Source organism: Marinobacterium sp. YM272, assembly GCF_050908845.1.
GTDB lineage: Bacteria > Pseudomonadota > Gammaproteobacteria > Pseudomonadales > Balneatricaceae > Marinobacterium_D.
This window is the reverse complement of the sequence record NZ_CP194171.1, coordinates 4,125,001-4,179,979: the sequence shown is the minus strand read 5'-3', so window position 1 is coordinate 4,179,979 and position 54,979 is coordinate 4,125,001. Positions and strand designations below refer to the sequence as shown.

The 54,979-nt window shown below is 59.3% G+C and carries 59 protein-coding genes (1 of these 59 cut by a window edge); 41 read left to right on the top strand and 18 right to left on the bottom strand.

Annotation, left to right across the window (positions count from 1 at the left end; translation table 11 throughout):
• Together ACQUQP_RS18750 and ACQUQP_RS18745 are read left to right on the top strand one after the other, a co-directional pair.
• Nucleotides 1-172, top strand: the 3' portion of a protein-coding gene (locus ACQUQP_RS18750; protein WP_432696551.1) for an MlaD family protein. The gene continues 767 nt to the left of window position 1, outside the view; the window shows 172 of its 939 coding nt (coding positions 768-939); the start codon falls outside the window, past its left edge; it ends in the stop codon at nt 170-172.
• 10 nt (nt 173-182) lie between these two features.
• A complete protein-coding gene (locus ACQUQP_RS18745) occupies nt 183-818 on the top strand; it encodes an ABC-type transport auxiliary lipoprotein family protein (protein WP_432696550.1) in 636 nt (211 codons plus the stop codon).
• Between the two features lie 18 nt (nt 819-836).
• Here the strand turns inward: ACQUQP_RS18745 and ACQUQP_RS18740 are convergent, their stop codons facing one another.
• The 7 genes from ACQUQP_RS18740 to ACQUQP_RS18710 form a co-directional block, all read right to left on the bottom strand.
• Entirely contained in the window at nt 837-1,586 is a 750-nt protein-coding gene (locus ACQUQP_RS18740; protein WP_432696549.1) for a M15 family metallopeptidase, read from the bottom strand.
• 63 nt (nt 1,587-1,649) lie between these two features.
• Complete coding sequence (locus ACQUQP_RS18735) at nt 1,650-2,843, bottom strand: ABC transporter permease (RefSeq protein ID WP_432696548.1); 1,194 nt, start codon at nt 2,841-2,843, stop codon at nt 1,650-1,652.
• The gene (locus ACQUQP_RS18730) at nt 2,836-4,053 is read right to left on the bottom strand and encodes an ABC transporter permease (protein ID WP_432696547.1); all 1,218 of its coding nucleotides are present in this window, start codon (nt 4,051-4,053) and stop codon (nt 2,836-2,838) included. Before ACQUQP_RS18730 ends, ACQUQP_RS18735 begins: the two co-directional genes overlap by 8 nt.
• A complete protein-coding gene (locus ACQUQP_RS18725) occupies nt 4,040-4,732 on the bottom strand; it encodes an ABC transporter ATP-binding protein (protein WP_432696546.1) in 693 nt (230 codons plus the stop codon). Before ACQUQP_RS18725 ends, ACQUQP_RS18730 begins: the two co-directional genes overlap by 14 nt.
• Nucleotides 4,729-5,859 carry an efflux RND transporter periplasmic adaptor subunit gene (locus ACQUQP_RS18720; protein WP_432696545.1) on the bottom strand — a complete coding sequence of 377 codons (1,131 nt, stop codon included), beginning with the start codon at nt 5,857-5,859 and terminating at the stop codon, nt 4,729-4,731. The genes ACQUQP_RS18725 and ACQUQP_RS18720 overlap by 4 nt, the downstream gene beginning before the upstream one ends.
• Before the next feature lie 41 nt (nt 5,860-5,900).
• On the bottom strand, nt 5,901-6,323 hold the full coding sequence (locus ACQUQP_RS18715; RefSeq protein ID WP_432696544.1) for a DNA polymerase III subunit chi: 423 nt from the start codon (nt 6,321-6,323) through the stop codon (nt 5,901-5,903).
• A gap of 16 nt (nt 6,324-6,339) precedes the next feature.
• Nucleotides 6,340-7,845: a leucyl aminopeptidase gene (locus ACQUQP_RS18710; RefSeq protein WP_432696543.1), complete on the bottom strand. Its 1,506-nt coding sequence runs from the start codon at nt 7,843-7,845 to the stop codon at nt 6,340-6,342.
• Nucleotides 7,846-8,036: 191 nt separating this feature from the next.
• On the opposite strand from ACQUQP_RS18710, the gene lptF reads away from it, so the two are divergent.
• Together lptF and lptG are read left to right on the top strand one after the other, a co-directional pair.
• Nucleotides 8,037-9,164: an LPS export ABC transporter permease LptF gene (gene lptF, locus ACQUQP_RS18705; RefSeq protein WP_432696542.1), complete on the top strand. Its 1,128-nt coding sequence runs from the start codon at nt 8,037-8,039 to the stop codon at nt 9,162-9,164.
• On the top strand, nt 9,161-10,228 hold the full coding sequence (gene lptG / locus ACQUQP_RS18700; RefSeq protein ID WP_432696541.1) for an LPS export ABC transporter permease LptG: 1,068 nt from the start codon (nt 9,161-9,163) through the stop codon (nt 10,226-10,228). The genes lptF and lptG overlap by 4 nt, the downstream gene beginning before the upstream one ends.
• 69 nt (nt 10,229-10,297) lie before the next feature.
• On the opposite strand, the gene ACQUQP_RS18695 is transcribed toward lptG, so the two are convergent.
• From ACQUQP_RS18695 to gloA, 3 genes are all read right to left on the bottom strand, one after another.
• A complete protein-coding gene (locus ACQUQP_RS18695; protein ID WP_432696540.1) occupies nt 10,298-10,765 on the bottom strand; it encodes an RDD family protein in 468 nt (155 codons plus the stop codon).
• A 64-nt stretch (nt 10,766-10,829) separates the two neighbouring features.
• Nucleotides 10,830-11,639, bottom strand: coding sequence for a tetratricopeptide repeat protein (locus ACQUQP_RS18690; protein ID WP_432696539.1), 810 nt, complete (start codon nt 11,637-11,639; stop codon nt 10,830-10,832).
• A gap of 212 nt (nt 11,640-11,851) precedes the next feature.
• Entirely contained in the window at nt 11,852-12,244 is a 393-nt protein-coding gene (gene gloA, locus ACQUQP_RS18685; protein ID WP_432696538.1) for a lactoylglutathione lyase, read from the bottom strand.
• Nucleotides 12,245-12,411: 167 nt separating this feature from the next.
• On the opposite strand from gloA, the gene ACQUQP_RS18680 reads away from it, so the two are divergent.
• The 3 genes from ACQUQP_RS18680 (at nt 12,412) to ACQUQP_RS18670 (ending at nt 13,875) form a co-directional block, all read left to right on the top strand.
• A complete protein-coding gene (locus ACQUQP_RS18680) occupies nt 12,412-12,738 on the top strand; it encodes a phasin family protein (RefSeq protein WP_432696537.1) in 327 nt (108 codons plus the stop codon).
• A gap of 100 nt (nt 12,739-12,838) precedes the next feature.
• On the top strand, nt 12,839-13,354 hold the full coding sequence (gene fldB, locus ACQUQP_RS18675) for a flavodoxin FldB (protein WP_432696536.1): 516 nt from the start codon (nt 12,839-12,841) through the stop codon (nt 13,352-13,354).
• Between the two features lie 77 nt (nt 13,355-13,431).
• Complete coding sequence (locus ACQUQP_RS18670) at nt 13,432-13,875, top strand: c-type cytochrome (RefSeq protein WP_432696535.1); 444 nt, start codon at nt 13,432-13,434, stop codon at nt 13,873-13,875.
• 78 nt (nt 13,876-13,953) lie between these two features.
• Here the strand turns inward: ACQUQP_RS18670 and ACQUQP_RS18665 are convergent, their stop codons facing one another.
• Nucleotides 13,954-14,625, bottom strand: coding sequence for a cytochrome b/b6 domain-containing protein (locus ACQUQP_RS18665; RefSeq protein ID WP_432696534.1), 672 nt, complete (start codon nt 14,623-14,625; stop codon nt 13,954-13,956).
• A gap of 290 nt (nt 14,626-14,915) precedes the next feature.
• Here ACQUQP_RS18665 and prfB point away from each other — a divergent pair, with 290 nt between their 5' ends.
• From prfB to ung, 4 genes are all read left to right on the top strand, one after another.
• Nucleotides 14,916-16,010, top strand: a complete 1,095-nt coding sequence (prfB, locus tag ACQUQP_RS18660; protein WP_432696533.1) for a peptide chain release factor 2 — start codon at nt 14,916-14,918, stop codon at nt 16,008-16,010.
• 50 nt (nt 16,011-16,060) lie between these two features.
• A complete protein-coding gene (gene lysS, locus ACQUQP_RS18655; protein WP_432696532.1) occupies nt 16,061-17,569 on the top strand; it encodes a lysine--tRNA ligase in 1,509 nt (502 codons plus the stop codon).
• A gap of 132 nt (nt 17,570-17,701) precedes the next feature.
• On the top strand, nt 17,702-18,148 hold the full coding sequence (locus ACQUQP_RS18650; protein WP_432696531.1) for a hypothetical protein: 447 nt from the start codon (nt 17,702-17,704) through the stop codon (nt 18,146-18,148).
• Nucleotides 18,149-18,188: 40 nt separating this feature from the next.
• A complete protein-coding gene (gene ung / locus ACQUQP_RS18645; protein ID WP_432698723.1) occupies nt 18,189-18,878 on the top strand; it encodes a uracil-DNA glycosylase in 690 nt (229 codons plus the stop codon).
• A 62-nt stretch (nt 18,879-18,940) separates the two neighbouring features.
• Here ung and ACQUQP_RS18640 read toward each other — a convergent pair whose 3' ends face one another.
• Genes ACQUQP_RS18640 through rsgA form a run of 5 tightly spaced genes read right to left on the bottom strand, consistent with a single transcriptional unit; the run spans nt 18,941 to nt 24,448 of the window.
• Nucleotides 18,941-19,978 carry a YgfZ/GcvT domain-containing protein gene (locus tag ACQUQP_RS18640; RefSeq protein ID WP_432696530.1) on the bottom strand — a complete coding sequence of 346 codons (1,038 nt, stop codon included), beginning with the start codon at nt 19,976-19,978 and terminating at the stop codon, nt 18,941-18,943.
• 50 nt (nt 19,979-20,028) lie between these two features.
• Entirely contained in the window at nt 20,029-20,886 is an 858-nt protein-coding gene (asd, locus tag ACQUQP_RS18635; RefSeq protein WP_432696529.1) for an archaetidylserine decarboxylase, read from the bottom strand.
• A gap of 35 nt (nt 20,887-20,921) precedes the next feature.
• Nucleotides 20,922-21,737 (bottom strand): sulfurtransferase, encoded by an 816-nt coding sequence (locus tag ACQUQP_RS18630; RefSeq protein ID WP_432696528.1) that lies wholly within the window; start codon nt 21,735-21,737, stop codon nt 20,922-20,924.
• 32 nt (nt 21,738-21,769) lie between these two features.
• Nucleotides 21,770-23,383, bottom strand: a complete 1,614-nt coding sequence (locus tag ACQUQP_RS18625; protein WP_432696527.1) for an HDOD domain-containing protein — start codon at nt 23,381-23,383, stop codon at nt 21,770-21,772.
• A gap of 27 nt (nt 23,384-23,410) precedes the next feature.
• On the bottom strand, nt 23,411-24,448 hold the full coding sequence (gene rsgA, locus ACQUQP_RS18620) for a small ribosomal subunit biogenesis GTPase RsgA (RefSeq protein WP_432696526.1): 1,038 nt from the start codon (nt 24,446-24,448) through the stop codon (nt 23,411-23,413).
• Between the two features lie 93 nt (nt 24,449-24,541).
• Between rsgA and orn the strand changes: the two genes are divergently transcribed.
• The gene (orn, locus tag ACQUQP_RS18615; protein WP_432696525.1) at nt 24,542-25,084 is read left to right on the top strand and encodes an oligoribonuclease; all 543 of its coding nucleotides are present in this window, start codon (nt 24,542-24,544) and stop codon (nt 25,082-25,084) included.
• Between the two features lie 11 nt (nt 25,085-25,095).
• On the opposite strand, the gene queG is transcribed toward orn, so the two are convergent.
• The gene (gene queG / locus ACQUQP_RS18610) at nt 25,096-26,205 is read right to left on the bottom strand and encodes a tRNA epoxyqueuosine(34) reductase QueG (RefSeq protein WP_432696524.1); all 1,110 of its coding nucleotides are present in this window, start codon (nt 26,203-26,205) and stop codon (nt 25,096-25,098) included.
• Nucleotides 26,206-26,280: 75 nt separating this feature from the next.
• On the opposite strand from queG, the gene ACQUQP_RS18605 reads away from it, so the two are divergent.
• From ACQUQP_RS18605 to ACQUQP_RS18550, 12 genes are all read left to right on the top strand, one after another.
• Entirely contained in the window at nt 26,281-27,798 is a 1,518-nt protein-coding gene (locus ACQUQP_RS18605) for an NAD(P)H-hydrate dehydratase (protein ID WP_432696523.1), read from the top strand.
• The gene (gene tsaE / locus ACQUQP_RS18600; RefSeq protein WP_432696522.1) at nt 27,791-28,255 is read left to right on the top strand and encodes a tRNA (adenosine(37)-N6)-threonylcarbamoyltransferase complex ATPase subunit type 1 TsaE; all 465 of its coding nucleotides are present in this window, start codon (nt 27,791-27,793) and stop codon (nt 28,253-28,255) included. Before ACQUQP_RS18605 ends, tsaE begins: the two co-directional genes overlap by 8 nt.
• Before the next feature lie 113 nt (nt 28,256-28,368).
• Complete coding sequence (locus ACQUQP_RS18595) at nt 28,369-29,715, top strand: N-acetylmuramoyl-L-alanine amidase (protein WP_432696521.1); 1,347 nt, start codon at nt 28,369-28,371, stop codon at nt 29,713-29,715.
• Between the two features lie 44 nt (nt 29,716-29,759).
• Nucleotides 29,760-31,646 (top strand): DNA mismatch repair endonuclease MutL, encoded by a 1,887-nt coding sequence (gene mutL, locus ACQUQP_RS18590; protein ID WP_432696520.1) that lies wholly within the window; start codon nt 29,760-29,762, stop codon nt 31,644-31,646.
• Between the two features lie 35 nt (nt 31,647-31,681).
• Nucleotides 31,682-32,587 carry a tRNA (adenosine(37)-N6)-dimethylallyltransferase MiaA gene (gene miaA / locus ACQUQP_RS18585; RefSeq protein WP_432696519.1) on the top strand — a complete coding sequence of 302 codons (906 nt, stop codon included), beginning with the start codon at nt 31,682-31,684 and terminating at the stop codon, nt 32,585-32,587.
• Nucleotides 32,588-32,691: 104 nt separating this feature from the next.
• Nucleotides 32,692-32,931, top strand: a complete 240-nt coding sequence (hfq, locus tag ACQUQP_RS18580) for an RNA chaperone Hfq (protein ID WP_027854732.1) — start codon at nt 32,692-32,694, stop codon at nt 32,929-32,931.
• An 8-nt stretch (nt 32,932-32,939) separates the two neighbouring features.
• The gene (gene hflX, locus ACQUQP_RS18575) at nt 32,940-34,238 is read left to right on the top strand and encodes a ribosome rescue GTPase HflX (RefSeq protein WP_432696518.1); all 1,299 of its coding nucleotides are present in this window, start codon (nt 32,940-32,942) and stop codon (nt 34,236-34,238) included.
• 78 nt (nt 34,239-34,316) lie between these two features.
• Nucleotides 34,317-35,519 (top strand): FtsH protease activity modulator HflK, encoded by a 1,203-nt coding sequence (gene hflK / locus ACQUQP_RS18570; protein WP_432696517.1) that lies wholly within the window; start codon nt 34,317-34,319, stop codon nt 35,517-35,519.
• Nucleotides 35,519-36,415 (top strand): protease modulator HflC, encoded by an 897-nt coding sequence (hflC, locus tag ACQUQP_RS18565; RefSeq protein WP_432696516.1) that lies wholly within the window; start codon nt 35,519-35,521, stop codon nt 36,413-36,415. The genes hflK and hflC overlap by 1 nt, the downstream gene beginning before the upstream one ends.
• Before the next feature lie 96 nt (nt 36,416-36,511).
• Nucleotides 36,512-36,706: a DUF2065 domain-containing protein gene (locus ACQUQP_RS18560; protein WP_432696515.1), complete on the top strand. Its 195-nt coding sequence runs from the start codon at nt 36,512-36,514 to the stop codon at nt 36,704-36,706.
• A gap of 30 nt (nt 36,707-36,736) precedes the next feature.
• Nucleotides 36,737-37,912 carry an ATP phosphoribosyltransferase regulatory subunit gene (locus ACQUQP_RS18555; RefSeq protein WP_432696514.1) on the top strand — a complete coding sequence of 392 codons (1,176 nt, stop codon included), beginning with the start codon at nt 36,737-36,739 and terminating at the stop codon, nt 37,910-37,912.
• Nucleotides 37,913-37,949: 37 nt separating this feature from the next.
• A complete protein-coding gene (locus ACQUQP_RS18550) occupies nt 37,950-39,245 on the top strand; it encodes an adenylosuccinate synthase (protein WP_432696513.1) in 1,296 nt (431 codons plus the stop codon).
• Between the two features lie 67 nt (nt 39,246-39,312).
• Here the strand turns inward: ACQUQP_RS18550 and ACQUQP_RS18545 are convergent, their stop codons facing one another.
• Nucleotides 39,313-40,122 (bottom strand): inositol monophosphatase family protein, encoded by an 810-nt coding sequence (locus tag ACQUQP_RS18545; RefSeq protein ID WP_432696512.1) that lies wholly within the window; start codon nt 40,120-40,122, stop codon nt 39,313-39,315.
• 175 nt (nt 40,123-40,297) lie between these two features.
• On the opposite strand from ACQUQP_RS18545, the gene trmJ reads away from it, so the two are divergent.
• The 17 genes from trmJ (at nt 40,298) to der (ending at nt 54,820) form a co-directional block, all read left to right on the top strand.
• A complete protein-coding gene (gene trmJ / locus ACQUQP_RS18540; protein ID WP_432696511.1) occupies nt 40,298-41,080 on the top strand; it encodes a tRNA (cytosine(32)/uridine(32)-2'-O)-methyltransferase TrmJ in 783 nt (260 codons plus the stop codon).
• Between the two features lie 84 nt (nt 41,081-41,164).
• On the top strand, nt 41,165-41,653 hold the full coding sequence (gene iscR / locus ACQUQP_RS18535) for a Fe-S cluster assembly transcriptional regulator IscR (RefSeq protein ID WP_432696510.1): 489 nt from the start codon (nt 41,165-41,167) through the stop codon (nt 41,651-41,653).
• 24 nt (nt 41,654-41,677) lie between these two features.
• Nucleotides 41,678-42,892: an IscS subfamily cysteine desulfurase gene (locus tag ACQUQP_RS18530; protein ID WP_432696509.1), complete on the top strand. Its 1,215-nt coding sequence runs from the start codon at nt 41,678-41,680 to the stop codon at nt 42,890-42,892.
• 30 nt (nt 42,893-42,922) lie between these two features.
• Entirely contained in the window at nt 42,923-43,303 is a 381-nt protein-coding gene (iscU, locus tag ACQUQP_RS18525; RefSeq protein ID WP_432696508.1) for a Fe-S cluster assembly scaffold IscU, read from the top strand.
• A gap of 44 nt (nt 43,304-43,347) precedes the next feature.
• Nucleotides 43,348-43,671 carry an iron-sulfur cluster assembly protein IscA gene (gene iscA, locus ACQUQP_RS18520; RefSeq protein WP_432696507.1) on the top strand — a complete coding sequence of 108 codons (324 nt, stop codon included), beginning with the start codon at nt 43,348-43,350 and terminating at the stop codon, nt 43,669-43,671.
• A 28-nt stretch (nt 43,672-43,699) separates the two neighbouring features.
• A complete protein-coding gene (hscB, locus tag ACQUQP_RS18515) occupies nt 43,700-44,227 on the top strand; it encodes a Fe-S protein assembly co-chaperone HscB (RefSeq protein ID WP_432696506.1) in 528 nt (175 codons plus the stop codon).
• A gap of 11 nt (nt 44,228-44,238) precedes the next feature.
• The gene (hscA, locus tag ACQUQP_RS18510) at nt 44,239-46,119 is read left to right on the top strand and encodes a Fe-S protein assembly chaperone HscA (protein ID WP_432696505.1); all 1,881 of its coding nucleotides are present in this window, start codon (nt 44,239-44,241) and stop codon (nt 46,117-46,119) included.
• A complete protein-coding gene (fdx, locus tag ACQUQP_RS18505; protein ID WP_432696504.1) occupies nt 46,119-46,457 on the top strand; it encodes an ISC system 2Fe-2S type ferredoxin in 339 nt (112 codons plus the stop codon). Before hscA ends, fdx begins: the two co-directional genes overlap by 1 nt.
• Nucleotides 46,458-46,471: 14 nt before the next feature.
• The gene (gene iscX, locus ACQUQP_RS18500) at nt 46,472-46,672 is read left to right on the top strand and encodes a Fe-S cluster assembly protein IscX (protein WP_432696503.1); all 201 of its coding nucleotides are present in this window, start codon (nt 46,472-46,474) and stop codon (nt 46,670-46,672) included.
• Nucleotides 46,673-46,813: 141 nt separating this feature from the next.
• Entirely contained in the window at nt 46,814-47,221 is a 408-nt protein-coding gene (ndk, locus tag ACQUQP_RS18495; RefSeq protein WP_432696502.1) for a nucleoside-diphosphate kinase, read from the top strand.
• A gap of 55 nt (nt 47,222-47,276) precedes the next feature.
• On the top strand, nt 47,277-48,413 hold the full coding sequence (gene rlmN / locus ACQUQP_RS18490) for a 23S rRNA (adenine(2503)-C(2))-methyltransferase RlmN (protein ID WP_432696501.1): 1,137 nt from the start codon (nt 47,277-47,279) through the stop codon (nt 48,411-48,413).
• A 9-nt stretch (nt 48,414-48,422) separates the two neighbouring features.
• The gene (gene pilW / locus ACQUQP_RS18485) at nt 48,423-49,199 is read left to right on the top strand and encodes a type IV pilus biogenesis/stability protein PilW (protein WP_432696500.1); all 777 of its coding nucleotides are present in this window, start codon (nt 48,423-48,425) and stop codon (nt 49,197-49,199) included.
• Entirely contained in the window at nt 49,196-50,182 is a 987-nt protein-coding gene (locus tag ACQUQP_RS18480) for a RodZ domain-containing protein (protein ID WP_432696499.1), read from the top strand. Before pilW ends, ACQUQP_RS18480 begins: the two co-directional genes overlap by 4 nt.
• Nucleotides 50,183-50,240: 58 nt before the next feature.
• Nucleotides 50,241-51,494: a histidine--tRNA ligase gene (gene hisS / locus ACQUQP_RS18475; RefSeq protein WP_432698722.1), complete on the top strand. Its 1,254-nt coding sequence runs from the start codon at nt 50,241-50,243 to the stop codon at nt 51,492-51,494.
• A gap of 13 nt (nt 51,495-51,507) precedes the next feature.
• Nucleotides 51,508-52,167, top strand: coding sequence for a YfgM family protein (locus tag ACQUQP_RS18470; protein ID WP_432696498.1), 660 nt, complete (start codon nt 51,508-51,510; stop codon nt 52,165-52,167).
• Complete coding sequence (bamB, locus tag ACQUQP_RS18465; protein WP_432696497.1) at nt 52,164-53,312, top strand: outer membrane protein assembly factor BamB; 1,149 nt, start codon at nt 52,164-52,166, stop codon at nt 53,310-53,312. The genes ACQUQP_RS18470 and bamB overlap by 4 nt, the downstream gene beginning before the upstream one ends.
• A 74-nt stretch (nt 53,313-53,386) precedes the next feature.
• The gene (gene der, locus ACQUQP_RS18460) at nt 53,387-54,820 is read left to right on the top strand and encodes a ribosome biogenesis GTPase Der (RefSeq protein ID WP_432696496.1); all 1,434 of its coding nucleotides are present in this window, start codon (nt 53,387-53,389) and stop codon (nt 54,818-54,820) included.
• Nucleotides 54,821-54,979 lie beyond the last annotated feature (159 nt).

The following is a 54,979-nucleotide window of genomic DNA, read 5'->3' as shown; positions in this document are numbered from 1 at the left end:
CCGCAATGCCGACGAGCTGGACCGGGGCTTCAAGGGCGTGGCGGAGATCGGCCCGGTGATGCGCGAGCTGCAGCGCAGTCTGGGTACCCTGAATCGAATCCTGGCGCGGCTGGAGGAAGACCCGGCCGGTTATCTGACAGGCAAAGCCCCGGCTAGTGAATTTACCCCCTGAGAGGTCAGGCATGTTGCGACGTATTATTCAACGGATGAAAAAACAGCGCTTGCCTCTCGGGCTGGCGCTGGGGCTCCCTGTCGTTCTGAGCGCCTGCAGCCTGCTGCCGGCAGCAGAGCCGGTGCAAAGCTGGACCCTAAGGCCGGCCACCACGGAAAACGCAGGCCCTGTGACTGTGACGGATCTGCAGGTGTTACGTGCGCAGGCGCAGGATCTGCTCAGCGGCCGTTACCTGCTGGTGGTGCCCGAAGCGCAGCCGATCAGTGTCTATAGCGGCCAGCGCTGGAGCGCCAGTATTCCGACGCTCTGGCGTGATTACCTGGTTAGCGCTCTGCAGCGCGACAGCCGCTTTGCCCGTATCAGCAGCGACGCGGTAAGAATCGATGCCCGTTACGAGTTGGTCAGCCGGATCGATGCCTTTCAAAGCGAATACCGCGATGGCCAGCCGGTAGCCGTGATGCGGGGCTACCTGCAGCTGATCGACAGTCATAGCCGGGCGATTATTGCCGAGCGTACGCTGGAGCTGTCGCAGCCGGCCGAGGGTGTCGAGGTGGCGGCGGTGGTAGACGCCTTTTCGTTGCTGATGGCACAGGCCAGCCATGAAATCCGGGACTGGCTGCTACGGGTGAGCCCCGGGCGGTCCTGAGTTTGCCAGTCACCCGCCTCAGCGCTGTTTGAGCTGCTCCTGCCAGAGGTGCTCAAGCGTGGGCGGTCGGGTAGCGCCATAGATGGCGTGATCGCTGCCGCTGTACCAGGCCCAGAGCTGGTCGCCATAATCGTAGTGCCACCACTCCGACGGCAGGTTGGTAAAACCCGCGCCGGTCATGGCGTGGTACAGCACGCGGCGGTGGTGGCGCGCCATGAACTCTCCCAGGGCATGATGCTCGTCAGACTCCAGTGCGGCGCACCAGGACAGCGGCCCCGCCTCGTCGAACAGGGAACCCATATCCAGTAAGCGGCCCTCGGCATCGGCCAGGGTGACATCGACGGCGGCGCCGGTCAGGTGAGGGCTGGGCGCGTCCGCTTCCGTGCTGGGCGGCGACACCAGAGCCCGCGCTTCCAGCGCCCTGGCTTCTGCCGGTTGATCCGGGTTGGCGTGTTCCATCAGGTTGAGCAGAGTGTCGTAGAGATACTGCTGGACGGTAAATGGACGCCAGCCGTCGAGAATGATCAGTTGATAACCCTCGGGCAGGCGCTCTGCGGCGTCGAGCAGGCGGTTATACACGCCCAGGCGGACCAGGCACTCCGGCATCGCCCCCGAAATACCCTGGTGGAAATAGGCGGGCCAGATTTTCCAGTCATCGCTCAGGCTGGCGGGCTGCAGCGGTTCGCCGCAGTCGCTGATCGGTATCTGTTGCATCTGCGTCCAGTCGGGCAGATTCAGAGACGGGATAGGCGGAAGCTCGGTACTCATGTTGTCCTGCTTACGGGTGTGATTGGGTTAACGTTACCCGGATTGCCTGCTGGCGGGAAGACGCTATTCCCCCTGCAGCGCGACAACGGGATTCAGGCGCGACGCCTGCAGGGCGGGCAGGGTGCCTGCCGCAAGGCCGACAAGAAACGAGAGCCCCAGGGCCAGCAGCAGAAACAGCGGGCTGATCTGTATCGGCAACGCCGGTATCGCCAGCGCCAGCAACCCCAGGAACAGGGCGGACAACAGGAGTCCCACCAGGCCGCCGGCCATCGCCAGTAATACCGCTTCCGCCAGGAAAAGGCGCAGAATCTGCTGGCGGGTGGCGCCGATCGCCCGTAGCAGACCAATCTCACCGCGCCGTTCGCGCACGGTAGTGACCATGATCGTCAGAATGCCGATGGCGCCAACCAGTAGCGAAATCCCGCCAAGTCCGCCGATCGCCAGGGTCAGGATGCCGAGAATGCGATCCAGGCTGGCGAGCATCTCGTCCTGGGTCATGATCGAGAAATCCTCACCGCCGTGACGGGCGATCATCCGCTCCCTGATTCGTTCGGCCATCGCTTCGGCCGTGGTGGCGGCGCGGTAGGTGATATCGATCTCCATCAGGCCGGTGCGGTTGAACAGGGTCAGTGCCCGGTCGATCGGGATGTAGACGATATCGTCCAGGTCGAAACCGAGCATCTGTCCCTTCTCTTCCATGACGCCGATCACCCGGTAGCGCTCGCCACCGACCCGGATGAAACTGCCAAGAGGGTTGGCGCTGCCGAAAAGCTCCACGCGAACCTTGTGGCCGAGTACGGCAAAGGGCTGGGAATAACCGGCACTTTGCGGCAGGAAACGACCCAGTACCACGTTAAATCGCCAGGCGCTGGCAGCATCGCTACCGGTGCCGAGAATGTCGGTATGGCGGACGCGACGGCCGAATTCGATGGCACCGGCACCCTGCACCAGCGGCACTACCTCAATAGCATAGGGCAGGGAACGCAGGCTCTGCGCATCCTCCAGCGTTAACGGCTGGGTGCTGGATAGCAGCGCGCCCATGCCGCCGGTCTGGCTTTTCCCCGGGTTGATGGCAATGATGCGACTGCCGAACTGGGAAAAATTCTCCAGCACATAGATACGCAGACCCTCGCCCAGCGTGGTCAGCATCATCACCGCAGTAATGCCGATGGCGATGCCGGTGACTGTTAATACGGCGCGCATACGGCCACTGCGCAGGGTGCTCCAGGTCAGGCGCAGATAATCGCCGCTAAGCATGTTGAGCCTCGCCTCGCAACGCCAGAACCGGGGCGAGCCGCGCGGCACGGCTGGCGGGCAGCCAGGCAAACAGCAGAGCGACACCGAGGGCGATCGCCAGGCTGCCGAGCAGGGCCCAGAGCGGTACCGATACCGGAAACACCGGCCACACCAGTTGACCGGCCCAGAGCAGCCCGTAGCCCAGGGCAAAGCCGAACAGGGCGCCGAGCAGGGAGAGCAGCGCCGCTTCGCTGAGAAAGATCAGCCGCACATCGGCAGCGCGGGCGCCCAGCGCCTTGAGCAGGCCGATTTCGGCAGTGCGCTGACTGACGCTGATCAGCGTGATGTTCATGATCAGGATACCGGCGACCACCAGGCTGATCGCTGCTATCGCGGCCACGCTCAGCGTCAGCAGCTGCAGAATATCGTTGAAGGCGCCCAGCAGTGCATCCTGGGAGATCAGTGTTACATCGCGCTCGCCGCCATGGCGCTGCTGCATCAGATCCAGTATCTGCTGTCGGGTTGCTTCAATAGAGGCCCCCGGCGCCAGCTGGAGAAACACCCGGTACATCCCCTGCACGTTGAATATCTGCTGCGCCGAGGCCACAGGAATGATCACCTGGTCGCTGATATCCATGCCCAGAGACTGGCCCCGGTCCTCGATAATCCCGATCACCCGGAAGCGGCGATCACCGATCCGCAGCCACTCGCCAAGGGCCGGCGTATTGCCAAACAGAGACTGTTTCACCTCGGGGCCGAGCAGACACACCGACGAGGCGCGCTCCAGGGGCTCATCCGGCAGGGAACGGCCACGCTGCAGGGACAGCTCGCGCAGTTCGAAAAAACGGGCGCTGGTGCCGAGGGTGACCACCTCGCGGTTAAGGCCTCCGCTCACCACCTGGGCGTTGCCGACGATCAGCGGTGCCACCCGGCGAACGCCCGGCAGTCTGCCCAGGGCGTTCACATCCTCCAGGGTGATATCGCGGGTGCCTTCGCCGGTCAGCGGCGGCAGGCCGCCGGTGGTCTCCTTGCGTCCGGGCAGCATGATCAGGGTGTCCTGGCCGAGCAGGGAAAACTCCTCCAGCACGAAGCGTCTGGCGCCTTCGCCAAGGCCCGTGAGCAGCAGCACGGCGGCCACGCCCACGGAGGTCGCCAGCAGAATCATCAGGGTACGGAACCACTGCCGGGTCAGCAGGCGCATGTTGAAGCGGATCAGATCAGCGCTGCGCATTCTGCTCACCGCGCTTTTCACTGATCAGTTTGCCGTCCTGCAACCACAGCTGGCGCCGCGCCCGCTCTCCCATGTTGGGATCGTGGGTCACCATCAGCAGGGTGATGCCTTCGTCGTTGAGCTCTTCGAGCAGTTCGATCACCTCGGCCCCGGAGTGGCTGTCCAGGTTGCCTGTGGGTTCGTCGGCCAGCAGCAGGGCGGGTTTGCGGATCACGGCGCGGGCGATAGCCACCCGCTGGCGCTGGCCGCCGGAGAGCTGGTGGGGCAGGTGTTCGGCGTGGCGGGCAAGGCCCAGGCGCTGCATCAGTTCATCCACGAGGGGGCGTCTTTGGGCAGGCGCTGTGCCGGTGATGACCAGTGGCAGCTCGATATTTTCCCGTGCCGTCAGGCGCTCAATCAGGTGATAGGCCTGGAACACGAAACCGATTCGCTGGTTGCGGATAGCGGCGCGCTGCTCCTCGCTGAGGGCTGTCATCTCCTGCTTTTCGAGCCAATAGCAGCCGGAGTCCGGGGTGTCGAGCAGGCCGAGCATGTTCAGCAGGGTTGATTTGCCGGAGCCGGAGGGTCCCATCACTGACAGGTAGTCGCCGGCCTGAATCTGCAGATCAAAATGATCCAGGGCGTGAACGCTTTCACCGCCCAGATGATAGGTTTTGCACAGCTGCTCCAGCCGTATCATTGCGGCTCGACCCTGGCACCCTCGACAGCGCCTTCGGTATCCAGGCGGGTCAGGATCCGGTCGCCCTCTTCAAGGCCGGCGCTGATTGCGGTCCAGGTCCAGTTGGCGGGACCAATTTCGACGTTCACTTTCTGCAGCGTAGAGCTGTCCGCATCAAAACGCAGCACCGAGTTGCCCTCCAGCAGGGCTTCGGTGGGTACTCGCAGCTGTTGCGGATGCTGCTCGACGATCACCTCCACGTCGGCGCTATAGCCGACCAGCAGCAGGGTGTCTTCCGGCAGAGGATTGAAGTAGACATCCACATCCACGGTGCGGGCCTGTTTTTCCAGCTCCGAGACAAAGGGGGCGATGCGCTTCAGCGTGCCGCTGAACTCCCGCCCACGAAAGGCATCCAGGGTAATGCGGGCGGTCTGTCCCGGCGCCAGCTGTGCCGCCTCGACCTCGTCGATGGGGGCGCGCACGTAGAGACAGCTGTCATCGATCAGGTCCACGGCAGGGGGGGTGGCGACTCCGGGAGGGGAAGGGGTGGTGTACTCGCCCGGCTCGCCGTTGATCTCGGCGATAATGCCCGCGAACGGGGCGCGCAGATGCATCTTCTCCAGCTGTGCTGAATAGAGTGAGTAGCGGGCGCTGGCCTGTTCGATGGCGACTTTGGCCTGGTCGCAGGCGATGGCTGCCACGCTCGCATCGGTGGCGAGCCGGTCCAGCTGCTCATCCGATACCAGTTTGCGCTCGGCCAGTGCCCGCGAGCGGACCAGCTCGCGCTGGCTGAATCGGGCCAGCTGGCAACTGCGCTCTTCAGCGAGCCTGGCGGCTTTGAGATCGGCGTCGGCCCCGCGCAGCAGTGCCTGCTGTTCGTCATCAAGCAGGCGCAGTAACAGATCTCCCGTTTTGACGCGGTCGCCTTCATCCACCAGCAGGTGGTCAACGCGGCCACCGGTGGGTACCGACAACCGTGAACGCTGACAGGCGCGGATACTGCCGGCACGGCTGTTGGCGGCAATGACCTCCACGGAGCCTGTGGAAACGACGCTTAGTTCGACGGGGATGGGGGTAGGGCGGGAAAAATACCAGAGTGCCGCCGCAATCGGCAGCAGGATCAGCAGCAGTATCAGTGCACGCTTCATGCGATCTCCCTGGGGCCGACCGAGGTTAAGCGGCAGGTCCGTCAGCGCATATCGTTACGGTGCAGCTCCACGCCCCGGTCCCGGCAGCGCTGATAGTTCTGGCGGGTGGCGCCGAGTATCTCGGCGTCCTGCACCACGATCTCAACAATACGTTCGAAGGCGAACGCATCCTCCGGCAGCTCCAGGGCGAGATTGATAAACACCTCGCGGTGTTCCGGGCGTTGCTCGCCGTAGCCTATCTCGATCGGTGATGCCGGTTCCTTTCCCAGTATAACGTGTGGGACGAAAGCGTCGGCGCGAAACGACCAGAGGTGGGCGTCCAGGCGTTCCACCTCGGTTTCATCGGCGACATGAATATAGATCCGCTTGCCCAGGGCAAGCACCTTCTCGCAGAGCCGGCAGAGGAACAGCTCGCGGCTGTCCCGGTCGGCTTCTGCGAGGATGTAATAGTCGGCGCGACTCATCGGATCCGCTTCGGTCTCAGTCTTCGGCCAGGTCTTTCTGCTCGGACAGGTCCAGCAGGTACTGGCTCAGCAGCGGCACGCAGCGGCCGGTAGCGCCCTTGGCCTTGCCACTGTTCCAGGCGACGCCGGCGATATCCAGGTGTGCCCAGCGGTACTCCTTGGTAAAGCGGGACAGGAAGCAGGCGGCGGTGATGGTGCCGGCCGGACGGCCACCGATATTGGCCATATCGGCAAAGTTGGAGTCGAGCTGCTCCTGGTAGTCGTCCCAGAGCGGCAGCTGCCAGGCGCGATCGGCAGCGTAATCGCCGGCATCCAGCAGGGACTCGGCCAGGTCGTCGTCGTTGCTCAGCAGGCCGGTGGCTTCATGACCCAGGGCGATGATGCAGGCACCGGTGAGGGTGGCGATATCGATCACGCTCTGCGGCTCGTAGCGGCCCACGTAGGTCAATGCGTCACAGAGCACCAGGCGGCCTTCCGCATCGGTGTTGAGGATCTCGACGGTCTGGCCGGACATCGTAGTGACAATATCGCCAGGCTTGGTGGCCTTGCTGCCGGGCATGTTTTCGGCTGCAGCGATGACACCCACCAGGTTCAGTGAAAGGTGCATCTCGGCTACGGCTTCCATGGCGCCGAGTACGCTGGCGGCACCGCCCATGTCGTACTTCATCTCGTCCATGGCGGCACCCGGCTTGAGGCTGATGCCGCCGGTATCGAAGGTGATTCCCTTGCCGACCAGGGCGTGGGGCTTCTCTTCGGCGTCGGTGCCGGTGTAGCGCATGACGATCAGCTTGGAGGGCTCGGCGCTGCCGCGACCCACAGACAGCAGGGCGCCCATGCCCAGCTCTTCCATCTGCGCTTCGTCGAGAATCTCCACCTGGATGCTGTCGTGGGTTTCCGCCAGGGCGATGGCACGTTCGGCCAGGTAGCTCGGGGTGCAGATGTTACCCGGCAGGTTGGCGACTTCGCGGGCGCTGTCGACGCCGTTGGCGATGGCTACACCATCGAGAAGTGCGCCTTCACCGAGCTCGGTGTCCTCTTCAGACAGCAGAAAGGCGACCTTCTCCAGTTTGATCGGGTCCGCTTTTTTGCTCTTGGTGGCGTCGTACTGGTACAGCTCCGCGGTGATCCACTCCACCAGCTGACGCGTCTGGCGGTAGGTGTCTTCCTGGTCGCTGGCGAGACCGTCCAGAGCGATGGCGGTGCTGGCGATACCCGCCTTTTTCACGCTTGAGGTGATTGCGGCAGCCAGTTTGCGGTAGTGGCGATCCTTGCGTTCATCCGCCTTGCCGAGACCGACAACCATGACGCGGCGGGCCTTGAGTCCGGGCAGCTTGAACAGGGTCAGCAGCTCGCCTGCCTTGCCGGTGATGTCGCCACTTTCGACCAGTTCGCTGAGGTACCCTGAGGTGGCTTTATCCAGCGCTGCTGCGGAAGGCGCAAGTTTGCCTTCGGCTTCTACCCCAACAACGATGCAATCGGTTTCCAGTGCTTCGACCGGGCCATTGACGATCTCGAAATCCATGACGACTCCATACAAGACATTGCAGACTGATTGCGGGATAATGCCCCCGCGCCAAGCAGTATTCTTACTCGCCGCACTATACAGCGGTTACGGGAAACAGTGCCAGACTCGGCACCTTTTAAATACTTAGCAGGTCGGGACCCGTCCCCCCGCCTCACACCATCCTTCAGTTTCGCGACAGGGATTGAGTTTTGATTATTTTTCGGTATCTCTCCCGCGAGGTTTTGATCTCCACCACGGCCGTGACCGCGGTGCTTCTTCTGATTATTACCAGTGCCCGTTTGATCAAATATCTGACCGAGGCGGCCACCGGCAAACTGGACGCCGATTTTGTCCTGCTTGTGCTGGCCTACCGCATCCCGGGCTTTCTTGAACTGCTGCTGCCCCTGGGCTTGTTTCTTGGCATTTTGCTGGGCTTTGGCCGGCTCTATCTGGAGAGCGAAATGGTGGTGCTGCGCGCCTGCGGTGTCAGCCATAAACGTCTGGTGCTCTATGCTCTTGGGCCGGCGCTGCTGATTTCTGCACTTGTCGGTGTCATCGCGTTGACGATATCTCCCTGGGGCGTTGGCGAGGCGAAGAAGATCTTTGCCCAGCAGGAGGCGCGCAGCGAACTCGAGCTGCTCACTCCCGGTCGCTTCCAATCCCAGAGCGATGGCCGCCAGGTTACCTATGCCCACGCGTTGAATCCGGAGGACGCGTCGCTGAACGATGTCTTTATCGCCCAGCGCAACGATAACGGTCACCCGGTTGTGCTGGTTGCCGAGAATGCCAGGCAGCGTTACATCGATGGGCAGGGTCGTTTTCTGGTGCTTGGTGATGGTTACCGCTTTGATGGTCAGCCCGGCAGGGCCGATTACAGCGCCACCCGCTTTGGCGAGTACGGGGTTCGCCTGCCCGAAGCCCAGGCCGCCGAGATCAACGAGATCGAAGCGGTGCCGACCACGGCACTCTGGGGCGCGTCCGGATCGAAAGAGCAGGCCCAGCTGCACTGGCGCCTGTCGCTGCCGGTACTGGCGTTTATCGTGACACTTATTGCGGTACCGATGGCCCGGACCAACCCGCGCCAGGGCCGTTTTGCCAAACTGATTCCGTCGATCATTATCTACCTGCTCTATGTCACGCTGCTCACGGCAACGCGCTCGGCGGTGGAGGATGAGGAGGTCGGTGTCTGGGCGCTCTGGGCGGTGCATTTGGGATTCCTGGCCCTGGCCGCAAACCTGATTTTTGCCGACCGCTTCTGGGAAGCGGTGTTCAGTCGCATACCCAGCCTTCCCGCTCTAGGCCGGGGTAAGAAGGCGAAGAAGGAGGGCAGCGCATGATGTTCGCTCGCCTGGATCGCTATATCGCCCGTCATGTGCTCTCCGCCATTGGCGTGGTGCTGTTGGTCGTCGTTGGCCTGGATCTGCTCTCCTCGCTGATCGATGAACTCGATCAGCTCACCGAGCGTTACACCTTCATTGATATGCTGGGCTACCTGGCACTGACCACGCCGCGGCGGATCTACGAGATGCTGCCGTTGAGTGCGCTGGTGGGATGCCTGATCGGTCTCGGTTCCCTGGCGAGTCAGTCGGAGCTGACGGTGATGCGTGCGGCTGGATTCTCCACCGCCCGTATCGTGCTGGCGGTGTTCAAGCCGGTGTTGCTGCTGATGGTGATCGAGCTGTCTCTCGGCCAGTATTTTGCGCCGGTGAGCGAACGCCTGGCGGTAAGCAACCGCGCCATCGCCAAGGCCACCGACGGTATCCTCGATGCGGAAGAGGGCGCCTGGCACCGTGAAGGCAACGAGTTCATCCATATCGCGGCCATTGAACCGGGCGGGATGATCCATGGTATCACCCGCTATGAATTTGACGATCAGCGCCAGCTTTTGCGCTCGAGTTATGCCAAAACGGGTGAGGCCACGGACGATGGCTGGCTGCTGAACGGCGTGCGGGAAACCCGCTTCGAAGGTGATCGCACCGCAGCGGATACCCTGGAGCAGGAACGCTGGAAAACGGGGCTGACGCCACGGCTGCTGTCGGTGATTATCGTGGAACCGACGGACCTGTCGATCACCGGGCTGGCCAGCTATGCGGCCTACCTGGACGACCAGGGGATCAACGCCGATACCTACCGTCTGGCGATGTGGGGCAAACTGTTGCAGCCGCTGTCGATTGCGGCGCTGGTGCTGATCGGTGTGTCGTTTATCTTCGGTCCGCTGCGTAACGTGACGGCGGGCCAGCGGGTGATTGCCGGCGTGATCTGCGGGGTCTGCTTCAAGTTTGCGCAGGATATTCTCGGCCCGGCCAGCAGCGTGTTTGGCTTTGCACCCTTGCTGGCGGTCAGTCTGCCCATTGTGATCTGTTTTCTGGCCGGGTTCTGGTTGCTCAGACGCGCCGGCTAAGGCTGCTCAGAACAGAAAGGCGGGCTGGCCCGCCTCTGCATCTGCTCCGGCAGCGACTGAGCCACTTCGCTATTTCTTCTTTTTCTTTTCCCGCTTCGGCAGGCTGACCACGCTGGTTTCAGACCAGCGGTCATGCCAGGTCAGGCGTTCGTCGCCAAACAGCATCCACAGGTAACCCAGGCCCGCCGGTATCCAGGAAACGATGGCGCAGATAAAACGGATCAACGCCTGGGTCCAGCTGATGCGCTGACCATCGAATGTCTGCACGCGCAGGCGCCAGGCCTGCATGCCCAGGGTCTGGCCGTTTTTGGTCCAGAAATAGCCGAAGAACAGGAAACTGCAGCAGAAGGCCGCGGACTGCATTGCCGCGCGTCCCAGCGGCGAAATGACGCCGCCATGGTTAATCAGGGTCCCGACAATGGCTACCCCTATCCAGATCGACACAAGGATCAGGCCATCGTAAACCATGGACAGCAGGCGCTTGCTGAAACTGGCCGGGCGGATATCGGTGAACTCTTCACGAAAGGGGCGATGCATCTTTGGGGAAATCCTGGGAGGGAAAACTGGGTGGGCAGCCTAACGGCGTCGCCCACCGTTTAAATCAGTTGCTGAATGGCTCGATGTACTTGGTTTTGTACTCCTCGGCCAATGCCTGAGCTTCGTTCAACTGCGCCTCGGTCAGCTTCATTTTCAGCCGGGACTCGATGGCGCGGGCAGTCCTGTCACCCTGCTCGGCTACGTTGTAGAGCCAGGCATAAGCGAACACATCTGAATCGTGGCTGGTATCGCCGCCGTGATTGGTGGCATACAGGGTGCCGAGGAAGAACATCGCCTGCTGGTGGCCCTGCTCGGCCGCCTTGCGATACCAGGCTTCCGCGGTTTCGTAATTCTGTTCCACTCCGGTGCCGAAATTGTAGCAGCGGCCCAGGTTGTGCCAGGCGGTCAGGTTGCCCTGGTCGGCGGCTTTCTGGTACCAGGCGAAGGCCGCGTCGGGATCGCGCTCAACACCCTGGCCAAATTCATACATCTCGCCGATGCGGTTCTGCGCGCCGGCGTTACCGGCTTCGGCGTCCGGCAGCAGGCTGTCGAACTCTTTTTTGAACGCCTTGTTTTTCAGTGCACGCAGGCTGTTGACGCTTTCCAGGTCACCCTGGCGGGCGCCGCGCTCGTAATAGCGTTTGGCCGTGTCAGCGTCAGCGTCCACGCCCCAGCCGTTTTCGTACATCTTGCCGAGCATGTTCAGCGCTGCGGGGTTGCCATCCTGTGCCAGTGGCGTCAGTTCGCTGAGCGCTTCGGAGTAGTTCTGCTCGTCAAAGGCGCGCTTGGCGGCGCTGATTGAGGCGGCGGAGACCAGCTCGACCTGCAGGTTGAGCAGCAGGCCGGCGGTTGTCATCAGTGCGATCTTTTTCATTAAAACTCATGCCTTGCAATAAATCTGACTGTTCGGGCCCACATCCGGGCGGGCCCGCCGGTAAACTCTGCGTTCGGCTACATCTTTTGCCTCGAGGAGTGTGTGCCGGATGCGGCGCAGACAGATGAGGCAATTCAGATTCTTCTAATATGGTCGCGAATTGTACCGGAATTTGCGTTTCAGCGCAGCCTCGGCAAGCCTGCGGACAGGCCTCAGTCGTTGCGCTGGGGGCTCAGCAATTCGATCATGTAACCATCGGGATCCTTGACGAAGGCGAGAATGCTGGTGCCATGTTTCATCGGCCCCGCCTCGCGAACCACTTCGCCGCCCTTGGCCTTGATGCTGTCACAGGCGGCATAGACATCCTCAACCTCGATGGCTACATGGCCATAGCCATTGCCCAGATCGTAACCGCTGGTATCCCAGTTGTGTGTCAGCTCAAGCACGGTTTGTTCGGATTCCTCGCCGTAACCGACAAAGGCCAGGGTGAATTTGCCTTCCGGGTAATCCTTGCGGCGCAGGAGCTTCATACCCAGTACGTCGGTATAGAACGAAAGTGATTTTTCCAGGTCGGAGACCCTAAGCATGGTGTGAAGAAAGCGCATGGGAATACCTCTTTGAATTGAAAAGGGAAACTATGTACAAGTTCAGGGCACGCTGAGACGCTATAGACTTTTTCGTAACTTCCCGAGATCGGCGTATTGCGAAAGCAAGTCTACAATGCTTAATTAAAATCATTAAATAATGTGTAGAAGAAAAAGGATGGTGTGGCATGTTTCAAGATATGAACAAAATGTTCAGTCAGTCTATGGGACCGTTCAAGGAACTGGCTGATATCCAGACGAAGATGCTTGAGGAACTGACCAAACATCAGATGGATTGCACCAAGGCCTTCATTGAAGCCACTGTTCAGCAGACCCGGGAATTGCAGAACTGCAAAACCCCTGCTGACATACTTGAGCTGCAAAAGGCGTATGCCAAAGAGCTGGAGGAAACACTCAAATCGGCTAACCAGCAGAACCTGAAGGCGCTGAGCGAAGCGCGGGATGCGATGCAGGCGCTGAGTGAGAATGCGCTGGATAAATTCTCCGGTTCCTGAGGGGCCGAGACGCTATCGACCTGTTCCTGGTGTCGGGTAATATTGAAAAAGCAGCCGTTGGCTGCTTTTTTCGTTTCAGTACAGTTTAGTGGGTTTAGCGATGGACAAGATTGGCCTTTTCTATGCCAGTACCACCGGCAACACCGAATCGGTGGCAGAGCAGATCGCGGGGCTGATAGGTGGCGAACGGGTCGAGCTGCATGATCTGGCGGTGGAACCGGTAGCAGCCATCGAAGGTTATAGCCGATTGGTGTTTGGCATCTCGACCTGGGACTACGGTGAGTTGCAGGAGGACTGGGATGCGATCTGGGAAGAGTTGAAACTGCTTGATTTCAGCGGCCGCCGCGTCGCGCTGTTCGGGCTTGGCGATCAGATCGGTTATGGCGAATGGTTCGTGGATGCCATGGGGATGCTGGCGGAGCTGGTGCAGGAGCGCGGGGCCGAGCTGGTTGCACCCTGGCCGGCGGAGGGTTACGAGTTTGAAGAGTCGAAAGCGCTGAGCGAGGATCGCAGCCACTTCGTCGGGCTGGCCATCGATGAGGATGCCCAGTCGGGTGAGACCAGCGAGCGTGTTGAGCGCTGGGTGCCGGAGGTGCTGGCTGCCTTTGAGATTTGAGTTGTGCAGCGCGGAACTTGGTGCATGCTGATCGTCTAATAGAGTTGAAAACCATCCCAATAGAAGGAATCTAGAAAATGAAGAAGCTTGTCATTGCAACACTGAGTGGTGCGCTGCTCGCCGGCAGTCTGAACGTTTATGCCGATGATGTGGAAGATGCAATCGAGTATCGCCAGGGAATTTTTCAGGCGATGAAATGGTATTTCGGCCCGATGGCTGCCATGGCCAAAGGCGATATCGAATATGATCAGGCTGAATTTACCCGTCGCGCCGAGATGTTGAACCAGCTGACCTACATGCCGGAAGAGGGCTTTATCGAAGGTTCAGATAAAGGTGATACCGATGCGCTGCCGGTGATCTGGGAGGAGATGGATAAGTTCAGCGCCGGTTTTGACAAGCTTCAGGAAACCACCGCCGCACTGGCCGAAGCCTCAACCTCAGGCGATATGGGCACCATCATGCCGGCCTTCGGTGAAGTGGGTAAAACCTGTAAGGGCTGTCACGACAATTTCCGTGACTGATCCTGCAGCTTAACCTGTCTGACAAGGGCGCCTGAAGGCGCCCTTGCTGTTTCTGTCGCATGCAGCGCAGCGATCAGCCTATAGCGAATACAGCAGCACAAACAGTGCCACTGCGATTGCCGCAACGACAGTGCCGCGGACGAACGGCGCCAGGGCCGGATGGCTGTGGCTGTTGGTAACCGGTTTACGCCCGTGGATCATCCCCTGAACCAGAGGCTCGCGCTTCAAACGCTGGTGGTAAACCACGCCCAGCAGGTGCAGGCCCACGGCGGTCAGCAGAATGTTGAAGTTGATCTCGTGCACACTGGTCAGGAAAGAGGCAGTGTCGCCGCTGACCATGGATGTCAGCGGACCTTCGGTGAATATATCGTCGGTGGCAAACAGGCCGGTGATGCCCTGCACGGCGCATAGAACAATAAGCAGCAGAACCATCCAGCCACCCAGCGGGTTATGGCCGGTGTAGGTGGGGGCTTTTCCGCTCAGTACCTGCTTGAGGTAGTTCAGCGTTATACCAGGGCCGCGCAGGAAGTCGCTGAAACGGGAGTAGGGGCTGCCGGCAAAGCCCCAGATCAACCGGAACAGTACCAGTGAAACCACCGCGTAGCCGGCGATCATATGCCAGTTCATCCAGGTGCCTCCCTCTTCACCACTCCACCAGGCGAAGCCGATGGCGCCTACCAGGCTCCAGTGAAACAGGCGGGTAAAAATATCCCATACGGGAAGTGATCGGGTTTGTGTCGTGGCGTCCATGTGGTGTGCTCCGTTTATCGTCACTGACAGGCTTGGCGGCTGATCCTTATTGCTGATCCCGCCGCTGGAATTTTACTGATATTAAGAGATGTTGGTGAACAAATTGTTCCTTTCGCCCGCTTGAAAACTGACGCCAGGCGGCCGGTTTTTCCACTTTGGGCAGGGCTGGTGTGGGCTAATCCCCCTGGCTTCACTGTTTCGGCTTTCGTAACGGCGTACACAATTCAAACAGCCGGTCAGATCAGGTAGAATATGCTCCTTTTTCCAAGCAGCGAGTTTTTGAAACCCAGATGGAAATTAACCCGATACTGAATAGTCTCAAGGATATCGGCGAGCGCACCCAACTGCTGCGTACCTACCTCGAATACGACGTCAAGAAAGAGCGCCTCGAAGAGGTGGAGCGTGAACTCGAGGATCCTGAGATCTGGAACAACCCGGAAAACGCTCAACAGCTGGGCCGCGAGCGCTCCAGCCTTGAAGGCGTGGTCAGCACCATCGATGATCTGGAAACAGGCGTCACCGACGCCCGTGAACTGCTCGACCTGGCCGTCGAAGAAGACGACGAAGATACCGTGGCCGAGGTTGAGTCCGAAGTCGAGTCCCTGACCGCGAAGCTGACCCAGCTCGAATTCCGCCGCATGTTCTCCGGCGAAGCCGACGGCAACAACGCCTTCATGGATATCCAGGCCGGTTCCGGCGGCACCGAGGCCCAGGACTGGGCCAACATGATGCTGCGCATGTACCTGCGCTGGGGCGAGGCCAAGGGCTTCAAGACCGAGCTGATCGAGGTGTCAGATGGTGATGTGGCCGGTATCAAGTCCGCCACCATACGCTTCGAGGGTGAGTACGCCTTCGGCTGGCTGCGTACCGAGACTGGTGTTCACCGTCTGGTTCGCAAGTCGCCGTTCGATTCCGGCGGCCGCCGCCACACCTCGTTCTCGTCCGTCTTCGTCTCTCCGGAGATCGATGACAACGTGGATATCGAGATCAACCCGGCGGACCTGCGCGTCGACGTTTACCGCGCCTCAGGTGCCGGTGGTCAGCACGTTAACCGTACCGAATCCGCCGTGCGTATTACCCACGAGCCGTCCGGTATCGTGGTGCAGAGTCAGTCCGCGCGTTCGCAGCACCAGAACCGCGACACCTGTATGAAACAGCTGCGCGCGAAACTCTACGAGATGGAGATGCTCAAGCGTCGTGAAGCCGCGCAGGAAGTGGAAGACACCAAGGCCGATATCGGCTGGGGCAGTCAGATCCGCTCCTACGTACTGGATGACCAGCGCATCAAGGATCTGCGCACCAACGTGCAGACCTCCAACTGTGATCGCGTCCTCGATGGCGATCTCGACCAGTTTATCGAAGCCAGTCTCAAGGCCGGACTCTGATCCGCGCCTTCAGTGACCGATTTAAGCGATTTTTTTAAGGTACAGACCTGATGTCCGACAACGCTCAGACCCCTCAACAAGATGAAAACCGCCTGATCGCGGAGCGCCGCGAAAAACTCGCCGCTCAGCGCGAGCAGGGCAACGCCTTCCCCAACACTTTCCGCCGCGACAGCTATGCCGGCGATCTGCAGAAGGAGCACGGTGAGAAGAGTAAGGAGGAGCTGGCCGAAGCGGGCATCAAGGTATCCGTGGCGGGACGCATCATGCTTAACCGTGGCGCCTTCATGGTGCTGCAGGACATGAGTGGTCGCATCCAGCTGTATGTCACCAAGGAGGCGCGTCCGTTCGCCAAGTCCCTGGACCTGGGCGATATCGTCGGTATCACCGGTACGCTGCAGAAGTCCGGTAAGGGCGACCTGTACGTGAATCTGGATGCATACCAGCTGCTGACCAAGAGCCTGCGTCCGTTGCCGGACAAGCACAAGGGTCTACAGGACATGGAGATGCGCTACCGTCAGCGCTACGTGGACCTGATCACCAACGAACAGTCCCGCGATGTGTTCGAAACCCGTTTCCGTATCGTTGCAGCGATCCGTCAGTTTCTGGCCGAGCGCCGTTTCCTGGAAGTGGAAACGCCGATGCTGCAGGCGATCCCGGGCGGTGCTACCGCGCGTCCGTTCGTGACCCATCACAATGCGCTGGATATCGACATGTACCTGCGTATCGCGCCGGAGCTGTACCTCAAGCGCCTGGTGGTCGGCGGCTTCGAGCGGGTGTTCGAGATCAACCGCAACTTCCGCAACGAAGGGCTGTCGACCCGTCACAACCCCGAGTTCACCATGATCGAGTTCTATCAGGCCTACGCGGACTACCATGACCTGATGGACCTGACCGAAGCGATGCTGCGTACGGTTGCAGAGCAGGTGCTGGGCACCACGACGATCATCAATACCGTGCGTAATGAAGAGGGTGAGGTTCTCGAAACCTTCGAATACGACCTGTCCAAGCCGTTCACCCGCATGTCCGTGTTCGATGCGATCCTGCACTTCAACCCGGACATCAGTGCTGAAGCGCTGGCCAACGAGCACGCTGCCCGCGAGATCGCCCAGCGTCTGGATATCGATGTAAAAGATGGCTGGGGCCTTGGCAAGATCCAGATCGAGATCTTCGAGGAGACCTGCGAGCACCGCCTGCAGCAGCCGACCTTTATCACCGAATACCCGACCGAAGTCAGCCCGCTGGCGCGTCGCAGCGATGACAACCCGTTCGTCACCGACCGCTTCGAGTTCTTCGTCGGCGGTCGCGAGCTGGCCAACGGCTTCTCGGAGCTTAACGATGCCGAAGACCAGGCCGAGCGCTTCCGCAAGCAGGTGGAAGAGAAGGATGCCGGTGATGACGAAGCGATGCACTACGATGCCGACTTCGTTAACGCGCTGGAATACGGTCTGCCGCCGACCGCCGGCGAAGGTATCGGCATCGACCGTCTGGTGATGCTGTTCACCGACTCCGCATCGATCCGCGACGTGATCCTGTTCCCGGCCATGCGCCCGCGGGTCTGATTCGGTCTAAATTGGGGTCAGAGTAACAATTCTTGCATTGTTACTCTGACCCCAATTTAACCAAAGAAAGCCGCTCAGTGCGGCTTTCTTTTTGGCTGAAATCCATGGGGCCAAGCCCCGTTGGGAGAAATCATGGGCTTCAAGCAGATACTCTTTCCTCAGACCTCCCGGGAAATTCCCGGCAAGCGCTATATCAGCCTTACCTTGCGTGGCCTGCACCTGGTCGGTGTGGCCGGCGTCGCAGGGCTGTTTCTGTTCCAGCTGCCGTTTGAGCAGTGGTACCTCTACGGCCTGTTGGCGCTGGTCAGCGGTGTGCTGATGATGGTGATGGAGATCTGGGGCGATGGTGTCTGGCTGTTCCAGCTCAGGGGGCAGGCGGTGCTGCTGAAATTGGTACTGCTGGCGGCGGCGCTGATCTGGCCCGCCAGTGCGACGATCAACTTTATTCTGATCGTGCTGCTGTCCGCCTTCTTCTCCCATGCCCCGGGCAAGATTCGTTACTATTCGATCTGGCACGGTGAGGTGGTCAAGGCGCTACGTACTGCCGATGGCCGTATCCGCAACAGCGGACAGCTTTAATATGAATCCCAATATGAACCCCAGGGACAACGAGGTAAGGATGGCACTGGATAATGCCCCCAGCTGGCAGCCGCTACTGGCGCCGGAGTTCGACAAGCCCTACATGCTGGAGCTCAAGGCGTTTCTGAAACAGCGCAAGGAGCAGCATGTCACCATCTACCCACACTCCAGCAACTGGTTTCACGCGCTGGAAGCTACAGCGCTGGATAACGTGCGCGTGGTGATCATCGGGCAGGACCCCTACCATCAGCCGGGGCAGGCGCACGGGCTCTGCTTCTCGGTGAAACCGGGGGTGAAGGTGCCGCCATCGCTGGTGAATATCTACAAGGAGCTGCAGTCGGATCTCGGTATTGCACCGGTAAAACACGGTTACCTGGAATCCTGGGCGAAGCAGGGCGTGCTGATGTTGAACGCCGTGCTTACCGTGGAAGACAGCAGCGCCAACGCGCATCAGGGCAAGGGCTGGGAGCAGTTCACCGACCGGGTTATTCACCTGGTCAATGAGCAGTGCGAGCATGTGGTGTTTATCCTCTGGGGCAGTTATGCACAGAAGAAGGGTGCGTTTATCGACCAGAGCAAACACCTGGTGCTGAAGTCGCCGCATCCGTCACCGCTGTCGGCGCATCGCGGTTTTTTCGGCAGCCGTCCCTTCTCCCAGGCCAATGAATGGCTCAAGGCCCAAGGACGTGAGCCGGTACAGTGGCAGTTGCCGGAGCAAGTGGAGGAGTAGAGGCGGAGCCGATTTAGTCCTTCAGGCGGAGACATTCAGAGTCACCACCTGAAGGAAGAAGCTCAGCGCTTGCTTTCGAACAGGCGCGGATCCAGCGTATACGGGAGCTCCAGCAGGCTAAGCGCTGGCCCTTCGGTGGACTCCAGGTGGATGGTTGAGTTGTCCGCCTGCTCCTTGGTGATGACGGCCAGCAACTCATAGTTGTCGCCACCGGTGGGGGCTGCGATCACCACCTGGCCGATATTTTCCTTCGCCTCTGAATGCAGCGCCTGGCCCGGAGCCGGGCGTTCCGCCGCGGTGACGCTGGCGCGATACATCGGCTTTTTCAGGATACCGCGGTGCTGCAGGCGGGTGACCACTTCCTGGCCGGTGTAGCAGCCCTTGGTAAAGCTGACGCCGTTCAGCGCCTGGAGGTTGGTCATCTGCGGAATAAAGGCTTCGGAGGTGTCCGCACGCAGGTCGGGGAGACCGGCACGGATCTCTTCGAGCAGCCAGTCGTCGCAGCCGGCCAGTGAAGCACCCTGTTTCAAAGTGTCGATCAGTTCGATCGCCTGGTCGGCGGGTAGCCAGCATTCGAAGCGGTTGTCGCCCGGCAGCTTCACCAGCAGACGCTCGTTGTCGACGCTGACGCCATCGACCTCGTCCGGCAGTGTGGCAACGATCTGAGACGCCAGTTGGGCTGCATCGCTGCCAAACAGGCCCAAGCCCACCAGCTCGTCGTTCAGCTGCGCTTCCGCCTTGGAAAACAGTATGTATTTCTTGATCGTGGCCAGCGCCTTGTCGGCGTTACCGGCGTCGCTGCGCAGGTGCAGGCACTCCGGCGACTGCCTGATCACCCGGAACAGGCTGATCATATGGCCTTTGATGTTGCAGTGGGAGCCGAGTCGGCTGCCGATGCGGTCCACATCGCCGATATCACAGCTGAGCTGGCCCTGAAGGAACTTTTCGCTTTCCGGGCCGTTAATGCTGATGATGCGCTGATGGGTTAACGGCACCAGGGCACTGCCCTCGCCGCTGAACGGCGCCGGGGCAGTGGCGACTCCCTGCTCATCGAATGTGTAACCGAGTGTCTGGAGTTTTTCCTGCCAGGCTGTATTCATGGTTATCCCGCCTCGTGATCGATCTGATAGCTGGTTGATGGGGCCGGCGGCTAGAATTTAAAGGTGCCGATCCGGTGTCCCAGGGTCACTGTGGAGAGGTGGGTCAGGCTTTCCTCCCACTCCAGCGCTTCAGGCCCGAAGGCAAGAATAACGGTGGAGCCGAGGTGGAAGCGTCCCATCTCCTGTCCTTTCTCCAGCCGGATCGGGGCGGGTTCCGAGCGGCTGTAGAGCGTTTGTGGCTGGCGCTTGGTCGGGGCTACCTGACCGCTCCAGACCGTTTCGATACCGGCCACGATCATGGCGCCGACAAGCACCATCGCCATAGGACCGTACTCGGTATCGAAGATGGTGACAAGCCGCTCGTTATGGGCGAACAGGTTGTCCACGCCTTGTGCCGTGGCATTGTTCACCGAGTAAAGGTCACCCGGAATGTAGATCGCCTCGCGCAGCGTGCCGGCCACTGGCATATGCACGCGGTGGTAGTCGCGGGGTGACAGATAGAGGGTCGCAAAGCGGCCGTTGATGAACGGCTCTGCCCGTGAGGGTGTACCGCCGAGCAGGGTGGTCAGGCTGTAGCCGTGGCCCTTGGCCTGGATCAGGCGGCCGTGCTGGATCGGCCCTGCCTGGCTGACGGCGCCATCGCAGGGGGAGACCAGTGCGTCGCCGGCTTCATCGATCGGGCGCGCGCCGGGTTTCAGGGCGCGGGTGAAGAAATCGTTGAAGCTGGCATAGGCGCGCGGATCTTCCTCCAGTGCCTGGCTCATATCCACGTTGTAGTGTTTGCGGAACACCTCGATAAAGGTGTTCTTGACCCAGCGGATGCGGCAGTCGGCGATCTGGCCGACGATGCGCGACAGCAGGTGCTGGGGCAGCAGGTGCTGCAGAAGAATAAACAGTTTGTCTTTCAAGGGTTACTCCATGGGCCGTGGTGCCGGCCTGAGGCTCAGCGTTCGACGGGCAGGTCCGGGGTGTTGCCCCATTCGAACCAGGATCCATCGTAGCAACGAATATCGTCCAGACCCAACCAGCGGCCGACCAGCCAGGTGAGGCCCGAGCGGCGGTGGGTCTGACAGTGGGTGATAATGGTCTTGCCGGCGTCGATACCGGCGTCTTCGACCAGCTGGCGCACAGTGTCCTGGTCTTTCAGGCGCGGCACCGGGCCGGCTTCAAGCAGGTCGGTCCACTCCAGCAGACGGGCACCGGGGATATGGCCGCCAACCTGGGCGTTGGTGACTTTTTCGCCGCGGTACTCATCGCCACCGCGGGCATCCCAGACGCAGAGGTCGCCGTTGTCCAGGTGCGACAGGATCCAGGGGATATCCACCACCAGGCCGGTGTCGTAGGCCGCCTTGAATTCGCTGGGCGTGGGCTGGTTGGCGTCGGTCTCGATCGCCTGTCCGGCAGCGACCCAGCCGGCGAAATGGCCGTTCAGGAAGCTGGCATTGTCATGGCCGGCGATGGCCAGCGTCCAGATCATGCGACCCGCCCAGGGGCCTTTCTGGTCATCGTAGACAACCACCTGCTGCTGCGGGTTCAGGCCGATCTCGGAGAACAGTGCGCTGAGCTGATCGGCACTGGGGAGCTTGTTGGGCACCGGCCCTTCGCCGCACAGCAGGCGTTTGGGGTCGACGTTGATCGCGCCAGGGATATGACCGGCCGCGTAGTTGTCGGCGCTGGAAAGGTCGATGACAAGCAGGTCCGGTTCGCCCAGGTGAGCGGCCAGCTGTTCCGGTTCGATAACAAGCGGTAGATGGGTCAAAACGAAACTCCGTTAGGTTAGGCGGTTCGAGATCAGGAAACGGTGCTGGTTGTCAGCGGTTTCAGGGCGCGGGTAGCCGCAGCACAGATGATACGGAAGTGCTCCTGGTGGAAGGCTTCCAGCGGGCTGCTGCTGCCCTGGCGGTCGGCATAGATCAGAGCCAGCGGTGCATTGCCGCTGAAAATCGACATCATCAGGCAGTCGTTCTGTTCCAGCAGCCCACGCTGCTCAGGCCGCAGATTTTTATGAATCTGCATCCTGTTGGCCTCGTTAATATGCAGTAACGAGGGCTTTTCGCAAAGGCGCGAGAACAGGCTGGGCTGTTTCAGATCGATCTCAAGCTGTGCCAGAGGTTCCGCCGGGTCAACGCCGACCGCCTTGGCGGCACGCAGGGTGGCGCTTCTGGTGTTGACCAGGCAGAGTGCCACCCGCTCCAAACCCAGGCCCCGGTTCAGTCCCTGGATCAGGCCCTGCAGAATATGCGCCGGCTTGGTGTAGAGCTCGTAGCCGTTGCGGAAACGCTCCAGGATCTGCTTGTAGATATGCGGGTTGAGCAGCTCGGGCCGTGCCGGTATCTCTGCCACCACGGGCGCTGTTTTGGCCGGGGCTGCAGTCGGCTCCGGGAAACGGGAGACATAGACTTTCAACTCCTGCTCGGTGAGGCGGTGAGGTAACTCTCCGCCGCCGGGTATCAACAGCAGTTCGCTGGCCGGCATCATCACGCCGGGTACGTGGAACTCCCGCGCGGATTGGGCACAGTTGCGGTGCAGTCGCGCCAGGGTGGCGGCCAGCGGCTGGTCGAGGTAGTCGCTGATAATATCGAAGGTTCGCGTAGATCGCCCATTGTTCCAGCCCCGGCTGACATTCAGTGCCATCCAGTTGGCCAGCTTGACCGGAAAATAGCGCTGCTGAACCAGGTGGTTCAGTTCCCGCATATCCTTGTCTTCGAGCCTCGGATCTTTCAGGGCGCGCATATGCAGCTGTTTGATACGACTCAAAGAGGGTGAGGTATCGTGATCCAGTGCCAGCTGCGTCAGCTCGTTCAGTTTCCAGCGGTCGGCGAGGGAGCGGCCCAGCTCCTGGGTGGTACAGCCGAAGATCTGCCGTTCCATCTCAACAGGGCTGATGTTCTGCTCCATGACACCGACCAGGAAGCGCTGCTTGTGCAGCGGCGCGTGGAGCCAGAGCATCCAGTGCACCAGGCCGTAGAACAGCGCCGCCAGGCGTGCTTCCTCGGCATAGGGGAGCTGCTTCAGTGAGACCCAGTCGGCCACCTGTACCGAGGCGTGGTGGCTGGCGGCAACGGCGCGGAAAAAGGCGCGCTCGGCCACGTTGTGCGGGTGGATCTTCATGCTGTCCAGTTCGCCGATCAGCGTCTCGATCGAGCCGAATCCCAGTGAGGCGATGGCGTGATCGACGCTGGTGACCACGCTGCCCTTGGCTTCGTGGCGGGCTTGAGCCAGACGGGTCACATGCAGGGCCAGCACCGGGTCCCTGAGGATCTGCTGACCCAGGCTGGCCAGGGTCGTATCGTCGTTGGCCAGGGTGCGCTTCAGGCGTACCAGCGTACTGGAGCGTACTGGAAGAGTTTGTTCTCCCAGGTAGGCGGTCCAGTCGTCAAGTCCGAAAAGATGTATGCCGGTCATAGGGTTCCGTGCGGCAGTGCTTATGTATTAGCTGTCGCGAAGCTGTCCATCGTCCAGTGAGGCCAGTATCTGTCGGTAGCTGTTAAAGCGGTTTTCGCTGATCCTGCCGTCGTCCAGGGCCTGCTTGAAGGCGCAGCCCGGTTCCTGCTCATGTTTGCAATCACGAAACTTGCACATGCCGCGATATTCCCGCAGCTCCGGGAAGCCGTCCAACACCTGTTCCGCATCGATATGCCAGAGCGCGAATTCACGAATTCCGGGGGAGTCGATCAGGTCGCCGCCATCAGGGAAGTGAAAAAGTCGTGCTGTCGTTGTAGTGTGGCGCCCCTTGCGGCTCTGCTCGGAGAGCTCGCCGACGCGCAGGTCGATGCCCGGCAGCAGCGAATTGATCAGTGAGGATTTACCAACACCGGATTGGCCGACGAAGACGCTGACGCGATCGTTCAGCAGTGACTTGAGCTCATCAAGGCCGTGTTCTGCTGTCGTAGAGGCCTTGAGCACCTGGTAGCCGAGCTTTTCATACTGCTCGAGCAGCGGTGGCAGGTAGGCGCCGGCATCGGTGTCGAGCAGGTCGAACTTGTTCAGCAGCAGCACCGGTTCGATACCGCAGGCCTCGGCGGCGACCAGGTAGCGGTCGATCAGGTTGGCGTGGGCGCGGGGCTCCACCGCAAAGACGATGACGATAAAATCGATGTTGGCCGCCACCGGCTTCAGCTCGCCCTGATTGTTGGGGCGCTGGAGTTCGCTGTTGCGGGGTTTGGTGGCGACAACCACGCCGCCGTCGTTGGAGGCGCGCCAGACCACGCGGTCACCGGTGACCAGTTGACCCAGATTGGTGCGCATATGGCAGCGGTGGATGGTGCCGGCGTCGTCACCTTCGAGCGCTTCCACATCCACGCTGCGGCCGAAATGAGAGATGATCAGTCCGGCCTGTTCCGGGCCGAGATCGCCGCCTTCGAGCTTTTCATCGAGTCGGTTATCGCGGCGTTCGGCACGTTTTGCGCGTTCTGCCTGAATCTTTTCCACGCGCCAGGCCTGGCGTCTTGTCAGTTTACGTTTCGCCATCGTTGCGGACGTTGTCCCAGGGGCCAGTTATTTGATGTGCTAAGGTATTCTAAATTCGCTAGAATTTACAGCTTTGGACAGGGAGAGGCTGACATGGCGCAGGATCAGAACCTGATCTGGGTCGATCTTGAAATGACCGGATTGATTCCGGAAAAAGACCGCATCATCGAAATGGCGGCGATCGTGACCGACGCCAACCTGAATCTGATCGCTGAAGGACCAGTGATCTGCGTGCATCAGTCCGATGAGCTGCTCGACCAGATGGATGAGTGGTGTACCCGCCAGCACGGCCAGTCCGGACTCACTGACCGGGTCAAGGCCAGTACCATCAGCGAGGCAGAGGCGGAGCAGACGATGCTCGAGTTCCTGCAGAAACACGTTGAGAAGGGGGCGTCGCCGATGTGCGGTAACAGTATCGGCCAGGACCGGCGTTTCCTGTATGCGTACATGCCGGAGCTTGAAGCCTACTTCCACTACCGCAACCTGGATGTGAGCACCATCAAGGAGCTGGCGCGGCGCTGGCGGCCGGAGCTGCTTAAAGGTGTGAAGAAGAAGGGGTCACACCTGGCGCTGGACGATATCCGCGATTCCATCGAAGAGCTGCGCTACTACCGCGAACACTTTTTTACGCTTTAATCCCTGCTGCTCTAATCCTTGATTCTGCGGGCGCCCGGGTGCTGCTGAATCGGCAGCGGCGCCAGCCCTGCGTCGCTTGCCAGCCGTTCCAGCGCCCAGTCGATATGTTCCTTGACCAGCGGCGATGCGTTCTCCCCGCGTTGCCGCAGCGCCTCCACCACCTCTGCTCCGCCGCGGCTGTTGCCCAGCGCCACCGCCAGGTTGCGCTGCCAGCCCTCAAAGCCGGTACGGCGGATCGCCGAGCCTTCGGTGTTTTTGAGAAAGCGCTCCTCATCCCAGTTAAACAGCGTCAGCAAATCGGCATCGTCGAGGCTGTGGCGCGGTTTGAAGTCTTCCTCCGCGGTGCGTTTGGCAAAGCGGTTCCAGGGACAGATCAGCTGGCAGTCGTCGCAACCGAAAATGCGGTTGCCCATCAGTGGGCGCAGCTCCAGAGGGATCGAGCCCTTGTATTCGATGGTCAGGTAGGAGATGCAGCGCCGGGCATCCAGCACACCGGCCTCCGGAAAGGCGTTGGTCGGGCAGATATCGAGACAGGCGCTGCAGCGGCCGCAGTGGGATTCGGTCTCTGGCGCATCGATCGGCAGGGGCAGGTTGGTAAACAGTTCGCCAAGAAAAAACAGCGATCCGGCCTGGCGGTTCAGCAGCAGGCTGTGCTTGCCGATCCAGCCGATACCGGCATTGCGCGCCAGGGGGCGTTCCAGCACCGGCGCGGAATCAACAAAGGGACGAAACTGCACTGCGGCCTCATCGCCAGCCTCTTGCGCCAGCCACTGACCCAGCTGCTTTAACCGTTTGCGGATCAGTTTGTGGTAGTCCCGGCCAAGCGTGTAACGGGCGATATAGGCCTTGTCCGGGTTGGCCAGGGTTTTCAGTGTCGTGGTTTCGGGCGGCAGGTAATCCATCCTGACCATGACGATCCGCTCGCAACCGGGCACCAGCAGTTTGGGGGCGAGCCGCTTGTCGAAATGCTGCTCCAGGTAGGCCATCTCGCCCTGGTAGCCGGCATCAAGCCACTGCTGCAGATGCTCCGCTTCGGCGGAGGCGTCCGGCAGGGTGATGGCGCACTGCTGAAAACCCAGCTCGCGGGCACGCTGTTTAAGGCGCTGCGCCAGGGATTGCATAGCTGTGGGCTGGTTTGCGTTTGCGTCGAGCTGTTCCACTATAATGGCGTGCAGATCAGTGATGGGTGAAGGCCAATGAGCATCAATAGAGAAGCGTTGCCGAGCACATTATACACGGCAGAGCAGTGCCGCGCGCTGGACCGAACCGCCATCGAGCAGTTTGGTATCCCGGGTTTTCGGCTGATGCAGCGTGCCGGGCAGGCTGCCTGGGCCGTGATCGGCCAGCGCTGGCCGCTGCTGCGCAGAATCAGCATTGTCTGCGGTGCCGGCAATAACGGTGGCGACGGGCTGGTGATCGCCGGGCTTGCCTGGCAGGCCGGAATCGAGGTGCAGCTGGTTGTCGTTGGCGAGCGTTATGCCGAAAAGCTGCGCGGCGAGGCGCTGGAGGCCTGGCAGTGGCTGAAAGGCTTTGGCGTCAGTGCCGAGAGCTGGCAGCCGGGGCTTGAGTTTAACGGGGAGCTGATCGTCGATGCGCTGCTTGGTATCGGTCTGAGTGGCCTGGTGCGGGGCGAAGCGGCCAGCGTAATTGCACAGATCAACCGCTGTGAGCAGCCGGTGCTGGCTGTAGATATCCCCTCCGGCCTGTGTGCCGATACCGGTGCCGAACTGGGTATGGCGGTACGCGCGGACCTGACGGTCACTTTTATCGCCCTGAAGCAGGGGTTGCTGACCCACCAGGGCGTTGACCATGTGGGCACGCTGTTGTTCGATGGCCTGCTCCTGCCCGAAGAGGTGTTTGAGGATGTGCCGGTCAGTGCGTTTCGTACCGATAGCGAAGATCTGCGTGAGCTCATGCCGCCGCGGCCGGCGTCGTCCCACAAGGGGATGTTTGGCCATCTGTTGGTGGTCGGTGGCGACCTGGGTATGGGTGGCGCGGCGCTAATGGCGTCCCAGGCAGCGCTGCGTGCCGGCGCGGGGCTGGTATCCCTGGCTACCCGGGAAGAGCATCTCATGGCGGCACTTACCCGTGTACCGGAGGTGATGTGTCACGGCGTTGACGATGCCGAAGAGCTTGAGGCTCTGCTGGCGAAAGCGGATGCGGTGGTGGTCGGTCCGGGGCTTGGGCAGGGCGTCTGGGGACGGCGCATGTTCGAAGCGGTGCTGGAGAGTGACAAGCCGATGCTGCTCGATGCGGATGCACTCAATCTGCTGGCCCAGAGCGATATCCAGCTGCCGGAGCACGACTGGGTGCTGACACCGCACCCGGGCGAGGCGGCGCGGCTGCTGGATACCGATACGGCGGATATTCAGGCCAACCGTTTTGAGCAGGTACGGGAACTCCAGGGCCGTTGTGGTGGCACAGTGGTATTGAAGGGTGCCGGAACGCTCAGCTGTGATGGCGATGTGATTCATCTGTGCAGCGATGGTAATCCCGGCATGGCGACCGCCGGCATGGGGGATGTGCTCAGTGGTGTCATCGGCGGTTTACTGGCGCGGGGCATGCCAGCGGTGGATGCGGCGCGGATCGGGGTGCTGGTGCATGCGCGGGCGGCGGACCTCTGTGCCCGACATTTTGGCGCCGGCGGATTGCTGGCGACCGACCTTATGAATACCATTCCGCTGGTTATCAACGGGTTGGAAGAAAATGTCTGAGTATTCGATTGAACTGGCGGACGAGCAGGCGATGGTGGCCTTTGGTGAGCACCTGGCGTCCTGCTGCGGTGAAGGTGCGGTGATTTTTCTGCACGGTGATCTGGGGATGGGGAAAACCACGCTGTCGCGCGGTGTGCTGCGCGGCTGTGGTCATCAAGGTTCTGTTAAGAGTCCCACCTATACGCTGGTGGAGCCCTACGATACCCCGGCCGGGCCGGTCTATCACTTTGACCTCTACCGTCTGGGTGATCCGGAAGAGCTGGAGTTCCTGGGAATCCGTGACTATTTCGATGAGCGTTCGCTGAGTCTCATCGAGTGGCCGGAGCGGGGAGCGGGTATCCTGCCGGTAGCCGACCTGGAGATCAATATTTGTGCCGAGGGGACAGGACGTCTGCTGTCATGGCAATATAATACTGAAAAAGGCCGCAAATTGGCCGATAGTTTATGTAAGCGATAATTTCGCCGAAATCGCCTCACTCTCAACAATGATCACAGGGTTGAGTGTGGCGGCATCTGTCGTGGCTTGTCATAACTGGCTGGGTCGCGCGAAGTGAAGGGGTAGAGAGACTGGTGCGTATATTCACCGGGTTGATCCTGATGCTACTGCTGACATGGACTCAGCTGGCTCAGGCCGTAACCAATGTCGACAACATCCGTGCCTGGCTGGCACCGGACAATATTCGTCTGGTGTTTGACCTCAGCTCGCCCGTAAAACACAAGGTGTTCATGCTCGATAACCCGCAGCGACTGGTGCTGGATATCGAGGATACCAAGCTGGACCTGGATGTTAACGCCCTTGGGCTGTCCAAGGGACCGATCCAGAAGGTGCGTACCGGCAAGCGCGGCGATGGCATTCGCCTGGTGCTGGATCTGGATAGTGAAAAGATCAGCCCGAAGAGTTTTCAGCTGAAGCCCAATGATCAGTATGGTCATCGTCTGGTGCTGGATCTGGCGCTGCCGGAAGCCGCCAGGGCGGAAAGCGTGGCGCAGAAGCAGGAAGCGAAAAATAATACCGGTCCGCTGCGCGATATTGTCATCGCGGTGGATGCCGGTCACGGTGGTGAAGACCCGGGGGCCCTGGGGCCGGGCGGATTGCGTGAGAAAAACGTGGTGTTGTCGATCGCCAAAGAGGTGGCGCGGCTGATCGATGCTGAGCCTGGCTATCGTGCTGAGCTGATCCGCGGCGGCGACTACTACGTCAGTCTGCGTGGGCGCACACTCAAGGCGCGCAAGATCAACGCTGACCTGTTTGTCTCCATTCATGCCGATGCGGCGCGGAACAAGAGTGCTCGCGGCGCGTCGGTCTGGGTGCTTTCGGGCCGCGGCGCCAGCAGTGAAATGGGTCGCTGGCTGGCCCAGAAAGAGAACGGTGCCGACCTTATCGGCGGTGTTGGCAGCGTCAGCCTCGAGGACAAGGATGACCTGCTTGCCAGTGTGCTGCTGGATATGTCGATGACGGCCAGTCAGTCCAGCAGCCGCGAAGTGGCCAACCGGGTGCACAGTAATATTGCCGGCTTCGCGCGGATGCACAAAAACCACGTTGAGCAGGCCGGCTTCGTGGTGTTGAAATCGCCGGATATTCCGTCGATTCTGGTGGAAACCGGGTTTATCTCAAACCCCGGCGAAGCGGCCAACCTGAAAAAGAGCAGCTACCAGAAACAGATGGCGCGGGCCATTGTTGGCGGTGTGAAAGCGCATTTCTGGGACCGTCCGCCGAGCAGAACCCATATAGCCGCGCGCAAGCGCGCCGGTGAAACCCTGGCCCGCAGCGAGAGTACCTACAGAGTAGCGCCGGGGGATACCCTGTCGGTGATCGCCGTGCGCAACGGTATCTCCCTGGATCAGCTGCGCCGCGCCAATCAGCTGCGCGGCGATCGCATCCGAGTCGGCCAGGTGTTGAAAATTCCGGCCAGTTAATTTCGCTTCAACTCTCCAGATCTGAATTCAGGCACCAATTTATTATGAGTCGTATTCACCTGCTCTCACCGCAGCTGGCTAACCAGATCGCGGCCGGTGAGGTCGTCGAACGCCCCGCTTCAGTGGTCAAGGAGCTGCTGGAAAACAGCCTTGATGCCGGCGCCACCAAGATCGACGTGGATGTGGAGCAGGGTGGTATCAAACTGATCCGTCTGCGTGACGACGGTGGCGGCATCGAGAAGGGAGATCTGGCGCTGGCGCTGAGTCGTCATGCCACCTCAAAGATCGTTCAGCTGGAGGATCTTGAAGCGGTGGCTAGTCTCGGTTTTCGCGGCGAGGCGCTGGCATCGATCAGTTCCGTGGCCCGGTTGACACTGACATCGCGCACCGAGGAGCAGGATGCTGCCTGGCAGGTACGTGCCGAAGGCCGCGATATGGAAGCGGTACTGGAGCCAGCGGCCCATCCCCGCGGCACCACCGTGGAGGTACGCGACCTGTTCTTCAACACGCCGGCACGGCGCAAGTTCATGAAGAAGGAACAGACCGAATTCCGTCATCTCGAAGAGGTGATCAAGCGGATGGCGCTGAGCCGCTTCGATGTCTCCTTTAATCTTCAGCACAATGGTCGCCGTGTACAGCAGTTGCGGCCTGTGGACAGCGAACAGGCGCGTGAGCGTCGTCTGGCCTCGTTGCTTGGTGGCAGTTTTATCGAGCAGGCGGTGCACCTGGATGTGAGCGCCGAGGCATCAGGCCTCAGGCTCTGGGGCTGGATCGGCCTGCCGACCTATTCGCGCAGTCAGGCGGATCAGCAGTACTTCTTCGTCAACGGCCGGATTATCCGTGACAAGGTGGTGACCCACGCGGTGCGTCAGGCCTACAGCGATGTGCTGTTCCACGGCCGGCACCCGGCGTTTGTACTCTACCTGGAGCTTGATCCGGCGTTGGTGGATGTGAACGTGCACCCTACCAAGCACGAGGTACGTTTCCGTGAATCGCGTCTGGTGCACGATTTTATTTTCCGTACTCTGCATCGGGTGATTGGCGATCTGCGCCCCAAGGGTGCGGTGCCTGCGGGTGCCGGTGAGGCGAGGGTGGAGGAAACCGGCGCACCGTCCATGCCGATGCAGTCATCGCCTGGCAGTGTCTCCGGTGGCGGCAGCTTCAGTCAGGGGCGGATGCCGCTGTATCAGTCTTCGGGCAATTACGGCAGCTCGGCAGGCTCAGCCACCGCGGTCAGGGAGCAGATTTCCGCATACGCGGACCTGCACACGCCCGCCTCTCCGGCTCTGGGCATGCAGCCTGGTGCTCAGTCCGGCATGCGCATGCCGGAAGCGGATGCGGAGAAGGCGCCGCCACTCGGTTACGCTATCGCCCAGCTGCACGGTGTCTACGTATTGGCGCAAAACGAGGCCGGACTGGTGCTGGTGGATATGCACGCCGCCCATGAACGTATCGTCTACGAGCGGATGAAGGCTGCCTGGGATGAGGATCGGGTGCGCTCCCAGCCGCTGCTGGTGCCGGTCAGTCTTAGCGTCAGTGAGCGTGAGGCGGACCTTGCCGAGGAACAACCCGAGCTGTTCCAGCGTCTGGGTTTTCGCCTGGAGCGGATGGGGGCGGATACGCTGACCGTGCGCGAGGTGCCGGTATCCCTGGCAAAAGCCGATGCGCCCCAGCTGGTGCGTGATGTGCTGGCGGATCTGGTGGTATTCGGCAGCAGTCGGCGGATCGAGGAGAGTATCAATGAGCTGCTCGGCACCATGGCCTGTCACGGCGCCGTACGCGCTAACCGGCAGCTCAGTATCCCCGAGATGAACGCGCTGCTACGCGATATGGAAGCCACCGAGCGCAGTGGTCAGTGTAATCATGGCCGTCCTACCTGGACCCAGCTGTCGATGAATGAGCTGGATAAACTTTTTCTGCGAGGCCAGTAATTTTGGCGGACAAGCTTCCCCCGGCGATCTTTCTGATGGGTCCCACTGCGTCCGGCAAGACGGCGCTGGCGATGCATCTCTACGATAACCTGCCCTGCGAACTGATTAGCGTGGACTCGGCGCTGGTTTACCGGGGTATGGATATAGGCACCGCGAAGCCCGCTCCGGAAGAGCTGCAGAGTTATCCCCATCGGTTGATCGATATTCGTGATCCGGCAGAGAGCTATTCGGCGGCGGAGTTTCGCGAGGACGCCCTCGCAGCCATGGCGGAAATTACGGCAGCGGGCAAAGTGCCCGTGTTGGTGGGCGGCACCATGCTCTATTTCAATGCCTTGCAAAAAGGGTTGGCGCCTCTGCCGGAAGCGAATCCCGAACTGCGCGCTGAGCTGGAGGCCGATGCTGAGCGTCTGGGCTGGCCTGCGCTGCATGAGCGGTTGGCCAAGCTCGATCCGGCCGCGGGGGAGCGCCTCAAACCCACCGATTCGCAGCGTATCGAACGCGCACTGGAGGTGGTGCTGTTGACCGGTAAGCCGATCAGTGAGCACTGGGCCGAGCAGTCGCAGGCAGCACTGCCTTACAATCTGTTGCCGCTGGCGCTGATGCCCGGTGATCGATCACGCCTGCATCAGCGTATCGAACAGCGTTTCGATCAGATGCTGGCGCAGGGGTTCGAGGAGGAGGTGCTGCGCCTGTATGAACGCGGCGATCTTCACGCCGACCTGCCATCGATCCGCTGCGTCGGTTATCGACAGATGTGGGACTACATCGAGGGCCGGCTGAGCTATGATGAGATGAGGTATCGCGGTATTGTCGCGACCCGCCAGCTGGCCAAGCGTCAACTGACCTGGCTGCGCGGTTGGCAGGGGCTTCACTGGCTGGATAGCGAGGCGGATAAATTACTGAATTTAGCCTTGAAACTGGCTGAAGCAACCATTATATAATGACAGGCTTGCACTTGGCTTAAGCGCAGTCGATTTTTCGGCCAGGTGACCATAGATTACATATTACAACGAAACGTTTTATTACTTTTGGGAAGGAGTTTGCAATGTCAAAAGGGCAGTCTTTACAAGACCCTTATCTGAATGTGCTGCGCAAGGAGCGTATTCCGGTATCCATCTTTCTGGTCAACGGTATCAAACTGCAGGGGCAGATCGAGTCTTTCGATCAGTTTGTGATCCTGCTGAAAAACACCGTCAGCCAGATGGTTTATAAACACGCCATTTCGACCGTCGTTCCGTCGCGTCCGGTGAAGTTGCCGCAGGGCGACGAAAAGGCGGCAGACTGAGGTCCTAATTGTTTTTCGAACGTCCCGAATCGGGCGAGGTAGCGATCCTCGTTCATATTGAGCTGTCCTCTGATGCGGATAGCGAAGACCCACGGGAACTGGAAGAGCTGGCGCTCTCCGCAGGTGCCGATCCGGTTGCATTTCTGACCGGATCCCGCGCCGATCCCAGTCCTAAATTTTTTCTCGGTGCAGGCAAGCTGGAAGAGCTGCGGGCGCTGGTGCAGGCGCATCAGGCTGAGCTTGTGATCTTCAATCATGCCTTGAGCCCCGCTCAGGAACGCAATATTGAACGCGAGGTTCAGTGTCGCGTGCTCGATCGCACCGGGCTTATTCTCGATATATTCGCCCAGCGTGCCCGCACTCATGAGGGTAAACTGCAGGTCGAGCTGGCTCAGCTGGAGCATATGTCCACGCGCCTGGTGCGCGGCTGGACCCACCTGGAGCGTCAGAAGGGTGGTATCGGTTTGCGAGGTCCTGGTGAAACCCAGCTGGAAACCGACCGTCGTCTGCTGCGCGCGCGCATCAAATCGATCCAGAAACGTCTGGTAAAAGTACGCACCCAGCGTGAGCAGGGGCGGCGTGCACGTCAGCGTGCCGAAGTGCCCACCGTGGCACTTGTCGGCTATACCAACGCCGGGAAATCAACACTGTTCAACCGTATCACCAATTCCGGCGTCTACGCGGCAGACCAGTTGTTTGCCACGCTGGATCCGACGCTGCGTCGCATCGAAATGGATGATGTCGGCCCTGCGATCCTTGCTGATACGGTAGGCTTCATCAAGCATCTGCCGCACAAGCTGGTGGAATCCTTCCGTGCGACGCTGCAGGAGACGGTTGAGGCGACGCTGCTGCTGCATGTGATCGACTGCTACGATGAGGAGCGGCAGGATCATATGGATCAGGTGGACGCGGTGCTCGGCGAGATCGGTGCCGAAGAGGTGCCGGTGCTGCAGGTGTACAACAAGATCGATCTGATGCCGGAACAGTCGCCGCGCGTGGATTGTGACGAGGACGGGTTGCCGCAGCGTGTCTGGCTTTCTGCCCAGAGTGGTGAAGGTATTGATCTGCTGATGGACGCAATTCGTCAGCGCTTAAGTGGTGACATGTTCCACGAAACGCTGTCGCTGACGCCTGAGCAGGGACAGTTTCGCGCCCAGCTGTATGCCCGCGGGGCGGTGGTCGCTGAACGGATTGAAGATGATGGCCGTATGAATATCGAGGTCAGAATGCCGATGCGGGACATACGCCAGCTGCTGAGCCGCTTGCGTATCCCTGCTGAACGTTATCTGCCCGAGCAGGTCCACTAGAGTTCCGGTTGCGCGGACGCCCGACGGTCCCTAGAATTTTTTTAAAAATATAACGCCCTTACAACGACGGAGAATTGTATGGCCTGGAATGAGCCTGGTGGTAATGGAAACAACCATGACCCCTGGAGCAGCGGCGGCAAAAACGACCGCGGCAAACGCGGACAGGATCAGGGACCACCTGATCTGGATGAGGCGCTGCGTAAACTGCAGGACAGAATGAATGCCCTGTTTGGGGGTGGTAAGCGTCGTAGTGGTGGTTCGGGCGGCAGCTCGGGCGGCTCCGGCGGCGGCTTCGGCTTTTTGATTGTGATCGTTGTGGTTGCCGCGCTGTTCTGGGCGGGTATGGGTTTCTATACCGTAGATCAGCCGGAGCGTGGTGTTGTTCTGCGTCTGGGTAAATACCAGGATACGGTACGTCCCGGTCTGCAGTGGAACCCGCCGCTGATCGATGAAGTGACCATGGTGAACACCGAGATGGTGCGGACTCACAACCATAACTCGCAGATGCTGACCGAAGACGAGAACATCGTTTACGTCGATCTGACCGTTCAGTACGTGGCGACCGACCCCAAGGCGTTCGTGCTTAATGTGCGTGAGCCGGAAGAGAGTCTGGCTCATGCGGCCGAGTCTGCTCTGCGTCACGTCGTTGGTACCACCGAACTGCACTCCATCCTGACCGAGGGTCGTGAGACGCTGGGTATTCAGGTGCAGGAGCGTCTGCAGCGGTACATGGAGTTCTATGGCACTGGTATCAACATTGTCCAGGTGAACATTAAGAACGCCCAGGCACCGAGCCAGGTGCAGGATGCATTCGATGATGTGATCAAGGCGCGTGAGGATGAGCAGCGTGTTATCAACGAAGCGCAGACCTATGCCAACGGTATAGTGCCGGAGGCGCGAGGTGAGGCGCAGCGCATCATCGAGGAAGCCAATGCCTATCGTGAAGAGGTGGTGGCACGGTCAACGGGTGAGGCGGAACGTTTCACTGCGCTGTTGACCGAGTATTCCAAAGCGCCGGATGTTACCCGTCAGCGTCTTTACCTGGAAACCATGCAGGAAGTGCTGGGTAAAACACCGAAGGTGCTGGTTGATGTGGAAGGCGGTAACAACATGATGTACCTGCCGCTCGATAAGCTGATGGATAAGCAGAACGAGGTGCGCGACAGCAGTGGCCGTCCGGTGCGCCTGGATGACCTGAGTCTGCAGAGAATTACCGATCAGGTAATGGATCAGGTGCGTCAGCGCCAGAACTCATCCACAACTACACGGGAGGGTCGCTGATGAACGCTCGATCACTCTATATTCTGATCGCCGTGCTGGTCGTGGTGATGATCGGCTCCAAGTCGGTCTTTATCGTCAACGAAACCGAGCGCGCTCTGAAGCTGAGGTTTGGTGAGATCGTCGAGGCAGATATTCAGCCCGGCCTGCATTTCAAGATTCCTTTCGTCAACACCGTGCGTACGTTTGATGCGCGAGTGCAGACGCTGGATGCGCGGCCCCAGTCATTCCTGACGCTGGAGAAAAAACGACTGATCGTTGACTCCTTTGTGAAATGGCGGATTAACGATCCGGCCAAGTACTACACGTCAATCTCCGGTGATCTGTTCCAGGCGTCCGAGCGTCTGGCGAACAACATCGAGGAAGAGTTGCGTAACCAGTTTGGTGAGCGCACCGTGACCGAGGTTATTTCCGGTGAGCGTGAAGAGTTGATGGATGCGGTTATCCGTGACCTCAGCCGTCGTGCGGACGAGCAGTTCGGTATCGAGATTATCGATGTGCGCGTCAAGCGGATCGATCTGCCGGCAGAGGTTTCCTCTTCCGTATTCGACCGTATGCGTACCGAACGTCAGCGTCTGGCCCGTGATCTGCGTGCCCGTGGTCGTGAGATGGCCGAGGGTATACGTGCGGATGCAGACCGTCAGCGTACCGTTATTCTGGCGGAAGCTTACCGGGAGTCGGAGCAGGTTCGTGGTGAAGGTGATGCCAATGCTGCGCGAATCTATGCTGATGCCTATGCAGCCGATCCTGAATTCTACGCTTTTAACCGTAGCCTTCAGGCGTACCGCGATACCTTCCAGGGTGGCGGTGACGTGATGCTGTTGAAGCCGGATTCGGAGTTCTTCCGCTACCTGGATGACGCGCTTCCGCCCTCACGCAGGGGCGCTGCGGAGCGTTAATGCAAAACAGAAATCGGGTGCCCTTGGCGCCCGGTTTCGTGGTAGTATTCGTTAACCGGGTCGAGGCCCGGTTTTTTTGTGGACTTAAGGTGAGTAATGGTCGATTTTTGGCGCGAGCTGTTGATCGCGGTTTGCCTGGTGTTGGTTATCGAAGGGGTCGTGCCTTTTCTGTATCCGCAGCGTTGGCGTCGGCTGGTCGCCAAGCTGGCCTATATCCCTGATTCGTCACTGCGTATGGCGGGTCTGGTGTCGATGGTGCTGGGCGTCGCAATGCTTTACCTGGTCCACTGATTTTCTGAGATTTTCGTACTGGAGTACTGCATGACATTGGCAGATCGTTGGTTGCTGCCCGATGGAATGAAAGAGATGCTGCCGCCCCGTGCCCGTCAGGTCGAGGTGATGCGGCGTCGTGTGCTGGATCTATACGACAGCTGGGGTTACGACTTGGTGATGCCGCCGCTGGCGGAGCATCTTGAATCGTTGCTGACCGGCGTGGGTCGGGATCTGGAGATGCAAACCTTTAAGCTGACCGACCAGGTCAGTGGGCATACCATTGGCGTGCGTGCGGATATGACCCCACAGGTCGCCCGTATCGATGCGCACCGGCTACGTACCGAAGGTCCAAGCCGTCTCTGTTACTGTGGATCGGTGCTGCACACCCGGCCGAGTAATATGCTGGCGTCGCGCAATCCGCTGCAGCTGGGGGCTGAACTCTACGGTCACGCCGGTCTCGATAGTGACGTGGAAGTGATCTCGCTGATGCTGGAGACCTTGCGTACCATCGATGTCAAAGGGCCGGTCAGTCTGGATCTGGGGCACGTTGGTGTCTTTAGTGAGCTGATGCAGGAGGCGGGACTGGTTGGTGAGCAGCAAGACCGCTTTATCGATATGCTGCAGCGTAAGGCGTTGCCGGAGATCGCCAGCTTCATCGAGGGGCTCGATCTGCCGCAGTCGGTTGCTGGCAAGCTGCTGGCTCTGCCGCGCTTGAACGGCGGTGCCGAGGTGATTGCGCGGGCGCGGGAGCTGTTCTCGGGTTCTGAGACTATCCTCGCGGCGCTGACCTACATCGAGCAGGTAGCTAAGCGGGTGCAAAGCCGTTACCCGGCAACGGATCTCTACTTTGATCTTGGTGAGCTGCGCGGCTATCACTACCACACGGGTATCGTGTTTGCCGCCTATTCACCGCACTTCGGTCAGGCACTGGCCAAGGGTGGTCGCTACGACAGTATCGGCAAGGATTTCGGTCGGGCGCGTCCTGCTACCGGGTTCAGCTCCGATCTGAAGACGCTGCTGGAAGTGGCGCTGGAGATGCCGGAGATCGATCGCTCGGCGGTACTGGCGCCTGCCAGTGAAGAGTCGGATCTATTGATTGCGGTGGCTGAGCTGCGTACCCAGGGGGTGCGTGTGGTTCAGGCGCTGGAAGGAGAGGTTGTACCGGGCTGCTGCGATCGTCAGCTGGTACTGAAGGACGGGCAGTGGGTCATTGAGGCCCGGTGAACATTTTCTCAATTCACAAGAGTTTTTAGAGACAGTAATGGGTAGAAACGTCGTTGTTCTGGGTACCCAGTGGGGTGATGAAGGCAAGGGCAAGATTGTCGATCTGCTGACCGAGAAGGTCGCGGCAGTCGTGCGCTTCCAGGGTGGCCATAATGCCGGACATACACTGGTAATCGATGGTCAGAAAACCGTACTGCATCTGATTCCTTCAGGTATCCTGCGGCCGAATGTCGAGTGCCTGATCGGTAACGGGGTAGTGCTGTCCCCGGATGCGCTGCTGAAAGAGATCGCTGGGCTCGAGGAGAGTGGCGTTCCGGTTGGGCAGCGTCTGCGTCTGAGCCCGGCATGTCCGCTGATCCTGTCCTATCATGTGGCGCTGGATCAGGCCCGCGAGAAAGCGCGTGGCGAGTCCAAGATCGGTACCACCGGTCGTGGTATCGGACCGGCCTACGAAGACAAGGTCGCGCGTCGCGGTCTGCGTCTGGGTGATCTGGCCGATCCGGCGCGGTTCGAGGAAAAGCTGCGCGAAGTGATGGCCTATCACAACTTCATGCTGGAGCATTACTACAAGGTTGATCCGATCGATGTGGATCAGCTGCTTGCTCACTGTCTCGATATGGCTAAAACGCTGGTGCCGATGATGACTGACGTGACTGCGCGTCTGCATCAGCTGCGTAAGCAGGGCGCAAGCATCATGTTCGAGGGCGCGCAGGGTTCCCTGCTCGATATCGATCACGGTACTTACCCGTACGTGACCTCTTCGAATACAACCGCTGGTGGCACCTCCACCGGTAGTGGTTTCGGTCCGTTGTACCTGGATTATGTGCTGGGTATTACCAAGGCTTACACAACGCGTGTAGGTGGCGGTCCTTTCCCGACCGAGCTGAACTGCGATATCGGCGCTCGCCTGGCTGAACGTGGTCACGAGTTCGGTGCGACCACAGGACGTGCTCGTCGTTGTGGTTGGTTTGATGCGGTGGCGCTTAAGCACGCGATTCAGATCAACTCGGTTTCCGGTATCTGTCTGACCAAGCTGGATGTGCTGGATGGTCTGGATCAGATCAATATCTGCATCGGCTATGTGGATGCGGCTGGGAATCCGGTGACCTCTCTGTGTGGTAGCGAAGACTACGAGTCTATCAAGCCGGTCTATGAAGAGATTTCAGGCTGGACTGAGTCTACCGTCGGCGTGAAGTCGCTGGATGAGCTGCCGGCTAATGCCCTGGCCTATATCAAGCGTCTGGAAACCCTGGTTGAAACGCCGATCGACATTATTTCCACAGGTCCTGATCGTGTGGAAACTATCGTTCTGCGGGATCCGTTCCAGGAGTGATGCTCGCAAGAGACCAATAAAAAAGCCGCGCTGAGAAGCGCGGCTTTTTTTGTTCTGCTTTGGTGGCTCAGTTGCTGCTGATCGCCGGGTGCAGGGTCTTGATCAGCGCTTTGAACATTTTCGGGTTGCCTGCGACCAGTTTGCCGCTTTCGCGGTGGTTGTTGCCGCCGGCGGTGTCACCCACCAGTGCGCCTGCTTCCTGGAGCAGTAGCAGGCCTGCATCCTGTTCGCTATCGGTCAGTCCCAGCTGGCAGAATCCGTCGAGGCGTCCCGCGGCAGTGTAAGCCAGGTTCAGTGCGGCAGAGCCGGTGTTGAACGGGGTGGCGCCTGCATTGACCAGTTCTCGCATGATTGCGATCTGGGATTCGAGTCCGGACTGGTCGCTTTTGCGGCCCATGAAGCCGGTACCGATCAGGGCGCCGTTCAAGGCCTTCAGCGGGCTCACGCGCAGGCGTTTGCCATTAAGCTGTGCGCCTTCGCCGCGGCTGGCGGTAAATTCGTCCCCGGTGATCGGGTTGAGGATCAGCGAGTGGGTGACCTTGCCCTTGATGCGGCCGGTCATGCTCAGTGCGAAGGAGGGCACGGCATTGGAGAAGTTCGGGATGCTGTCGATCGGCGTGACCTGCCACTCACAGGGCATTGGGCCTTCGCCGATAGCTTTGTGTCGGCCGCTGTAATCACCGCTTACGGTGTGGTGAGGGTAGGCTTTCTGCAGCGTGTGAACGATCGTGCGTTCAGCCTGTTGGCAGAGGTCATTGATAAAAGCGGCGACCTTGTCCTGTTCTGATTTGATCAGGTCCAGGCGTTCTGTGCCGCGGGCGATCTGCTCGGCGGCAAGGCGTGCGGCGCGCAGAGCGATATTGACCATTGGTTGCATTGGGTATGGAATCCAGTCGTTCGAGTGGGAAAATCAAACTCCAATTGTAACGCACTCTGCGTAGGGGAATAAATGCTGTACGTAAACTGTACGTAAAGATAGTGCGTGTATCGCTCAGTGGTAGCGAGTTCTGGTATGATAAGCGCCCTTTTTTTCACCCACGTCATCGCTGCTCATGCTTGATCATATTCGTATCGTTCTGGTGAACACCACTCATCCCGGCAACATTGGTGCCGTTGCCCGTGCCATGAAGAACATGGGGTTGAGTGATCTGTGCCTTGTTGAGCCCAAACACTACCCGGATGAAGCGGCGACTGCGCGAGCCTCTGGTGCGACCGATATTCTCGACAATGCGCGAGTCGTTACAACTCTGGCCGATGCGCTGGCTGATTGCCAGTTGGTTGTTGGAACCAGTGCGAGAGGGCGGCATATTCCCTGGCCGGTGATTAATCCGCGGGAGCTTGGCGCCATCGCCGCGCCACTTGAGGGGAAATCCCGGGTGGCCATTCTGTTTGGTCGTGAAGACCGGGGCTTGACCAACGACGAGCTCCACGCCTGTCATCATCATGTTCATATACCGTCTGTTGAAGGTTTCAGCTCTCTGAATATCGCGGCCGCGGTGCAGGTGATCTGCTACGAGTTGCGTATGGCGCACCTGCTGGCCGATGAACAGAGCAAGCCCCAGTGGGGAACGGACTGGGATATTGAGCTCGCGGATCACCTGGAGCTGGAGCGTCTGTTTGAGCACCTGGAGCAGACGCTGGTGGATATCGACTTTCTCGATCCTGATAATCCGCGTCAGCTGATGCCCAGGTTGCGTCGGCTGGTGCTGCGGGCCGTGCCGGATAAGGTCGAGGTCAACGTGCTTCGCGGAATACTCAAATCGGTCAATCGTGCGGCCGAGAAGCGTTCGTCCGTTGCGCCTGAAGCGGGTGATGCGGGGGCGGATAAATCCTGATGGTTTTGGTCGGGAATATAGTTGACCAAAATCCTTGGTTTTTGCATAATAGAGCCAGACTCGCAGTAGCAGGTGAGGGTAACTATGCGATTGACAACTAAAGGACGCTACGCTGTAACAGCGATGCTTGATCTGGCCCTTCATGAGGGTAAAGGACCGATCAGTCTGGCGGATATTTCCGAACGCCAGGGGATCTCATTGTCCTATCTCGAGCAGCTGTTTGCCAAGCTTCGACGGAATAATCTGGTGCACAGCGTACGGGGTCCTGGTGGTGGTTACCAGCTCAAGCGTGAACGCGGCGAAATCAACGTGGCGGAAGTCATCGATGCCGTGAACGAATCGGTTGATGCCACGGGATGTCGCAGCACAGGCAATTGCCAAAGTGGCGAGGTGTGCCTGACACATCACCTGTGGTGCGATCTCAGTGATCAGATTCATAACTTCCTGAGCGATATCAGTCTTGCGGATCTGGTGGTACGTAACGACGTGCAGGAAGTAGCAGAACGTCAGGGGCAGCGCAGCAGGCCGCAGACAGAACAATTGATCGCCAGCAGCGTTGCATCCGCATCCTGATAGCGAAAAGCTTTGGAGATTGAAATGAAATTGCCGATCTACCTCGATTACTCAGCAACTACACCGGTTGATCCGCGTGTTGCCGAAAAGATGATGAGCTGCCTGACACCGGACGGTAACTTCGGTAACCCGGCGTCACGCTCTCACATGTTCGGCTGGAAAGCTGAAGAGGCAGTCGAAACGGCTCGCCGTCAGGTGGCTGATCTGCTGGGCGCGGATCCCCGTGAAATCGTCTGGACCTCCGGTGCTACCGAGTCCGACAACCTGGCGATCAAGGGTGTCGCTCACTTCTATTCCAAGAAGGGCAAGCACATCATCACATCCAAGATTGAGCACAAGGCCGTCCTGGATACCTGTCGTCAGCTGGAGCGTGAAGGCTACGAAGTCACCTACCTGACGCCGGGCAGCGATGGCATCATCACACCGCAGATGGTGGCCGATGCGCTGCGCGAAGACACCATTCTGGTGTCCCTGATGCATGTGAATAACGAGATCGGCACCATCACCGATATCGATGCGATTGGTGAGCTGACCCGCAGCCATGGCGTGCTTTTCCATGTGGATGCCGCTCAGAGCGCAGGCAAGTTGCCGCTGGATATGGGTAAGATGAAGGTCGATCTGCTGTCCCTGTCCGGGCATAAGATGTACGGCCCCAAGGGTATTGGTGCTCTTTACGTACGTCGCAAGCCGCGTGTGCGTCTGGAAGCCCAGATGCACGGTGGTGGTCACGAGCGTGGTATGCGCTCAGGTACCCTGCCGACCCACCAGATCGTGGGTATGGGTGAAGCGGCACGCATCTGTCAGGAAGAGATGGTGCAGGAAAGCGAGCACCTGAAAGCGCTGCGCGACCGTTTCTGGCAGGGCATCGAAAGCATGGAAGAGGTCCATGTGAACGGGTCGCAGGAACAGCGCGTGGCTGGCAACCTGAACGTGAGCTTCGCGTTCGTTGAGGGTGAGTCGCTGCTGATGTCGCTGAAAGATCTCGCGGTTTCTTCCGGTTCGGCCTGTACATCCGCAAGTTTGGAACCGTCCTATGTGCTGCGTGCACTGGGGCTGAATGATGAGCTGGCTCACAGCTCTATCCGCTTCTCTTTCGGTCGTTTTACCACCGAAGAGGAAGTTGATTACGCCGTTAAACAGATTCGTGTTGCTGTGGATAAGCTGCGCGAACTATCCCCCCTGTGGGATATGTATAAAGACGGTATCGATTTGAACACAGTTGAGTGGGCACACCACTAAGCGGGCTTTAAGAGGCTCTTGGAGGTCAACATGGCTTATAGCGAACAGGTTATTGATCATTACGAAAACCCGCGCAACGTCGGTAAGATGGATGACAAGGATACTCACGTCGGAACCGGCATGGTGGGTGCACCGGCATGTGGCGACGTAATGCGCCTGCAGATCCGCGTCAGCGATGACGGCGTGATCGAAGATGCAAAATTCAAAACATACGGCTGCGGTTCCGCAATCGCATCCAGCTCCCTGGTCACCGAGTGGGTCAAGGGGATGACGCTGGATCAGGCGGCCGAGCTGAAAAACGCGCAGATCGCGGAAGAACTGGCGCTGCCGCCGGTGAAGATCCACTGCTCCGTACTTGCGGAAGACGCGATCAAAGCTGCAGTTGAAGACTACCGTAAAAAGCAGGGCTGAGGTCGCTGACCTCGGCTTTGCCAGTAGAACAACGTGAGGGTTATATGGCGATCAGCATGACAGACGCTGCGGTAAATCATGTCGCACGCTTTCTCGAAAAACGCGGCCACGGTGCCGGTATTCGGGTTGGTGTCCGCACTTCAGGGTGCTCCGGCATGGCTTATGTGCTCGAATTCATCGACCAGGTTGAAGATGAAGACCAGATCTTTGAATTCGACGGTGTGCGTGTGGCGGTCGACCCGAAAAGCCTGGTTTACCTTGACGGAACCGAACTGGATTTCGTCAAGGAAGGCCTTAACGAAGGCTTCAAGTTCAATAACCCGAACGTCAGCAGCGAGTGCGGCTGCGGTGAAAGCTTTAACGTCTGAATAGATTGGCGGGGTGTCAGGCTGACCGATGGATATGACCCGAAACTACTTTGAGCTGTTCGATCTCCAGCCCGGGTTCGATCTGGATCTGGGGGTGCTCAGTGAGAGGTATCGGGAGCTCCAGAAGCAGTGGCATCCCGACCGCTTTGCCCATCTTTCCGAACGCGAGCGTCGTTTGTCCGTGCAGTACACGGCTCATCTGAACGAGGCTTTCCAGTCCCTCAAGTCCCCCCTGCGCCGTGCGCAATACCTGTTGCTTCTGGCGGGGCGGGATACGCACGGCGAATCATCCTCCCAGCTTGATCCCATGTTCCTGATGGAGCAGATGGAGTTGCGTGAGCGTCTGTCCGAAGTGGCGGACCAGGATGATCCTGAATCCGAGCTGGAGCAGCTTCAGCAGGAGGCCGAGCAGGCATCCCGGGATCTGCGGGCGGAATTTGTCAAACTTTACCAGAGCGACGATCTCGACGCCGCGGAGCAGGTGGTGCGCAAGATGCAGTTTGCCGCCAAGCTCGAGAGCGAGATAGAAGCGCTCGAAGATCGATTGTTCGACTGAACGGAACCCCTATGGCTTTGTTGCAAATCGCCGAACCCGGCCAGAGTGCCGCGCCCCATGAGCGCAAGCTGGCGGTCGGGATCGATCTGGGAACGACCAACTCACTGGCTGCCACCGTGCGCAGCGGAGAGGCGCAAACCCTGCCCGATATCGACGGCAGGCACCTGCTGCCCTCAGTGGTCCATTACGCTGAAGACGGTACCTCCGAGGTTGGGCGTGAAGCGCTGAGCCGGGCTGGTGACGATCCCTATAACACCATTATTTCGGTCAAGCGCCTGATGGGTCGCGGTGTCGAGGATGTGCTCTCTTTCGGTGATGAGCTGCCTTACCGCTTTGCTCCGGGCGAGGGTGGTATGCCCTACATCGAAACCAGTGCCGGGCCGCGCAGTCCGGTGCAGGTGTCGGCGGATATACTGCGGGCGCTGCGAGAGCGGGCCGAAGATTCGCTCGAAGGTGAGCTGACCGGCGCGGTTATAACCGTTCCGGCCTACTTTGACGACGCTCAGCGTCAGGCCACCAAGGATGCCGCGCGGATCGCCGGTTTGCATGTGCTGCGACTGCTTAACGAACCGACGGCCGCGGCCGTGGCTTACGGTCTGGACCAGAGTGACGAGGGTGTTATCGCTGTCTATGACCTGGGCGGAGGTACCTTCGATATCTCTGTGCTGCGTCTTAATAAGGGTGTGTTCGAGGTGCTCGCGACCGGTGGTGACAGTGCCCTGGGTGGTGATGACTTTGATTATGCGCTCGCGCGCTGGATGCTGAGTGAGTCGGGTATTGAGCTGGAACCTGATGCCCAGCAGGCGCGTTACCTGACGACCCTGGCCAAACAGGTCAAGGAGGATCTGAGTGCCCAGTCGCAGGTAAGCGTTGTGCTGGATTTGGCTGGCCAACGTGTCGAAGTCAGCGTCAGCCGCGACCAGTTTGATGCGGTTATCGAGCCGCTGATCAAGAAAACCCTTCGTGCCTGCCGACGGGCCCTGAAAGACGCCGGAGTTGCGGCGGACGAGGTGCGCGATGTGGTCATGGTGGGTGGTTCTACCCGGGTGCCCCTGGTGCGCACCCTGGTGGGTCAGCTGTTCGCACGTGAGCCCCATATCGATATCGACCCGGACAGGGTTGTCGCCATAGGCGCTGCGCTGCAGGCGGATGTGCTGGCTGGTAACAAGCCGGACAGCGATATGCTGCTGCTGGATGTGATCCCGCTATCGCTGGGTCTTGAGACCATGGGTGGTCTGGTCGAGAAGGTTATCCACCGTAACACGGCGATTCCGGTCGCTCGCGGGCAGGAGTTTACGACTTACCAGGACGGTCAGACTGCCATGGCGATTCACGTGGTGCAGGGGGAGCGCGAGCTGGTTGCGGACTGCCGCTCTCTGGCGCGCTTCGTGCTGCGCGGCATTCCGCCGATGGCGGCCGGTGCAGCCAAGATTCGCGTCACCTTTCAGGTTGATGCGGACGGGCTACTCAGCGTTGCTGCCCAGGAGTTGTCCACAGGGGTTGAGAGCAGCATCCAGGTCAAGCCCTCCTATGGACTGACCGATGATGAGATCACCGGCATGCTGCAGGATTCCTTCAGTCATGCGCAGGATGACCTTCTCGCCCGTGCTTTGCGCGAGCAGCAGGTCGAGGCCGAGCGGCTCGCGGCGGCGGTTGAAGCAGCGATCGCCCAGGATGGTGAGCTGCTTGACTCCGCAGAACGTGCCGAACTGGAACAGGGGGTCGCCAGTCTGCGTCAGACGGCCGCAGGGTCGGACTCTGCGGCTATTGAGGCGGGCGTTGAATCCCTTGCTAAACTGAGTGATGACTTTGCCGCACGACGGATGGATAAAGGGATCCAGAGTGCGCTGCAGGGGCATCGAATTGATGAGTTGGATAAGGAGTCGGAGTAATGCCGCAGCTTATTTTTCTGCCGCATGAGGAGCTCTGCCCCGATGGCAAAGTAGTGGATGTCGAGCCTGGTATCACCATCTGTGATGCGGCGCTCGCCAATGGCGTTGATATTGAACACGCCTGTGAAAAGTCCTGCGCCTGCACGACCTGTCATGTCATTGTCCGCGAAGGCTTTGATTCACTCGAGGAGTCTGATGAGCTCGAGGACGACATGCTGGACAAGGCCTGGGGTCTGGAGCCGGAGTCGCGTCTGAGCTGTCAGGCGGTGGTGGCCGACGAGGATCTGGTTGTGGAGATTCCGAAGTACACCATCAATCAGGTGTCCGAACAGCATTAAGCGGGGTAGGCGTTATGGCATTTAAATGGGTTGATGTGTTGGATATCGCTATCGAACTTGATGAGCTGTATCCCGACGTGGATCCGATGCAGATCAGCTTCCCCGACCTCTACCAGAAAGTGCTGGATCTGGAAGGTTTTGACGACGATCCGTCACACTGTGGTGAGAAAATACTGGAAGCGATCCAGATGGCCTGGATCGAAGAAAAGGACTGAACAACGGGCTCCTTACCAGGCTTACCGACCCGGCCCCGTGCCGGGTTTTGTTTCTCTGGTTTTGAGCTGTTCAGGGTTTGAGCACTCGCGTATAATGTCGCGCCTTATTATTTATATAATCAATTGGGATTAGGTTGAACCATGGCTACTGAACGTACTCTCTCTATCATCAAGCCGGACGCTGTTGCCAAGAACGTGATCGGTGAAATTCTGACTCGTTTCGAAAAAGCGGGCCTGAAGGTAGTCGAAATGCAGATGAAAGCGCTGAGCAAAGCAGAAGCTGAAGGCTTCTACGCTGAGCACAAAGAGCGTCCTTTCTTTGCAGACCTGGTTGCTTTCATGACCTCCGGCCCCGTTGTTGTGCAGGTTCTGGAAGGTGAAAACGCAATCGCACTGAACCGCGAACTGATGGGTGCAACCAACCCGAAAGAAGCGGCTGCAGGTACCATTCGTGCGGATTTCGCTGAGTCTATCGATGCGAACGCCGTACACGGTTCCGATTCTGCAACCTCTGCTGAACGTGAGATCGCCTACTTCTTCGGTGGCTGATCCGACAGGAGCCGTTCATTGAGCGGCTCCACCATTCTAAATCCGGTGATTTTTCATGACTGACGCTCCCTCCAAGGTCAATCTTCTCGGTCTTTCCCCTTCCCAGCTGGAAGCCTTCTTCGAGCAGATGGGCGAGAAACGCTTTCGCGCCACCCAGGTGCTTAAATGGATCCATCAGTTTGGAGCCAGCAGCTTCGAGGAGATGACAAACATCAGCAAGGCGCTGCGTGCCAAGCTGTCAGAGGTGGCGGAGATCCGCGAACCGGAAATCGTCATGGAAAAATTTTCCAAGGATGGCACCCGTAAGTGGGTCATCCGCATGGACGGTGGTTCCGCTATCGAGATGGTGTTGATACCCGATGGCGACCGCAAGACGCTCTGTGTTTCATCTCAGGTTGGCTGCTCGCTCGACTGCAGCTTCTGCTCCACCGGTAAGCAGGGTTTTAACCGTGACCTGAGTACGGCCGAGATTATCGGCCAGTTGCGTGTGGCTATCCGCTCTTTTGGTCCCTTCGATCCCTCCGGCGAGCGCCGGGTGACCAATGTGGTCTTCATGGGTATGGGCGAGCCGCTGCTCAATTTTGACAATGTCGTCGCGGCTACCGAGCTGATGATGGACGACAACTGCTATGGTCTCTCCAAGCGACGCGTTACCGTTAGTACCTCTGGTGTGGTACCTGCGCTGGATCGTCTGCGCGAGGTCAGCGACGTGTCTCTGGCGGTGTCTCTGCATGCGCCGACCGATGAACTGCGTAATCAGCTGGTACCGATCAACCGCCGTTACCCCATCGATGTGCTGATCGCTGCTTGCAACCGTTACCTTCAGGGCCTCAACGACAAGCGTGTGGTAACCGTCGAATACACGCTGATTGCCGGCGTCAATGATCAGCCGGAGCAGGCTCGTCAGCTGGTCAAGGTGCTGCGTAAACTACCGTGTAAACTGAATCTTATACCCTTCAATCCGTTCCCCAATTCCGGCTATGAACGCCCGAGTGATGAGGCGATTGCTGCGTTCAAGCAGATTATGCTGAACAGCAACGTGCTGACGACCGTTCGCCGCACCCGTGGCGATGATGTTGATGCTGCCTGCGGACAGCTGGTCGGGCAGGTGGCAGACCGTACCCGGCGTAGCCAAAAATACATCGCTGTGGTACAAGAGGAGCCTGTTCAGGGGAAGAGCCAGGCTCTGTAAGGGGGAAAGATGCGACAAGTCCATGCTGTAATGCTGCTGTTGACGGCGATACTGGTTTCAGCATGTTCGACAACCCCCGACCGTTACGCCAATAGTGGTGCTTCCGAGGAAGATGCCCTGGAGTCCTACACCAGTCTTGGCCTGCAGTACCTGAGAGCGGGAGATACCGCTGGTGCCAAAGGCCCGCTGCAGCGGGCGCTGGCTATCGATGACGACTATGCGCCGGCCTATAATGCGTTGGCGCTGGTGTTTCAGGCCGAGCAGGATCTGGGGCTGGCCGAAGACTATTTCCGCAAAGCCATCTCTGCAGATTCTCAGTCGGCGATGATTCACAACAACTTCGGTGCCTTTCTCTTCAGTCAGGAGCGTTACGACGAGGCCTGTGTCGAGCTTGCGCGCGCTACCGAAGATCCGTTTTATCAGGCCCGTGCCCAGGCGTTTGAAAACCTCGGACGCTGCTATCGCCGCACCGGGCGGGATGCGGTGGCCGAACATGCTCTTAAGCGCGCTTTGACCCTGCAGCGACAGCGCCCTCTGGCGCTGGTCGAGTTGGCGGATCTGAAACTTGAACAGGGTAATAACACCGAGGCGGCGGCCCTGTTTGATCGTTTTCGTGAACTGGTCGATAGCAAACGGGTCAACCATTTCCCATTGAGTCTTTGGGTGGGTGTGCGCGTAGCCCGTTATGAGGGTAACGCCAGTCGCGCGGCGACCTACGCGCTGCTGTTGAAGAACATGTATCCCGAGTCCAACGAATACCGGCTGTATAAGGAGTCTGCGCAGTGAGCAGCGAAGAAACATCACAGGACGCAGCCTCTTCATCCTTCACAGGCGGAAACTTTGTCAAGGCAAGGGAAGATCTCGGGCTGAGTCTGGAACAGCTGAGCCGGGAGCTGCACCTGCCTGTTGCCACGCTTGAAGCGCTGGAGCGGGGTGAATTTGCCGGTTTGGGTGGCCCGGTGTTTGTGCGCGGCTATATTCGCGCCTATGCACGACGCCTGAAAATGAATCCTGATACCTATGTTGCCCAGTTTGACCGTCAGGCCGGTATCAAGGATACCGCTGCGTCGGTGAGAGCTGTGGGTACAGTCTCGACCAGTCCGGCACGGCAGAGCCGCTCGGTCATGAGGTTCGGTACCTTTGTCTTTATCGTCGCGATTATCGGCATCATCGTCTGGTGGTGGCAGACCCAGTACTCCATAGATAGCGTGATCCTCTCCTCTGACGATGCCCCGGTTACGGTTGAGACAGCAGACGGCAATACGCTGGTGCTCCCTCCTATTGATAGCGAGGACGCGGGTTCCACCCAGGCGCTGCCAGAGTTCGGCGAGCCTGTTGCGGGGGCAGAGGGCGACAGTCTGACGGGGTTATCAGCGGCAGCTGATAGCCTGGCCGCATCTGCCGCGACTGGAGTGGCCCTCGGTCTGGAAGAAGCTGCATCCGCAGCCGACTCGGCGCTGGATACCCTCTCTGAAACCGGGTCCGCACTGGCTGATGCTGAGCCGCTGCCGGTCGTGACGCCTCAGCTGGACCTGTCCCTCTCCGACGACAGCTGGTTGAGCGTAAAAGACAGTGCAGGAAAGACGCTATTCAATGGCATTGCCAAGTCGGGCAGTGACCTCAGTTTCGAAGGCGAGGAGCCTCTGTCCGTGGTTATAGGGCGGGCCAGTGCCGTTACCTCGATCCAGTACGCTGGCGAGCCGGTTGATCTTGATCAAGTGAGCGATAAGAATGTCGCCCGTCTGACGCTGCCTGCGTCGTCGCGTTAATTAGCATCTGTAAATACGGGAAAGTAGAACCTTGGCGAAGATCAAAGCCATAAGGGGCATGAATGATATTCTGCCGGATCAGACCCCGGTCTGGCAGTTTCTGGAAAATCAGGTCAAAGCGGTGCTTGGTGCCTATGGCTATAGCGAACTGCGCATGCCGATTGTCGAGCAGACCGACCTGTTCAAACGTTCTATCGGCGAAGTGACCGACATTGTCGAGAAGGAGATGTATACCTTCGAAGACCGCAATGGTGACAGTCTTACCCTGCGCCCCGAAGGTACAGCCAGCTGTGTGCGTGCCTGTGAGGAACATGGCCTGACCTTTAACCAGGTTCAGCGGCTTTGGTACATGGGACCGATGTTCCGGCACGAGCGGCCTCAGAAGGGGCGTTATCGCCAGTTCCACCAGATTGGTGTGGAAACCTTTGGCATGCAGGGGCCGGATATCGATGCCGAACTGATTATCCTGACAGCGCGCCTGTGGCGTCAGCTGGGTCTGGAAAAGTCGGTAACTCTGCATTTGAACACGTTGGGGAGCGCCGCTGACCGGGCTCGTTTCAAAGACGATCTGGTGGCCTACCTGAGCGCCCACATCGAGGAGCTTGATAGCGACAGCCAGCGCCGCCTTAAGACGAACCCGCTGCGTATCCTCGATAGCAAGGATCAGGGAACCCAGGCGCTGTTGGATAAGGCGCCGCATTTCCATGATTATATCGATGCGGATTCCCGTGAGCATTTCGACCGCCTGTGTCACCTGCTGGATCAGGCGGGGGTTGCCTATGAGGTCAACGCACGTCTTGTGCGTGGACTGGATTATTACGGTAAGACGGTGTTTGAGTGGATCACCGATGAACTGGGTTCCCAGGGAACTGTCTGTGCCGGTGGCCGTTACGATGGCCTGGTGGAACAGCTTGGTGGTCGCGCTACGCCGGCAGTGGGGTTCGCGATGGGTGTTGAACGTCTGATTCTGCTGCTTGAAACTCTGGGTGCCGTACCTGAGAGTGTTCACCAGAAGGTCGACGTCTATGCCATGGCAATGGGTGACGCTGCGCAGGTGGAGATGTTCCGCATTGCAGAGCAGCTGCGCGATGAAACTGAACTCAGAGTGCAGCTCCACTGTGGTGGCGGCAGCTTCAAGAGTCAGATGAAAAAGGCGGATAAAAGCGGCGCGCGGTTCGGTTTGCTCATGGGAGATGATGAGCTGGCGAACGGCGTTATCACGTTGAAACCGCTGCGTGAATCAAGCGAGCAAAGACAGATCGCACTGAAAGAGCTGGCAGTAGAGCTGACCAGCATTTATAGCACTGAGTAAGAGAGGCAGGATCGTGGCGGAGTTGCGTACCGAAGAGGAACAGGTTGAAGCGATCAAGAACTGGTGGAAAGAGAATGGACGCTCGGTGCTGTTGGCTATTGCTGTCGCTGTTGCCGGTGTATTCGGATGGCAGGCATGGGAAAAACGCGTTGAAGCACAGTCCACTAATGCGTCAATCACCTACCAGGAACTGCTCGATGCGGTTATGGCTCTGCGCTCCGCTCCCGAAGATGAGGCGCAGCTGACAACCGCGAAACATCTGGCAGGCGTACTGCAGGATGATTACGAAAGCAGCGGCTATGCCGCGCTGGGCGCCATGCTCATGGCTCGCGTAGCGGTTGATAGCAACGACCTGGATCAGGCATTCGCACAGCTGGATTGGGTCCGTCAGAATGCGGAGGACGCCGAGCTTAAACAGCTGGCGACACTGCGCAGCGCGCGCATCAAGCTGGCTCAGGGTGATGCGGATGCGGCCGATGCCTTGCTGAAACAGGCTAATGGTGAGCATTACCAGGCTTCCTATCAGGAGCTGCGTGGCGATGTGCTTGTGGCTCAGGGTCAGTTGGATCAGGCGCGTCAGGCGTATGAGCAGGCGCTCGAAGGTGCCACTCCCCAGATGCGTCCGGTGATCGAGATGAAGCGTGACGATCTGGCTCAGGGAGAAAACTCATGAAATCCATGGTCCGTGTGCTTACAGCGAGCCTGCTGACAGCCTCGCTTGCCGGTTGCGGCCTTTGGGGTGGCCCGGACGAGGTAGAGCCGGCAGCGCTGGTTGACTTTGATGCAGAGAAAAACGTTTCTGTGCTCTGGAGTGCTCAGGTCGGTGACGGACCCGGACTGGGTTACCACCAGTTCGAGCCGGCTATTGGCAACTCCCGTGTTTTCGCGGCTGATAATGAAGGCGAGGTAGTCGCTATCGATCAGGCTTCAGGCGAAAAACTCTGGGATGTGGAGCTTGATCTGCCGCTCTCCGGCGGGGTGGGCTTTGGTTTTGGTAGCGTCGTTGTTGCTACCGAAAACGGCGAAGTGATCGTGCTTGATGCCACCACGGGCGAAGAACGGTGGCGCAGCCGGGTGGCATCAGAGGTTGTCGCTCAGCCGCAAGTGAATGCAGATCTCGTCGTTGTCCAGGTGATCAATGGCCAGGTCAGCGCATTTGATCGTGTCACCGGTGAGCATCGCTGGACCTATGACAGCCAGATCCCTCAGCTTAGCCTGCGCGGAACCGGTGCCCCGGTCGTTACTGATCAGGTAACGCTCACCGGCTTTGCCAACGGCAAGCTGTTGGCGATCGATAACCGCTCCGGTAACGCGGTATGGGAGCAGCGTATCGCGCTGGCGGAAGGTCGCTCCGAACTGGAACGTATCGTAGATGTGGACGGTCGCCCGCTGATCGTCAATGGAACCGTATACGTTACCAGTTACCAGGGGCGTCTCGTGGCGCTGAATCCTTATGGTCCGAGAATCGTCTGGAGTCGTGATTACTCCAGTTATCGTGGTCTGGCGTCCGGGTTTGGCAACATCTACGCGGTGTCTGCAGATGACAAGGTCGATGCCTTTGATGCGGGCAGCAGTGCCAGTGTCTGGCAGCAGCCAGCTCTGCTTAATCGTCGTCTGACCTCGCCGGCGGAACTGAACAACACGGTGGTCGTGGGTGATAGCGAAGGCTATCTCCATTTTATGTCTCAGATCGATGGTCACTTTGTAGCGCGCTATAATTTCGACTCGTCCGGTATCTACAGTGATCCGCTTGTGGTCGATGACGTGCTTTATGTACTCAGCAATGATGGTCGTCTGGCGGCTCTCAAGCTGAATTGAACTGAATCTTAAGTGAAGGGCGGCGGTGTTCTGCTTGGGGTGGAACGCCGCCGTGCTGTTTTTGGGTGAATGCTATGCTTCCGGTGATCGCGCTGGTGGGCCGACCGAATGTCGGTAAATCTACTCTTTTCAACCGATTGACCCGTTCGCGTGACGCACTGGTTGCCGATCTGCCCGGGCTGACCCGCGATCGCAAGTATGGCGAAGGCAAGTTGGGTGGCCGGGATTATATCGTTATCGATACCGGTGGTATTTCCGGTGACGAAGAGGGCATCGATAAGGCGATGGCGCAGCAGTCTTTGCTGGCTATCGACGAGGCGGATGTCGTTCTGTTCCTGGTTGACGGTCGTGCGGGGCTTAACCCGGCAGACGAGATGATCGCCAATCATCTGCGCCGGGAGGAAAAAACCTGCTACCTGGTGGTCAATAAAACAGATGGTATTGACCCTGAGGTCGCACGCAGCGAGTTCTTCAGCCTGGGTTTGGGCGATCCGCTGACGATTGCAGCGGCACATGGGCGTGGTGTCTCTTCGCTGATCGAATTGACGCTTGATGACCTGGGTATCGAAGAGCCGGAAGAGGGTGACACGGAAGATGCCGCTGACAAGGGTACGCGCATCGCGATTGTCGGTCGTCCCAATGTGGGTAAGTCAACCCTGGTTAACCGCATGCTGGGTGAAGACCGGGTTGTCGTCTATGACGAGGCGGGTACCACCCGGGATAGTGTTTATATTCCCTACGAGCGTGACGGTCAGCCTTACACGCTGATCGATACGGCAGGCGTGCGGCGCCGTAAACATATTCGTGAAGCGGTGGAGAAATTCTCCATTGTTAAGACGCTCCAGGCGATCAAGGACGCCAACGTGGTGGTTGCCGTCATCGATGCCCGCGAAGGTGTGACCGAGCAGGATCTGCATATGCTTGGTTTCGTTATCGATTCCGGTCGTGCGCTGGTCCTGGCGCTGAACAAATGGGATGGAATGACGCAGGAGCAGAAAGAGAAGGTCAAAGCCCAGGTGGATCGCCGTCTGATGTTCGCTGCTTTTGCTCGTTTCCACTTTATCTCTGCGCTTCACGGCTCCGGTGTTGGTGATCTTTATCGTTCTATCGATGAAGCCTATGACTGCGCCATGGCGAAATGGTCTACCAACCAGCTGACCAAACTGCTTGAGGATGTGGTTGCGGATCACCAGCCGCCGCAGGTTAACAACCGTCGCATCAAACTGCGTTATGCACACCAGGGTGGGTCCAACCCGCCGATCATCGTTGTGCATGGTAACCAGACCGATGCGCTGCCGGGATCTTACAAACGTTACCTCGAAAACCGCTTTATCAAGTTTCTCAAGGTGAAGGGTACACCGATCCGTTTTGAGTTCCGTACCGGGGATAACCCCTTTGCCGGCAAGCGCAATATCCTGACCGCACGACAGCAGGCGAAAAAAGAGCGTCAGCGTCAGCACGTGAAGGAACTCAAGTACCGTCAGAAGAAGCGCGCCAAGAAAGCTTAATGCATTTTTTGAATAAGAAAGGGAGCTGCGGCTCCCTTTCTTATGACGTGAAAAGAGTGCTCTGGAGCTTTCTGTAAATTATTTCCAAAAAGCCTGTTGACTCCCTCCGGCAGGTCTGTAGAATGCGCCTCCTCGCTTGAGACGACACGCCCTTCGGGG

What these genes read in the sequence shown, in the direction of transcription:
- ACQUQP_RS18605 (WP_432696523.1), top strand. Translation starts at nt 26,281, where the DNA reads ATGAGCATCAATAGAGAAGCGTTGCCGAGCACATTATACACGGCAGAG.
- ACQUQP_RS18665 (WP_432696534.1), bottom strand. Translation starts at nt 14,625, where the DNA reads ATGGACGCCACGACACAAACCCGATCACTTCCCGTATGGGATATTTTT.
- ACQUQP_RS18695 (WP_432696540.1), bottom strand. Translation starts at nt 10,765, where the DNA reads ATGCATCGCCCCTTTCGTGAAGAGTTCACCGATATCCGCCCGGCCAGT.
- hflK (WP_432696517.1), top strand. Translation starts at nt 34,317, where the DNA reads ATGGCCTGGAATGAGCCTGGTGGTAATGGAAACAACCATGACCCCTGG.
- trmJ (WP_432696511.1), top strand. Translation starts at nt 40,298, where the DNA reads ATGCTTGATCATATTCGTATCGTTCTGGTGAACACCACTCATCCCGGC.
- miaA (WP_432696519.1), top strand. Translation starts at nt 31,682, where the DNA reads ATGGGTCCCACTGCGTCCGGCAAGACGGCGCTGGCGATGCATCTCTAC.
- ACQUQP_RS18710 (WP_432696543.1), bottom strand. Translation starts at nt 7,845, where the DNA reads ATGGATTTCGAGATCGTCAATGGCCCGGTCGAAGCACTGGAAACCGAT.
- ACQUQP_RS18530 (WP_432696509.1), top strand. Translation starts at nt 41,678, where the DNA reads ATGAAATTGCCGATCTACCTCGATTACTCAGCAACTACACCGGTTGAT.
- ACQUQP_RS18720 (WP_432696545.1), bottom strand. Translation starts at nt 5,859, where the DNA reads ATGAAGCGTGCACTGATACTGCTGCTGATCCTGCTGCCGATTGCGGCG.
- gloA (WP_432696538.1), bottom strand. Translation starts at nt 12,244, where the DNA reads ATGCGCTTTCTTCACACCATGCTTAGGGTCTCCGACCTGGAAAAATCA.
- fdx (WP_432696504.1), top strand. Translation starts at nt 46,119, where the DNA reads ATGCCGCAGCTTATTTTTCTGCCGCATGAGGAGCTCTGCCCCGATGGC.
- iscU (WP_432696508.1), top strand. Translation starts at nt 42,923, where the DNA reads ATGGCTTATAGCGAACAGGTTATTGATCATTACGAAAACCCGCGCAAC.
- ACQUQP_RS18640 (WP_432696530.1), bottom strand. Translation starts at nt 19,978, where the DNA reads ATGAATACAGCCTGGCAGGAAAAACTCCAGACACTCGGTTACACATTC.
- ACQUQP_RS18735 (WP_432696548.1), bottom strand. Translation starts at nt 2,843, where the DNA reads ATGCTTAGCGGCGATTATCTGCGCCTGACCTGGAGCACCCTGCGCAGT.
- iscA (WP_432696507.1), top strand. Translation starts at nt 43,348, where the DNA reads ATGGCGATCAGCATGACAGACGCTGCGGTAAATCATGTCGCACGCTTT.
- ACQUQP_RS18625 (WP_432696527.1), bottom strand. Translation starts at nt 23,383, where the DNA reads ATGACCGGCATACATCTTTTCGGACTTGACGACTGGACCGCCTACCTG.
- iscX (WP_432696503.1), top strand. Translation starts at nt 46,472, where the DNA reads ATGGCATTTAAATGGGTTGATGTGTTGGATATCGCTATCGAACTTGAT.
- queG (WP_432696524.1), bottom strand. Translation starts at nt 26,205, where the DNA reads ATGCAATCCCTGGCGCAGCGCCTTAAACAGCGTGCCCGCGAGCTGGGT.
- pilW (WP_432696500.1), top strand. Translation starts at nt 48,423, where the DNA reads ATGCGACAAGTCCATGCTGTAATGCTGCTGTTGACGGCGATACTGGTT.
- hfq (WP_027854732.1), top strand. Translation starts at nt 32,692, where the DNA reads ATGTCAAAAGGGCAGTCTTTACAAGACCCTTATCTGAATGTGCTGCGC.
- ung (WP_432698723.1), top strand. Translation starts at nt 18,189, where the DNA reads ATGGCACTGGATAATGCCCCCAGCTGGCAGCCGCTACTGGCGCCGGAG.
- lptG (WP_432696541.1), top strand. Translation starts at nt 9,161, where the DNA reads ATGATGTTCGCTCGCCTGGATCGCTATATCGCCCGTCATGTGCTCTCC.
- tsaE (WP_432696522.1), top strand. Translation starts at nt 27,791, where the DNA reads ATGTCTGAGTATTCGATTGAACTGGCGGACGAGCAGGCGATGGTGGCC.
- iscR (WP_432696510.1), top strand. Translation starts at nt 41,165, where the DNA reads ATGCGATTGACAACTAAAGGACGCTACGCTGTAACAGCGATGCTTGAT.
- hflC (WP_432696516.1), top strand. Translation starts at nt 35,519, where the DNA reads ATGAACGCTCGATCACTCTATATTCTGATCGCCGTGCTGGTCGTGGTG.
- hscB (WP_432696506.1), top strand. Translation starts at nt 43,700, where the DNA reads ATGGATATGACCCGAAACTACTTTGAGCTGTTCGATCTCCAGCCCGGG.
- lysS (WP_432696532.1), top strand. Translation starts at nt 16,061, where the DNA reads ATGTCCGACAACGCTCAGACCCCTCAACAAGATGAAAACCGCCTGATC.
- ACQUQP_RS18725 (WP_432696546.1), bottom strand. Translation starts at nt 4,732, where the DNA reads ATGATACGGCTGGAGCAGCTGTGCAAAACCTATCATCTGGGCGGTGAA.
- fldB (WP_432696536.1), top strand. Translation starts at nt 12,839, where the DNA reads ATGGACAAGATTGGCCTTTTCTATGCCAGTACCACCGGCAACACCGAA.
- der (WP_432696496.1), top strand. Translation starts at nt 53,387, where the DNA reads ATGCTTCCGGTGATCGCGCTGGTGGGCCGACCGAATGTCGGTAAATCT.
- ACQUQP_RS18690 (WP_432696539.1), bottom strand. Translation starts at nt 11,639, where the DNA reads ATGAAAAAGATCGCACTGATGACAACCGCCGGCCTGCTGCTCAACCTG.
- prfB (WP_432696533.1), top strand. Translation starts at nt 14,916, where the DNA reads ATGGAAATTAACCCGATACTGAATAGTCTCAAGGATATCGGCGAGCGC.
- bamB (WP_432696497.1), top strand. Translation starts at nt 52,164, where the DNA reads ATGAAATCCATGGTCCGTGTGCTTACAGCGAGCCTGCTGACAGCCTCG.
- mutL (WP_432696520.1), top strand. Translation starts at nt 29,760, where the DNA reads ATGAGTCGTATTCACCTGCTCTCACCGCAGCTGGCTAACCAGATCGCG.
- ACQUQP_RS18740 (WP_432696549.1), bottom strand. Translation starts at nt 1,586, where the DNA reads ATGAGTACCGAGCTTCCGCCTATCCCGTCTCTGAATCTGCCCGACTGG.
- hisS (WP_432698722.1), top strand. Translation starts at nt 50,241, where the DNA reads ATGAATGATATTCTGCCGGATCAGACCCCGGTCTGGCAGTTTCTGGAA.
- rlmN (WP_432696501.1), top strand. Translation starts at nt 47,277, where the DNA reads ATGACTGACGCTCCCTCCAAGGTCAATCTTCTCGGTCTTTCCCCTTCC.
- ACQUQP_RS18730 (WP_432696547.1), bottom strand. Translation starts at nt 4,053, where the DNA reads ATGCGCAGCGCTGATCTGATCCGCTTCAACATGCGCCTGCTGACCCGG.
- ACQUQP_RS18680 (WP_432696537.1), top strand. Translation starts at nt 12,412, where the DNA reads ATGTTTCAAGATATGAACAAAATGTTCAGTCAGTCTATGGGACCGTTC.
- ACQUQP_RS18555 (WP_432696514.1), top strand. Translation starts at nt 36,737, where the DNA reads ATGACATTGGCAGATCGTTGGTTGCTGCCCGATGGAATGAAAGAGATG.
- ACQUQP_RS18670 (WP_432696535.1), top strand. Translation starts at nt 13,432, where the DNA reads ATGAAGAAGCTTGTCATTGCAACACTGAGTGGTGCGCTGCTCGCCGGC.
- orn (WP_432696525.1), top strand. Translation starts at nt 24,542, where the DNA reads ATGGCGCAGGATCAGAACCTGATCTGGGTCGATCTTGAAATGACCGGA.
- hscA (WP_432696505.1), top strand. Translation starts at nt 44,239, where the DNA reads ATGGCTTTGTTGCAAATCGCCGAACCCGGCCAGAGTGCCGCGCCCCAT.
- ndk (WP_432696502.1), top strand. Translation starts at nt 46,814, where the DNA reads ATGGCTACTGAACGTACTCTCTCTATCATCAAGCCGGACGCTGTTGCC.
- rsgA (WP_432696526.1), bottom strand. Translation starts at nt 24,448, where the DNA reads ATGGCGAAACGTAAACTGACAAGACGCCAGGCCTGGCGCGTGGAAAAG.
- ACQUQP_RS18545 (WP_432696512.1), bottom strand. Translation starts at nt 40,122, where the DNA reads ATGCAACCAATGGTCAATATCGCTCTGCGCGCCGCACGCCTTGCCGCC.
- ACQUQP_RS18650 (WP_432696531.1), top strand. Translation starts at nt 17,702, where the DNA reads ATGGGCTTCAAGCAGATACTCTTTCCTCAGACCTCCCGGGAAATTCCC.
- ACQUQP_RS18550 (WP_432696513.1), top strand. Translation starts at nt 37,950, where the DNA reads ATGGGTAGAAACGTCGTTGTTCTGGGTACCCAGTGGGGTGATGAAGGC.
- ACQUQP_RS18715 (WP_432696544.1), bottom strand. Translation starts at nt 6,323, where the DNA reads ATGAGTCGCGCCGACTATTACATCCTCGCAGAAGCCGACCGGGACAGC.
- ACQUQP_RS18560 (WP_432696515.1), top strand. Translation starts at nt 36,512, where the DNA reads ATGGTCGATTTTTGGCGCGAGCTGTTGATCGCGGTTTGCCTGGTGTTG.
- ACQUQP_RS18745 (WP_432696550.1), top strand. Translation starts at nt 183, where the DNA reads ATGTTGCGACGTATTATTCAACGGATGAAAAAACAGCGCTTGCCTCTC.